We start from the raw sequence: 44,862 nt of genomic DNA, 5'->3' as shown, positions 1-44,862 counted from the left end.
TGGGCGCTCCGATCTGGAGTGGGACGAGTCGGTCCGGCTCGACCTGCGCTACGTGCAGAACTGGTCCCTCCCGCTCGACTTCTACATCCTCTGGCGGACCGTGTTCGCCGTGCTGCGCCGCGAGGGTGCGTACTGAGTCCAGGCGCGACCGAGCGGCGGGGAACCCGCCTGCTGGACGGCCCCGTCCCACCTCGGTGGGACGGGGCCGTCTCCGTTCTCGGCGCTGCCGGAACAGAAACAGGTGAAAGCTTGTAGCAGGCGGTCCAATATCTCGCCGTGGTTGCTGGGCATGGCGCGGTGATTCATAACACACCAGGAACGGGCCGCTGTGGTTCGGCGACGATGGGTGGCACCATCGGAGATGTTTCGCTGAAGGGTGGCGGGGCGATGCTCTCGCATACCGCCGGCGAAAAGGTCGGATGATTCGAGGTGGCTGCTGCGGCGGGCTCGGGCTAACAACTGAACTATTGTTATCAGGCTGATATGTCCGTGATACGCGGCGAGGAATGCTCCCGTCGACGGTCGGCTGGCCGGCATGCTAAGCTCGCCGCCGAGAACCGGCTGATATGGCGAAAAAGGGGGCGGGGGCCCGGCCCGGTTGTCTCGAGTGGGGATTCACGCGTGCGGCGGGGCCTTGGGGTGTCCCGTCTTCCATGCCGGCACGAGCCGGTCGCGGCCATTGTTGCCAGGAAGTCACTGCGATCTCTGCATGGACATTGATCGCTCACCAACGTTGCAACCGGGGGGAAGCGTTGAGCGGTTCTGGCGGTGCGCCGTCGATCAGTATTGTCATCCCGACGCTGAACGAGGCACGCAATCTGGCGCACGTCTTCGCCCGGCTTCCGGCGGAGGCCGAGGTCATCGTCGTCGACGGCCGCTCCACCGACGACACCGTCGCGGTGGCCCGGTCGCTGCGCCCGGACGCGGTGATCGTGCACCAGACGCGGCGCGGCAAGGGGAACGCGCTGGCCTGCGGTTTCGCGGCGGCTACCGGTGACGTCATCATCATGCTCGACGCGGACGGGTCGGCAGATCCCGGCGAGATCGACGCCTTCGTCGCCGCTCTGGTCGCCGGCGCGGACTACGCGAAGGGCACCCGGTTCCGCTCCGGTGGCGGCAGCAGCGACATCACCCGATTCCGCCGTGCCGGCAACGCCGGGCTGAACCAGCTGGTCAATGCACTGATCGGCAGTGACTACTCCGACCTGTGCTACGGCTACAACGCGTTCTGGCGGCATTGCCTGCCGTTCCTCGACCTCGATCCGGGCAGTCCCGGCACCGCCGTCCGCTGGGGCGACGGCTTCGAGGTCGAGACCCTGATCAACATGCGCGTGTCGCAGGCCGGCCTGCGGGTGGCCGAGGTGCCGAGCTTCGAGCACCGGCGCCTGTTCGGCGTCAGCAACCTCAACGCTTTCTCGGATGGCCTGCGCGTGCTGCGCACGATCCTCGTCGAGTCGCGGCGGCGAGCGAGCACCGATCCGTGGCGGCGCCGGTTCGGTGGCCGCTCGGCCCGGTCCGCCCGCTCGGCCCGGTCTGCCCGCTCCGCCCGGCCCGCCCGGTCGGTGGCGTCGGCCGCCGAACCATCCGGTCCGCGGATCTGCGTCGTCGGCTCTGGCTGGGAATTCGTTTCCGGAATCAGCTATTACACGCATCAGCTGGCCCGGGCATTCGACCGTGCCGGCGACCCGCGGGCCTCGGTCGTGCTGATGCGCCGCCTGCTGCCGGCCCGGTTCTATCCGGGGCGTTCCCGGGTCGGTGATCGGACGATCGTCAGCCAGCGGTATCCGGACTCCGTTCCGGTGTTCGACGGAGTCGACTGGTTCTGGGGCTCGTCGATGGCGCGGGCGCTCACATTCCTCGCCCGCGAGCGGCCCGAGGTCGTCGTCTTCCAGTGGTGGACCGGAACGGTGCTGCACAGCTATCTGGCGCTGGCCGCGTTCGCCCGTGCCCGCGGCGCCCGCGTCGTTCTCGAGTTCCACGAGACGCAGGACACGGGCGAGGCTGCCCGTCCCGGGGTGGCCGCCTATGTGAACCGGTTCCTGCCGGCACTGCTGCGCCGCGCCGACGCGCTGGTCGTCCATTCCGAACACGACGCCGACGTCGTTCGGAAACGGTTCGCCAATCCCGATCTTCCGGTCGCGGTCATCGCGCACGGCCCGTATGAGCAGCACGCGGGCAGCGGCGGTGTGCCCGCCCCGCGGCGGCATGACTCGGTCACGAACCTGCTGTTCTTCGGCACTATTCGTCCCTACAAGGGGCTCGAGGATCTGCTCGCCGCGTTCGACCGGCTGACCGAGGAGGAAGCGGGCCGCTTTCGGCTGACGGTTGTCGGCGAGACCTGGGAAGGCCACACCCTGCCGATCAGGATGATCGAGCGCTCCCCGCACCGGGACCGCATCGTCCTGGTCAATCGGTATGTCAGCGACGTCGAGGTGAACTCCTACTTCGCGGCCGCGGACGCCGTCGTGCTGCCGTACCGGCGCTCGTCGGCGTCCGGCCCGTTGCACGTGACCATGGCCGCGGGTCTGCCCGTCATCGTCACCGAGGTCGGCGGTCTCACCGAGATCGCCCTGCGCTACCCCGGTGCCGGGCTCGTCCCGCCGGCCGATGTGCCTGCCCTGCTCGCGGCGCTGCGCGAGCTGCCGGCGCGGTGCGGCCGGCGCTACCCCGACCCGACGTCGTGGGCCGAGACGGCGCGGCGCTATCAGGATCTGTTCGACCGGCTGCTCGGCCCGACCCGCCAGCCCGAGCTGGTCGACGCCCGGCCCGCGGACCTCGCCGACACCGCGGCATGACCGCCCCCGGCACCGGCACCTCCCAGACGCCGGACCCGGCCGGCGTGGACCGCGAGCTCGCGGTGACAGTGGTGATCCCGACGGTTGGCCGGGACACGCTGCTCGCGGCTGTGCGTAGTGCCGCCGGGCAGACCCGACGGCCCGCCAAGATCGTCGTCGTGGTCGACGGGTCCGACGGCAGCGGGCTGCCCGCCGCCGTCCGGGACGAGCCGCTGGTCGACGTCATGGTCACCGGCGGCGGGGCGGGCCCGGCGGGTACCCGTATGCGCGGCGCTCGCCAGGCCGCCGGCGACCTCGTCGCGTTCCTCGACGACGACGACGAATGGCTCCCCGACAAGCTGGAGCGCCAGGTCGCCGCCTACCGCGCGGCGCGGCGCGGCGCCCGGCTGCCGCTGGTCTCCTGCCCGGTCCTGGTCGTCGACGGCGCCGGCGCGGTCCTCGACGTGGCCCCGCGCCGCACCATGCGGGCGCCCGGCGAGGACGTCGCCGAGTTCCTGTTCCGCCGTTCGCCGCGCCGCGACAGCGGCTTCGGCATGGGTTCGTCCACCCTGCTGTGCGACCGGGAGCTGCTGCGCGTGGTGCCCTGGGACGAGGCGCGCACCCTGCACGAGGACTGGGAGTGGGTGATCCGCGCCGCCCGCCATCCCGAGGTCCGGGTGGTCATGCTGCCCGAGCCGCTGGTGCGCTACCTGTCCCATCCGCCGGGCACGTCGGCCTCGCAGCCGCGTGGCGGCTGGCGGCGCAGCCAGGAGTTCGCCGAGTCGACCGTGCGCAGCCCGCGTGCCCGCGGGGACTTCCTGCTGTGCGTCACCGCGCTGATGGCCCTGTCCGAGGGCAGCCGCGGCGCGGCGCTGGGGGTCGCTCGCCGCGCCGCCGTTCACGCCCGGCCCGGGCCCGCCGCCTGGGTGCTGTTCGTCGCCCACCTGGCCGCGCCGCGCCGGGGCGGGACTGCGCTCGGCCGCCTGCGCGGCACCCTTCGGCGCCCCGGTCCGCGCGGCGCGCGCGGCCACCTCGGCACGCCCGCGCGATGAGCGGCGTCGGCATCCCGGCTCGCGACCGACGGCTCGTGCTGGACGCCTATGCCCTCACCGCGAGCTCCGTCGGCAACGCGCTGACCGGCCTGCTGTGCTACGTGCTGTCCGCCCGGCTGTACTCGCGTGACGTCGTCGGCCAGGCCGCGGGCCTGACCGCGGGGCTGGTGCTGATCTCGGCGATCGCGTCGCTGGACCTGCACACCGCGCTGCAGCGGTTCCTGCCCGGCGCCGGGCGCTCCGGTGGTCGGCTGATGTGGGGGTGTTACCTGACCGCCGCGGTGGCGAGCGCCGTCGTGGCCGTGCCGTTCGTGCTGCTCTTCGGCGCGGACCTGTTCGGCGGGCGGCCGGTGTGGGGGCTCGCGTGGTACCCGGCGTCGGTCGCGTTCTGGTCCGTCTTCGCGTTGCAGGACGTGGTGCTGCTCGGTCTGGGCGCCGCGGTCCTCGTGCCGGTGGAGAACCTGGTGTTCGGGCTGCTGAGGCTCGCGCTGCTCGTGGTGTTCGTCGGCGGGGGCGGATTCGCGGTGTTCGCGTCGTGGCTGCTGCCAGTGGTCCTGCTCGTCGCCGTGGTCAACGTGGTGATCTGGCGCCGGGTACTGCCCCGGTTCGCCGCCGCGGCCGAGCCCGGGCCGCCGGGCTGGGACGTGGGCACCGTCGCCCGCTTCGTCGGCGGCAGCCACATCGGCAACCTGGTCGGCGTGGCCAGCGCGAACCTGCTGCCGCTGATCGTCGTCGCGCGGCTGGGCACCGAGGGCAACGCGGTGTTCTACATCGCCTGGATGGTGCCGTACAGCCTGCGGATGGTCGCGTTCAACTTCGGCTCGTCGCTGCTCGTGCACGGCTCGGTCGACCCGGCGCAGATCCCGTCGTTGCTGCGCACCGCGCTGCGCCGCCAGGCCACGCTGCTCGCGCCGGTCGTGGCCGTGATCCTGCTGTTCGCCCGCCCGCTCCTGCTGGTGTTCGGTCCCGCCTACGCGCAGGCCGCCGACCTGCTCCGGCTGCTGACCCTCAGCCTGCTGCCGATCGTCGTGGTGTCGGCGTACCTGCCGATCGCCCGGGTGACCGGCAGACTGTTCGAGGCGGTGGCGATCAGCATCGTCTGCGGGGTCGCCGAGCTCGGCGTCTCCTGGTTCGGCCTCACCCACGGCGGCCTCACCGGGCTCGGCGCCGGCTATCTGGCGGCCGACTGCGTCGTCGCCCTGCTCGTCCTGCCGCGGCTCGCGGCGTTCCTGGCCACTCCCTCCCGCGCGCGCCACGCCGCGCCGTCCGCCGCGTTCGCCGGCCTCACCGGCGCGGCCGCCGGTCGGGGATCGTCACCGCGGCGGCGCGGGCGCCGGCGGGCGGAGAAAGGCGTTCGCCGATGATGCGCGACATCCCCGATCCGGAGGATCGTGACCGGACGACTCCGCTGCGGCGGACCGTCGTCCCCGCGGAGCGGAACCGGGCCGTCGTCCCCGACGGGCGGGGCCCGGCTGTCGTCCCCGACGGGCGGGGTCCGTCCGCCGTGGACGCGGCGCTGCTGGCCGCCGCCGCGCTGCTGGCCGTCGTGATCCTGGTCGCCCCAGGCTCCGGCGCCCGGCCCGTGCTGGCGTTGGTCTGCCTGGCGCTGCTGCCCGGCTGGGCCGTGACGGCCCGGCTTCCACCACTCGATCCGCTGACCACGGTCGGACTCACCCTCGCCTTCAGCCTCACCGCCGACCTGCTCGTCGCCACCGCCCTCGTGCTGGCCGGGGTCTGGCATCCGGGCGTCGCCGCGGCGCTGCTCGGGGTGCCGAGCATCGGGCTCGTGGCGCACGACCTGTACCGCCGGCGCCGCTCGCCGCGTGCCATCGGCCCGGCGGCCCGTCCCGTTCGTTCCCGCCGTTCGACAGGTAAGGACACCGCGTCATGACTGCTAGCCGGCAACCGTGGGAGCGCTCCCGCCCCGTCCCGACTTTCTGCGGGCAGGCCGAGCTGTCCGACCCGGTGCTGCCCACCACCGCGCTCACCCGGGTGGACGGGCAGCCCTACGAGCAGGCCCGGTTGCTCGTTCGGCTGCACGGGGAGCCGCTGGGCTACCTCAACCTGCCGCTGCGCGACGGTCTGCTCGACCACGACGCGTTCTACGAGACGGCGACCTCCGCGTTTGCCGACCGGGTGGCGGTGCACCTGCGCGGCGACGGCCTGCCCGCCGTGCGCGCGATCGGACCGGAGGCGATCCCACCGCGGGAACGGGTCGCCCACTGCTCCCGGTCGGTGGTGGACCCGACATCCGTCACGGTCGTCGTGTGCACCCGCGACCGGGCCGCGATGCTCCCGGCGTGCCTCGCCGGGCTGCGCGCGCTGGACCATCCGGACCTGGAGATCCTGATCGTCGACAACGCGCCGAGCGACGAGTCGACCCGGGAGGCGTTCGACCGGGAGGTCGGTGACGAACCCCGGTTCCGGTACGTGCGCGAGGACCGGCCCGGCCTGTCCTGTGCCCGCAACCGCGGGGTCGCCGAGGCGTGCGGCGAGGTGATCGCCTTCACCGACGACGACGTCCGCGTCGACGGTGGCTGGGTCGCCGGCCTGCTGCGCGGCTTGCGCGCGGGCGCGAACGTCGGCTGCGTCACCGGCCTGGTCTCGACCGCCACCCTGGAGAATCTGGCCGAGTACTACTTCGACTCCCGGGTGACCTGGGCGTCGAGCTGCCAGCCACACCTGTACGACATGGACCGACACCGGCTCGCCCACCCGCTCTACCCGTACTCGGCCGGCGTGTTCGGGGCCGGCGCGAACTTCGCGGTACGCGCCGCGGCGATCCGCGCGCTCGGCGGCTTCGACGAGGCGCTCGGCGCCGGCACCGCCACCGAGGGCGGCGAGGATCTCGACGCCTTCGTCCGGGTCCTGCTCGGCGGCTACCAGCTGGCCTACGAGCCGTCCGCGCTGGTCTGGCACAGCCACCGCAGCGATCTGGACGCGCTGCGCCGGCAGATGTGGGGCTATGGCACGGGCCTGACGGCCTACCTGGTGAAGCACCTCGGTGACCGCCGCAGCCGCGGCGAGATCCTCGCGAAACTGCCCGTGGGCATGTGGAAGATCTGGAAGATCGGCGACGTCACCCGGGAGAGCTACGGGCGCGAGCACACCATGCCCCGGGGGCTACTCGCCCGCGAGCGCGTCGGCATGATCGCCGGTCCGGTGCTCTACGCGCAGTCGCGGGCCGCGGCACGGCGCGGGGCGGCAGCAAGCCCGCTCGGGGCGGTCGATGCCCGGTCCTGACAGCCCGCCGCTGGACGCGCCGCCGCGGCCCGGGGCCGTCCCGCCCGGCATCGGGCTCCCCGCGGCGCTGCCGACCCCGCGGGAAGCGCGCTGGTCGTGGGCCGGCGGGCGCGATGGCGCGCTGGCGCTCGCGGCCGTGCTCGGCGGGCTCGCGCTGTGGGCGGTGAGCCTGCGCGCGATCCACGTCGACCGGCTCGGCTCCTACGGACTGCTGGCGGCGCTGCCGGTGCTCTGGTTCGCCGCGCTGGGCCTGGTGACCCTCGGCGCCGTCGGCGCGCTGGCGGCCGCCCGGCCGAGCGGCGCCGTACTCGCCTGTGGCGGGACAGCCCTGGCGATCGTGCTCTACGCGACGATCCCGGCCGTCGCCGACATGCCGCAGTACGCCTACGTCTACAAGCACATCGGCGTCACCCGGTTCATCGAGGCGCAGCACGGGGTCGACCGGTCCGTCGACATCTACCACCGGTGGCCCGGCTTCTTCGCGCTTGCCGCGCTGTTCGGCGAGGTCGCCGGGCGGCCTGACCCGGTGGCGTTCGCGGCCTGGGCGGAACCGGCGTTCGCCGTGGTGGACCTGCTGCTCGTCGTCGCCCTTGCCCGCACGGTGATGGGCGGCACCCGGGTGCCGTGGTTCGCCGGCTACCTGTTCACCGCGGCGAACTGGATCGGCCAGAACTACTTCGCGCCGCAGGCGATCGGCTTCACCCTGGCACTCGCCATCCACGTCCTCGTCGCCGGTCAGCTCGCCGACAACGGGGCGACCCGCGGCGACGGGCGGCGCGCCCGGCTGCTGCGCCGGGTGCTGGGACGGTCGGCGCACGCGGCGGGCGGCCCGCCGCGGCCCGGCGCGGCCTGGCCGCGGGGCGCCGTGCTCACCGCGGTGCTGCTGCTGATGTCGGCGGTCGTCGTCAGCCATCAGCTCACGCCGTATCTGGTCGTGCTCACCGTCGGCGTGCTCACCGTGCTCGGTGTCGTGCGCCCGCGCTGGCTGGTGGTGGCGATGGCCGCGATCGCCCTCGCCTGGCTGGTGCCGAACCTCGACTACGTCCGGAGCCACTTCGGCCTGTTCAGCGGGGCGGACGCGGTCGCCAACGCGACGAACTCCGGGGTCTACGTCGAGCTGCACAAGTCCGCGGCGAAGGTGCTCTACGCCCGGGCCGGGCTGGTGTTGTTCGCCGGCACCTGGCTCGCCGCCGCCGCGGGGGCGCTGGTGCTGCGCCGTCGCCATCGTGGCGGCCGCGTCGTGCTGCTGTGCGGCGGCGCGGTCGTCGGCACCGCGCTGGTGCTGTTCGCGCAGACCTACGGCGGGGAGGGGCGGCTCCGGGTCTACCTGTTCACGCTGCCATGGTGCGCCATCCTCGTCGCCGCCGCGCTGCTCGGTGAGAATCGGCCGGGCCGGGGGCGGATCGCGGTGGCGCTGGCCACCCTGACGACGACGCTCGGCCTGTGGCTGTGCGCGTTCTACATCCCCTTCGACGCGAACGCCATGTCCCGCGGCGACGTCGCCTCCGCCGGCTGGCTGTACGACCACGGCGACCCGCACATTCCGATCATGTTCGGCGACAACGACTGGCCCGGCGACTACGGCCCCCGCTACGCCGAGTTCCGCCGGACGCCGCAGCCGTCGTACGCGCTGCTGGAGGATCCCGTCTTCCGCGGCACCGCGCTCGGCAGACCGGCCGCGCAGGAGATCGCCGGGGTGGTCGAGACGCTGAGCCGCTACGGCCCCCGCGGCTATCTCGTGTTCTCCCACAGCCAGGTCGCGTTCGCCCACTCCTACGGCCTGGCGCCGGATGGCACCCTCGCCCGCCTCGAACGGGAGGTACGGGCGGACCCGCACTTCGTCGCCGTCCACACCAACCCGGACGCGTCGATCTACCTGTTCACCCGCGATGTGAGGACACCAGCGTGACGACCATCCCCGCCAGGCCCGGCCGGCTCGTCGTGCCCCGCGACCGGGTGTGGCGGCGCACGCAGATCGTCGGCGTGCTCGGGCCGCTGGACGTGCCGTCGCCGCCGCGGCTGCGCGACGCCCTGTACCGGCTCGCCGCCATCGCCCCGGGCCGCCCGCCACTGTGCACCCTGGACCGCGCGGGCACCCGGTGGCGCCCCGTCCCCGGGCCTCGCCTGGCCGAGCACCTCGACCGGGTGGTGCGCCCGCTCGATCCCGACGTGGGTGGCGCCGACGACGTCCTCGCCCTGGTCGAGCGCGGCCTGCGCACCCCGCCCGCGGACCTGCCGCTGCGGATCTCGGTCGGCGGTGAGCACGTCCTGGTCGAGATGAGCCACCTCGTCGGCGATGGTCGCCACCTCGACCTGTACTGGTCGGAGCTGCTCGGCCGCGCCCTGGACGGGGGCGTCCCCACGCTCGCCGCGCACGCGGGCCCGCGACTGGCGCTGCCCCGTGCGTTCGCGGCGACCTTCGCCCGTCATCCCGGCCGGTTGGCCGCCATCGCCCGCGGCGCCGGCGCGGCCGCGGGGGACACTCCGCTCACGGAACGGGGGGGTGGAGCCGGCCCGGACGGGGGCGCCGACCCGGCGTTCGTGGCGCGCCACACCGGGCCCGAGCTGCTGCGCGCCGTGCGGGACGCGCGCGGCGGGCGGGACACCGGGCGGTCGGTGGCGGGCATCCTGTTCGCCGCGGCGTGGAGCGCCGTCGCACGCGCGGGCCTGCCGGCGCCGGCGCCGGGCCTGTGGGTGCTGTTCGACGGCCGCCGGTTCCTGCCGGTGCCGGCCGGGGGCGTGGGCAACTTCGTCGCGGGCGTGTACCTGGAGCCCGCCGACCCGCGCGACCCGGTGGCCATCTCGACGGCGATGCGCGCGGTGATCGACTCGGGCCGTCCGGTCGCGACCATGGCCGCCGCCGCGGCCAAGCAGCTCGCGCCACCCATCCCGCTCCCGCGCCGGGGTCGCGGCCCGGCGGCGCCGCCCTCGCGGCCGGCACCGACGCTGGCGGTCAACTTCCTCCCGCGCCTGCCCGGGTTCACCGGGCTGCCGTGGCGGGCCTCGCCGGGGGAGCGGACGCTCGCCCTCGCGTCGACTCCGGGCGGTCCCGGGGGAATCACCGTCACGATGGCGGAGCTGGACGGGTGCCTGCATGTCAGCATCACGTTCGACGGGGCACTGTTCGAACGGAAGGCGGTACGGGCGATGGCCGAGCTGCTGTGCGCGGATCCGCTGGGGCTCGTGCGGTGAGCCGGCGGGTGCGCGGCGGGGCGCGCCTGCGCGGGGTGACGGGCCGGACGGCCGCGGCCCGGGTGTCACTCGCCGCGGCCGCCGCCGGAGTGTTGCTACTGGCCGCCTGTTCGTCGGACGTGTCAGGCCAGGGTGCAGGCCGCGCGGCACGCACGCCGCTCGCGGCCGCGGGGTCCGCGTCGGGCGGGTCGGACGCGGCGCCTGCGGGGCCCGCGGCCGGCGGCGGCGGGATCTGGGGCGCGCCGGTGCAGTCGGACGACTTCGGCGGGTCGGGGGTCGATCCGGCGAAGTGGTTCGTCTACGACAGCCCGAACGGTGCGTTCCCGCGGGTGCCGGCGGCGGTGAGCGTCGGCGCCGGCCTGCTGCGGATCACCGGCGGCACCGACGCGAGCGGCCGGGACGTCTCCGGCGGCCTGTCGAGCCTGCTGCACCAGACGTACGGCCGTTGGGAGGCCCGGTTCCGGGTCGAGGAGGGGGCCGGCTTCTCGGCGGTGGTGCTGCTGTGGCCGCAGACGCAGAAGTGGCCGGACGACGGGGAGATCGACCTGGTCGAGGTTCAGGACGGCACCCGCCGCTCGGCGACGATGGCCGTCCACAACGGGCCCCGCAACGACACCCTCAGCATCCCGACCGCGCTGGTCGGGGACTTCACCGCGTGGCACACGGTCGCGGTCGAGTGGCTGCCGACCCGGCTGTCCTACTACCTCGACGGCCGCAACGTCTTCACCGTCCTGCCGGCCCGCCACCTCGGCGGCGCGCTGACGATCCCGAGCACCGCCCCGATGCACATGGCCCTCCAGCTCGACACCGGCTGCCATGACGCCATCCCCTGCCGGGACGCCAGCACCCCCGCACAGGTCTCGATGTACGTCGACTGGATCCGCGCCTACCCCTACCGGAGCTGACGCCGGCCCGGGGACGTGGGCGGTCGGTCGTCACCGCACGGCGTAGACGTGCCAGGCGGGCAGATCGCCGGGATCGCGCTCGACCCGGACAAGGCGGAACGCCGGGTCGGTGGCGAGGTGCGGGTAGGCGTGGGCGACCGCGTCGGCCGGGCTGGACGCGCTGACGACGCGGGTCACCAGATACCGCGCGCCGTGGCCCCCGGGGTCGCCGAGACGCTCGCCGAAGTCCCGGTCGGGGGTGATGGCGAACTGGTCCGGGCGCTGGGAGGCGAGCACCACCTCGTAGCCGTCGGCCGCGTCGAGCAGCACCGCGCCCGCCGGCAGGCGCTGGGCGTCCAGCCAGCGGGCCAGCTCACGGTCCTGGACGTACCGGTGGACGACCCTGCGCTGCTCGGGGCTCGCCCGCCCCGGGGCGAAGATCTGGGTCAGGAAGTAGGACTCCTCCCGGGCGAGCAGCGGGTTGAGCAGACCGCGCGCGGTGGCCGGTTGCGCGGTGAGCAGCATCAGCAGGACGACGGTGGGGGCGGCGTACCGGCGGTACCGGGTCGCGAGGCGGCGCGCGGTGGCGCGGTGGCGACCGGTGGCGACCGGCGGCGGGTCGGCCGCGGCCGACCACGCCTCCCGACCGTCGGCCGGCGCCGGGGGACGCAGGACCGTCGCCGCGGCGAGCAGCACCACCGGGACGATGGTGATCGAGAACCGCAGCCAGCCGAAGGTCTGCCCGGCGAGCAGCGCGGCGACGGAGAACGCGTAGGCCCCGCCGAGCACCGCCACCGGGGCGAGCGGGGCGACGTCGCGGCGCCGCCAGCACAGCCAGCCGGCGACCGCGAGGATCGGCAGGCCGAACGGTTCCAGCAGTCGGGACTGGTCGAACAGGTAGCCGAGCGGCCCGCCGGGCTGGTCGACGACCGAGCTGATGCCGCCGGCCGACAGCCTGGTCTGCGCGGAGTTCCCGTTCGCGGAGGTGAACTGGGCGAACGGCGAGTCGATGATGAGGCTGCTGGTGATCGCCCAGACCGTGAACGAGAACACGAGCGGCAGCGCCAGGATGATCATGTCCGCGACGGCGGTCGAGCGCCGGCCGCCCGCGCTCGCGCCGCCGTCCGCACCGGCGCGCCAGTAGGAGACGCCGCCGACGAAGGCGGTGGTGACCAGCCCGGCGGCGACCGCCTCGTACCGGGTCAGGTAGCAGGCGCCGAGCGCGAGCCCGGCGGCGGCCAGCGGGCCCGCGACACCGGTGCGGACCCAGCGCGTCAGCGCCGCCGCGGCGGCGAACAGGAAGAACAGGAACGATCCCTCGCTCATCCCGTTCATCCCGTAGTAGGCGATCTCGGGGTGGACGGCGAACAGCGCGGTCAGCGCCCACGCGACCCGCTCGCCGGCGCCGAGCTCGTGGCAGACCCGGCGGAAGTACACGACCGCACCCGCCATGAACAGCGCCGACTGGACGGTCGCGGCGACGCCCCGACAGGCGAACGCCGGCCACAGCCTGGCCAGTGGCAGCAGCGGGATCTGTGCCAGCGAGGGCAGAGGGTTCCACACGAAGCCGACCGCGGCCAGGTGCGGGTCGCGGCTGAACACCGTGTAGTAGCCGTTGGCGGTGCGGCTGAGCGCGTCCGACATGACGCTGTCGTGGGCGAAGCTCAGCCACAGCCCGCCGGCGAGGTAGCCGACGGCGCTCGCCAGGAACAGGCCGTGCTCCGCCCACCGCGCCCGCGCCCGTGCCCGCGGTCGGGGGCCGGCGGCGCTGTCGGTGGCCTCCGGTCCCGGCGGCGCCGAGGTCGCGGGCGCCGCGGGCAGGTCCGTGTCAGGCGCCGGCATGGCTCACCTCCGCGTCGGCGGCGCCAAGCCCGTGGGTGGTCTTCTCCCAGAACGACGGCGCGATCACCAGCTGGAGCAGCGCCTTGCAGGCGGCCAGCGACATCAGCAGCCAGTAGGCGGGGGAGAGCACCGCCTGCGGCACGAGCCGGGCGATGCCGGTGGCCCGTGCCGCGACGACGTTGCAGTAGACGAACGTGAAGTTGCCCAGCAGCAGGCAGACCAGGCCGACGAAGTAGAGCCAGCTCGGGAACAGTCGCTCGATGATCGGCAGGTTCCCCGCGAACCAGGTGGCCGTCAGTGCCCAGAGCAGTGGGTTGAGGATGGCCAGCAGCGGTGTTCCGCCGACGAACAGGTTGAAGCGGAGGAATCCCAGCAGGCCGATCTCGCGACTGATGGCGACCGGCTGCCGGGAATGGACCAGCCAGGTCTGCAGATAGCCCTTGTACCAGCGGGACCGCTGCTTCAGCCAGTTGATCGCGTCGCTGTTCGCCTCCTCCAGGGTGACCGAGTCGAGGACGAGGGTGCGATATCCGTGCCGGTGCAGCCGCACCCCGAGGTCCGCGTCCTCGGTCACGTTGAACGGATCCCAGCCGCCGAGTTCCCGCAGGACGTCGGCGCGGAAGTGGTTCGACGTGCCGCCGAGTGGGATCGGCGCGTCCTGGCGGACCAGGCCGGGCAGCATCTGGTCGAACCACATCGCGTATTCGGTGGTGAACCAGCTGGTGAGGAGGTTCTGGTCGTGGTTGAAGTAGGCGAGTTTCGCCTGCAGGCACACCACGTTGCCCGCCACCTCACGAAAGGCGATGGCGGCCTGCCGGAGCTGGAGCGGGTCGGGCCGGTCCTCGGCGTCGAAGATGGTGACGAGCTCGCCGCGGGCGAGGGTCAGCCCCACGTTGCACGCCTTGGGTTTCGTCCGGGGCTCGGAATAGGGAACGCGGACGATGCGCAGGTATTCCGGCGGATTCGCGGCCAGGGCGGCGGCGTGGGTTTCGTCGTCGTCCTCCTCGAGCAGCAGGATGACGTCGAGGCGGTCCGGTGGATAGTCGATGGCGGCGATCGCGCCGAGCAGGTGGGGCAGCACCTCGGGTTCCCGGTAGGCCGGGATGAGGACCGTGTAGACGGGGAGGTTCTCCGCCGGTTCGGCCCGGGCCCGCGCCGGCGGGATCCGCAGCAGGCCCGGGTCCCGCAGCGCTGTGTGGAGCAGGGCGAGGCGTTCGGCGAAGACGGCCAGATACAGCAGGCTGATGACGGCGATGAACCCGATCATCGTGGGCATCGGGGCGAGCGCCGCGGCGGCGAGCAGGGCGAGGGTGCCGCCGGTGAACCCGATCCGCTGACCGAGCGAGAGCCGGTCGCGGGCGGAGAGCCGCGCGGGCACGGGCGGGGCGCTCATCGGGCGCCAACCGTTCCCGCCGGCCCGGGATGGCGGCCTGCCTCCTGCTCGGGCGGCCTCGTGACCTGTCGGTTGCCGGCGACGTCGAGGGCCGCGAGGCCGGCGCAGACCACCGCGACCAGCGCCAGCGCCACCCGGGCCCGGGGCACGGCGGGTCGCGCGGCGGCGACCCGGCCCGTGGCCGGGCGGCGGGCGACGCCGCGGGTCCGCCCCGGTCCGGCGGCGAGTCCGGGGCCGGCGACGGCGGCGAGGAGCAGGGTGAGGGTGACGAGGTCGCCGGTGTGGCCGAGCACCACCCGCGCGCCGCTCGGCCCGGCCACGGCGCCTGCGAGCACGGCGACGAGGAGTCGGCCGACGATCGCCAGCGCGCAGACGGCGCCGCTCGCCAGAGCCCGCCGCGGCGCCTCGCGCCAGCCGGTGGCGGTGGCGGCGGTGAGGACGACCAGTACGGCGACGGTGAGCCCGCCGGCGAGTCCCCGCGTCGCGCCGCCGAGGGCGACGTCGCCCGCGGGCGAACCGGTCACGCGGATGATCGTGTCGCCGGGCGGCGAGGCGACGACCTGCCAGCCGCCGGGCAGCGTGGCGGCGGCGCGGGCCACGGCGAGCGCGGGCCAGGCCAACCCGTCGGACAGCGGGTGGAGCACGCTCTGCGGCCAGGGGACGAGGACGGCGGCCCACGCCGCCAGTGGCACCCGTGCCCGCCACAGTGCCCGGGTGCCGAACACGACCGTGATCGCCCCCGCGGCGAGCAGGGGAAGCGCGATCAGGTCTGCGTGCGCGGCCCAGAACCGGTCGCCGTAGCGCGCCGGCGGCACCGTCAGCTCCCCGGCGGCCAGCAGCAGCAGGGGCAGCCCGACGAGGTAGTCGATCTGCCGGTCGTGGATGCTCGGCTCGCCCGGCCGGCGCCGCGCCCTGGCAAGCAGCGCGAGAGCGCCGGCGAGCACGGCGGCCAGGCGGTAAGCGGCCGGCCCCTGGGCCAGGGCGGCGTCCCACAGCCGCGGCAGGCCGCCGGCCAGGGCCGCGGCCGCCGCGGCGGCGACCCACAGCCCCCGGGTGAGTACCCGCCAGCGGATCGCCGCCCGCGGGCCGCTGCCAGGGGCGGCGATCCGCGCGTCGCCGGGCTCTCGGGGGGCCTGGGCCTCGACGCGGACGCCGGCGGGGGCGCCGGCCGGGTTCGTGGCGCGGCCGGCGGCGGGAATCGGCGTTGCGGCGGTGTCCGTGTCCGGGCCGCAGGCCGGAGGCACACCGCTTCGTGCAGAGGGCACGCGTGTCTCCAATCGCACACGTCATGGGCATCGTGGGCGCGAGAAATGAGGTTGACGAAATTAGCTCATGGTGTGCCCGGTGATATCGCCGGCCGGGCGGCGCGCCGGGTGGTGCTGACGGGCGCGGCGGTCACGCCGAGGGACGGCGTCAACGCCTCCGGCAGGCAGGTACCGGGGCGGGAATGATGTGGAGGACTGATGCCCGTCCTCCGGACGGGCCAGATCGTCGAGTCCGGCGGCTGCTGCGCGTTCCCTCATGGATGCCGCCCCGCGGAGCCGGTTTCCGGGCCGTTGTGTACGCTGCCGCTCAGGAACGGGCAGTGGGTTTCAGCCGCGGATCCGCATGCCCCGACCTCGCCGAGAAATCTGCTGCACGATCGACAAAAGGTTTCCCCCCGGGGTATGTCTTGCGATGTACGGCATCGTGGTGGCGACGCCGGTACTCACCAAAATGCTACCGACCGATCTCCGAGTGTCAAGGCCGGTTGTGGTGGCCGAAAAAAGCGGGTTCGCCGCCACCTGAAAGTGGTAGGATAATTGCGTTGGAAATTCCGGGCGAGACTGGGCATACCCGCCTTGCGGGTGTCGACGGAATTCCGTCGCGCGGAGATCGGCTCAGGGAGCTGAGAAATGCATCAGTCTTCTGAGGTCGACGTGTCCCACTGTTCTCCGGCTTCCGGTGGGCCCGATAAACCGGCCGGCCCACCGTTTCCGGCGGGCCGTCGGTCGCCGCTGGCCGGCGTCGCGCGGGTGGGCCGGCTGTTGCTGACCACTGTGCTGATGGCGGTCGGGCTCGCCGGCAGCGCGTCCGGGGCGGACACCCCCTTCGTGCGGTCCTCGAGCGGCCGGCTGGTCCTGCAGGGCGTGCCGTTCCTGTTCACCGGGATGAACCTGTGGAACGCGAACGCGAACCTCGGGCCGCCGCAGTACTGCGGGTCACCCGCCGGGCTGTCCGCCGCGGGCGACGAGTTCGGGCCGGGTGTGCGCGCGGTGCGGCTCTGGTTCTTCCAGCGGCTGGCGACCACGCCCGAGGGCATGCGTGACTGGTCGGCCTTCGACGCGACCGTGCACGCCGCCGCGGCACACAATCTCAGGATCATCGCCGTCCTCGGCAACCAGTGGGCCGACTGCGAGGGCTACGCGTCGGCCGCGGACGGCTACAGGACGCGGGACTGGTACCGCGACGGCTACCGGCGTAACCGTCCACCCGGCCAGCCGGACACCTACCGGGACTGGGTGCGCGCGGTCGTCGAGCGGTACCGGGACGATCCGACGATCATGATGTGGCAGCTGGTCAACGAACCGGAGGACGCCGACTCGCTCGGCGGTTCGTGCTCGCCGGACGCCGCCGAGGTGCTGCGCGCCTTCACCCGCGACGTCGGGCGGCAGGTCAAGGACCTCGACGCGCGGCACCTGCTCGGGATGGGGACCACCGGCAGCGGACAGTGCGGCACGTCCGGCGGCGACTACGTCCAGCTCAACGCCGATCCCAGCATCGACGTGGCCGATTACCACGACTACGCGCTCGACGTCCTCCCGGGCGACCAGTGGAACGGCCTGGCCACGCGCGCCCACGAGATGGTCCAGTTGGGCAAGCCGCTCATCATCGGCGAGATGGGGGTGGTGCCCGACCAGGTCGGCGGGTTCCAGCAGCGCGCGTCGCTGATCACCAGCAAGCTCCACGCCGACTACGAGCTCGGCGTCCAGGGCGCGCTGCTGTGGGCGTGGCGCCCGGCCTCCGCCGGCGGGTCGAGCTCCGCGGGCTACGACATCGGCCCGGGCGATCCGGTCCTCGACCGACTGGCCGCCCTCGCCCCGTGACCGGGGCGGTGGGAGCCGCGGGCCGGTGGCCTATGGTGCCGGGGTGACACGGTCCATGAACCCGGATCCGCAGGCGCCACGGCCGGACGACAGGCAGGCGGAGAGCATCCCGGCCGGACGGGAGCGGCGGATACCCCCGCCGGAGCAGGTGCGGGGCGCCGTCGTGGCCCGGCGCGGCCAGGTCGAGCACTCGACCACCGACCAGCGGCTGCTCGACACCCGCAGCCCGTCCGGCTTCGTCCACGGCGACCCGTGGCGGGTCATGCGGATCCAGAGCGAGTTCGTCGAGGGCTTCGGGCTGCTCGCCGAGCTGCCGCGGGCCGTGACGGTGTTCGGTTCGGCGCGCATCCCGCCGGACGACCCGGTCTACGCGCTGGGCCGGCGCCTCGGCGCCGCGCTCGCCGCGGCCGGCTTCGCCGTCATCACCGGCGGCGGCCCGGGCGCGATGGAGGCGGTCAACCGCGGGGCCCAGGAGGCCGGCGGCCTGTCCGTGGGCCTCGGCATCGAGCTGCCCTACGAGCAGCGGCTCAACGACTGGGTCGACCTCGGCGTGAGCTTCCGCTACTTCTTCGTCCGCAAGACGATGTTCGTCAAGTACGCGGAGGCGTTCGTCATTCTGCCCGGCGGGTTCGGCACGCTCGACGAGCTCTTCGAGGCGCTGACCCTCGTGCAGACCGGCAAGGTGACCCGCTTCCCGGTCGTGCTCGTCGGCACCGAGTACTGGTCGGGGCTCGTCGACTGGCTGCGTGCCTCCGCCCTGCCGGCGAAGCTGATCAAGGAGTCGGACCTGCAGATCCTGTCGGTCACCGACGACGTGGACGAAGCCGTGCGTATCGTCGTCGCGGGGACCGCCGGGCATGGTGAGCCCGCGCGGCCGGAGGTCCGCGAACCGTGAACGTCTGCGTCTACTGCGCGTCCTCCGCGCTGATCGACCCTGCCCACCTCGTGCTCGCGGCGCGGGTCGGCGAGGAGATCGCCCGGCGCGGGCACGCGCTCGTCTCCGGCGGCGGCTCGGTCTCGTGCATGGGCGCGGTCGCCACGGCGGCGCGGGCCGGCGGCGCACACACCCTCGGGGTGATCCCGCGGGCGCTGCTGGCCCTCGAAGTGTCGGACCCCGACGCGGACGAGCTGATCGTCACCGAGACGATGCGCGAGCGCAAGGCGCTGATGGACGACCGCGCGGACGGTTTCCTCACGCTGCCCGGCGGCCTGGGCACGCTCGAGGAACTGCTGGAGATCTGGGTCGCCCGGGTGCTGGGGATGCACGCGAAGCCGGTGGTCGTCCTCGACCCGGGCGGTGTGTTCGACCATCTGCGCAGGCTCGTCGACGGGCTGGTCGACAGCGGCTTCGTCCGGCCCGCCGCGCGCGACAGCCTGATCTGGACCGTCACCGTCGAGGAGGCGCTCGACGCGCTGGAGGCCGGCGCCGCCGCCACCCCGCCCGCGCCGCCCGCCGGCATGCCCACCGCCGTGGAGATCGCCGAGGGCGAGTAGCGCTAGACGACGCCGCGGCGGGCGACGGCGAGGTCGGCGTCGCCCCGGATCGCGGCGACCATGCGCAGGGTGCCGATGGTGGCGGTGACCTGGTGGGCGCGAAAGACCCGGGCGCCGAGCCAGGCACTGAGCGCGGTGGCGGCCAGGGTGCCCTCCAGCCGCTCGTCGACGCCGGCGTCGAGCGCCTCGCCGACGAAGTCCTTGTTGGACATGGCGACGAGGACCGGCCAGCCGGTCGCGGCGAGCTCCGGCAGCCGGCGGGTCGCCTCGAGCGAGTGGCGGCTGTTCTTGCCGAAGTCGTGGCCGGGGTCGACGAGGACCGCGTCGGGGCGAACCCCCAGGGCGACGGCGCGCTCGGCGAGCCCCACCGTGGTGGTGACGATGTCGGCGACCACGTCGTCATAGGTCATCCGGTGCGGCCGCGTGCGCGGCGGCAGGTGCCCCGCGTGGGTGCAGACCAGGCCGGTGCCGAACTGCGCCGCCACCTCGGCGAGCTCCGGATCCACCCCGCCCCAGGCGTCGTTGAGCAGGTCGGCGCCCTCGCTGGCGACGACCCGTCCCACCTCGGCCCGCCAGGTGTCGACGCTGATCACCACGTCGGCGTGGCGGGCCCGCACCGCGGCGACGAAGCCGCCCACCCGGCGCAGCTCCTCGGCGGCGCTGACCTCCCCGCCCGGCGCGGCCTTCACCCCGCCGATGTCGATGATGCCCGCCCCCTGCTCGACAGCACTGTCCACCGCGGCCAGCGCCTCCGCCTCGCCGTAGGTCGCGCCGCGGTCGAAGAAGGAGTCCGGCGTGCGGTTGACGATGGCCATGACGACCAGCTCACCCGGCCCGAACACCCGCCGCCCGAGCCGCAGCGGCCCCTGCGCGCGGCCGGTCCGCTCCGTCCCGGGCCGCCCGTCAGAGGCGCCGGCGGCACCGGGAGTGCCGGGGGTGCCGGGAACGCCGGGAATGCCGGGATCGTCGGGGGCGCCACCGGGCGTGCCGGCGGGAAGGTTCGACGGGGTCTCGGTGGGGTGCGCGGCCACCGATACAGCCTGCCAGATCGGACGGGCTGACCCTCGCGGCCGGGCCATGGCACGATCGACGTGTGGTGCTCGCCGTCGAGATCGTGATCGTTGCCGCCGTCGTGTTCGCCGTGGCCGCCCTGGCCGTGGGCCGGTTCGACCGGCTTGCTCCCGCGCCGCCCGACAGCGCCTCCGTCGGCCTGCCCGACGGCGCCGTCGCGGCGGGGGACGTCACCCGGACCAGGTTCGCGATGGCGCTGCGCGGTTATCGGATGTCCGAGGTCGACGCCGTCCTGCTGCGGCTGGCCGAGGAGCTGGCCTGGCGGGACGATGAGCTGGCCCGGCGCGACGACGAGCTCGTCCGACTGGCCAGCTTCGCTCGGATCGGCACCGAGGAGCGGCCGGCGGAGCCGCCCGCCGTCCGACTGGACAAACCGGATAGGTGATCGACCCTGGCCCGCCGTTCACCCCGCCGGCGTTGATCGGCGGTCGGGTTGGGCCACGTGGCATCGACTGTGGTCGCGCCCAGCGACACCGGATGCCCACGGCATTGCGGGGTCGCCGCCGACCGTTGTGATGCCGCGGGGACACGTGTTTCGGTTTGCGGCCCGGTCTACGGGATAATCGTCGCCAGACGCAGGTCCGACGGCAGGAAGAGGTGCACCGATGGCGGCCATGAAGCCGCGGACGGGTGACGGTCCGCTCGAGGTGACCAAGGAGGGGCGCGGCATCGTGATGCGTGTCCCGCTGGAGGGGGGCGGTCGGCTCGTTGTGGAACTCACCGCTGACGAAGCGAGTGCGCTGGGGGACGCTCTCAAGACCGTGGTCAGCTAGGTCCCGCTGTCAGGTCCCGCTGTCGACGCACACCAACGGTGCGGGGATCCGCGTCCATGGCGGCGCGGCCCAGCCGTCGAACCTGCCGTGGTACACCGGCCTGTCGAGACACGTCAGGACCTGGGTCGATGGGGTAGCCGGTCGTCCGGGCGCGCTCGCGCACGGGACGACCGCGACGAGGAGAGCCGCATGTCCGTGGACGGATCCGCGCCGAGCGCGCCCCTCGATGAGCTGATCGCGCCGCCGCCCGACATCATCCTGCGGTCCGGGGACCTGGCGGACGCGGGCGCCTCCGTCGTCGCCGTGCCCCTGTCGGCGGGCGCGGACGGCCCGGTGTTCGACGAGGCCGCCGGTCGGATCGCCGGCGGGCTCGGGGTGCGGCTGGAGCGCCTGCTCGAGACCGAGTCGCCGCGCGGCGACGCCGGATCGGTCCTGACGGTGCCGTTGGCCGGCGGGGACGGTCCGGTCAGCCGGCTGCTCGTGCTCGGTGTCGGCGCGGGGACGCCGGCGGACTGGCGGGCCGCGGGTGCGGCGCTGGCGCGCCGGGCGGCCTCGGGTGCGCGCCTCGCGCTGATCGCCGGTCCGTCGTCTCCCGAGACGCTGCGCGCGTTCGGGGAGGGTGTCGCCCTCGGGTCCTACCGGGTCGCCAGCCTGCTCGACCGCACCGGCCATCCCGGTCGGCCCGCTCCGCCCGGCGACGGCGACCCGGCCGCCGTCGACCCTGCCGCGGAGAGGGCGGGCCCGGCGTCCACCGGCTCGGTCGAGGCCGCCGCCTCGGCTGGCGGGGCCTCATCCGCCGCGGCGGATGAGGCCGCGACCGCCGCGGCGGATGAGGGCGTGGCCGGCGCCGTGCAGCTGCGCGAGGTCGTCGTCCTCACCGAACTCGCCCGGGATCCGCGGGCCCGGGATGCGGTGCGGGCGGCGCGCGCGGTGGGCGTCGCGGTCTGCCTCGCCCGGGATCTGGTGAACACGCCGAGTCTGGTGAAGTCGCCGCAATGGCTCGCCGACCAGGCGGTGCGCATCGCGACCGCCGCCGGCCTCGCTGCGACCGTGCTGACGCCGGCCGAGCTGGCCGAGCAGGGATTCGGTGGGCTCGGGGCGGTCGGCCGCGGCTCGCCGCGACCGCCGCGGCTGGTCCGCCTCGAGTACGCCGGGCCGACTCCGGCCCCGCCGTCCGGGTCGTCCGGTTCTGCCGCGACGCCGCCGGGCGATGGGCGCTTCGCGGACGGGCACCGGGTCCTCGTCGGGAAGGGCATCACGTTCGACTCCGGCGGGCTGTCGCTCAAGCCGGCCGGGTCCATGGTCGGGATGAAGACCGACATGGCGGGCGCGGCCGCGGTGCTCGGCGCGATGACCGCGCTGCCCGCGCTGCGGGTGCCGGGCCGGGTGACCGGCCTGCTGTGCCTCGCGGAGAACATGATCGGCGGCTCGGCGATGCGTCCGGGTGACGTGATCACCTGCTGGGGCGGGACGACCGTCGAGGTGCTCAACACCGACGCCGAGGGTCGCCTGGTCCTGGCCGACGGGCTCGCCTATGCCGCCGGCGAGCTGGGCGCGGACGTCATCGTCGACCTCGCGACGCTCACCGGCGCGATCTCCGTCGCGCTCGGCCGGCGCACCGCCGGCCTGTTCAGCTCGGACGACGCCCTGGCCGGGGCGCTGTCCACCGCGGCGGGCAGCGCCGGCGAGCAGGTGTGGCGCCTGCCGCTGACGGAGGACTACCGGGCCGCGCTCGAGTCCCCGGTGGCGGACCTGGCGAACATCGGCCGGGCGATGGAGGTCGGCGGGGGCTCGATCACGGCGGCGCTGTTCCTGCGCGAGTTCGCCGGCGGGCTGCCGTGGGCCCATCTCGACATCGCCGGCACCGCGCGCGCCGACTCCGACGACGGTGAGATCAGCCGCGGCGGCACCGGCTGGGGGGTGCGGACCCTGCTGAGCTGGCTCTGCGCGCCCGTGGACGTTCCCACCGCGGCATCCGGCGTCACCTCGGCCGGCTGACGTCCGCCGTCCGCCCCGGCAGCACCCCCGTCACCCGCCCGCCCGGTCAGGGCGCGCGGTGACGCGCCGAGCTGGCGGCGAGCCGCGTGCGGGCCCAGCGCAGGCTGTTGTGCTCGGGCATGACCGCGGGCCAGCCGGCCAGCGCGTCCTCGACCGCGGCCCGGTCCGCGACCGCGAGGACCTCGACCCGCAGCTGCGCGACGTCCGCCTGGTCGACGCGCAGCTGGTCGAGGTAGCGGGCGAGGATGCCGCCGGGGTGCGGTTCGCGCACCGTGTAGATCTCCTCGGTGTCCGCGACCCAGCTGAGCCGATAGGTGCTGTGCTTGTCCTGCTGGTCCGTCCAGCCGTCACCGAACGGGATCTCGGCCGACGACTGCCGCCGAGGGTCCGCGGCGTAGAACTCCCGGATGTTCATGCCCCTTCCCTCCCCGCCGGAAGGCCGGCGGTAACCGGACCGGGTCAGGCGGACAGCCGCCGCAGTACCGTCTCGTAGCCCTGCGCCTGCGCGTCGGTCAGGACAAGGGACACCCGCAGCACCACGGCTCCCTGGACGTAGACGTGCTCGGTGACGAGCGTGTTCTCGGCGGTGACGGTGAGCAGTCTGGCGGCTCGGTGCCGGGCGGCCGTGGCGCTGGCGAACACCTCCACGGCACCGCCGCGCTCGATCGCGCCCCGGGGTGCGCCCGCCACCTCGTTGCTGCCCACCCGGGGATCGCTGAACGCGACCCGGCTGGTGTACCCGCCGGCCCGGCCCAGCAGGTGGTCGGGGTCGGTGCCGGCCGTGTAGACGACGGTGGTGCGCAGCGGCAGCCCGGCCGCGGAGAGCCTGATCGCGACCTCCTCGGCGGTGAGCCCGGACAGCCCGCCGCCCGCCGCCGAGGACGGCGCCGCCGTCGCGGGCCCGCCCTGCTGGGACGTCGGTGCGGTCGGCGTGACCGGGGCGGGCGACGCCGAGGTCTCGGTGGACGGCGCGGGGCGTGCTCCGCCCGCCGGTCCGACCAGGTGGTTCAGCGCGTAGCCGGCGGCCCCGGCCAGCACCGCCACGATGACGATCGCGGCGACGTAGGGCAGCAGGCTGTCCCGGGAGGTGGGCGGCGGCGTCGCCCGCGGCGGGGGGCCACCGGTGGACGGCGGAACGTACGCCCCACCGCTCCCGTACGCCGCCCGGCCGCCGTACTGCCCGCCGCCGAAGCCGGCGGCACCCGTGGCCGCCCGGCCGCCGATCGCGGGGATCATCCCGGTCGGGGCGTTGCTGTCGTCCTGTACTCCGCCACGGTCGATGCCGCGCGTCGGGGCGCCCTGGAACGAGCCGCCGCGGGCCATGGCGCCGCGCGGGGATCCGCCGCGGGCGGGCGCGCGCTCGCCGGCCCCGACGCCACGCCCGGGCGGCGTGTCGACCCGGTCGTCGACGGACAGGCCGGTCCTGCCCGTGCCGTACGGGTCAGGGCCGCGTCGGCTCGTGCCATACCAGGTCGGGTCGTAGGAGCCCGTCCCGTACGGGTCGGCCCCGTAGGGGACGTCGTCGTGCTCGCTGATGCCGTCCGCGCCGGACCCGGATGGGCCGCGGGCGGGCGCGGCCTGCCAGCCGCGCTCGCCGGGCCGGTCAGACCGGCCATACCGGTCGCCGCCGCCCCGGCCGGCGTGATCGTACCGGTCGCTCCCGCCGCGCGGGTCGGTGCGATCCTGGCCCGCGTCGTACCGCCCGCGCGGGTCGAATCCCGTGCCCTCGCCCGACCCGTGCCGCGCGCCATGGTCGTCGAGCGCGCCATGGTCGTCCCGTGCGTCGTGGTCGTCCCGTGCGTCGTGGTCGTCTGGTGGGGCGTAGTCGTCTCGTGGGGCGTAGTCGTCCCGGGCGCCGTGGGCATGGCGCGGGCCGTAGCCGCCGCGGGATCCGGGCCCGCGGTCGGCGCGGTATCCGTCGTACGGGTCAGGCGCGCCGTCGTGCTCGTGGCCGTCCCACCGGTCGGACTCCTCGTAGGGGTCGCGCTCGCGGTAGGAGCCGCGGCCGTCGTAGTCGCGCCCGCCGCCGGCGCCCCCTGAGCCCGTGCCGCCGCGTGGGGCGCGAGCGGGGGGTCCGCCGCGGGGAACGTCCGGATACGGCTCGTGGGGACCGTGCGGGCCGGCGTCGCGGCCCTGTCCACGGCGGGAGGGAGTCCGGTCGTCGACGTCGACGGGGCCGCCGAAGTCGTCGTAGCGCCGGTGTTCCCGGGCCGCCGGTGCCATCCACTCCCCAAGGCATCGATTTGTCACGCTTGAGGGCACCTTACGCGCCCGGTCGAACGCACCCCCGGCCAATCACGGGCTGGCGAGGATCGGATGCGTCACGGAACACGCCGTGCCCAACCCGCGCCGGACGCCAGCCCCACCGGGATGGGCCCGCACCGCCGGCTGGCCCGTTCGCCCGCCCCCGCGGCCCCCGGGCGGGGTCCCGCGTCCCCTAGCCGACGGGGGACGAACTCGCGACCACCGCGACCAGCAGCCCACCGCCGGTGGTGAGCAGCATCTGGGTCAGGCGGATGTCATCGCGCACCGCGGTCGCCAGCTCGCGCACCGCGGTCGCGTCGGGGCTGCGAATGGCCGGATCGGTGGCCTGGCCGCTGGCGAGGACGCCCGCGAAGACCACGACACCTCCCGGCCGAAGCAGCCGTAGCGCCTGCGTGAGGTACTCGCTGCCCTCCCGGCGGTCGGCGTCGCAGAAGACGAGATCGTAGGCGCCGTCGGTGAGCCGGGGCAGCACGTCCAGGGCGCGGCCGGTGATCAGCCGGGAGCGGCCCGGCGCCATTCCGGCGTCCGCGTAGGTGCGCCGGGCCAGGCGAAGATGCTCGGCCTCGACGTCGATGGTGGTCAGGGTTCCGTCGGGCCGCATCCCGCGCAGCAGCCAGGTACCGGAGACGCCGGTACCGGTGCCGATCTCGACGACCGCGCGGGCGCCCACCGCGGCGGCGAGGAAACGCAGGACCGCGCCGGCGCCCGGACTGACCGGGACGATCCCGACCTCCTCGGCGCGGGCGCGGGCAGCACGAAGGATCGGGTCTTCCAACAGGAAGCCCTCGGCATAGGCGGCGGCCGAGTCGAGCGCGCCGATGTCTGTCTCCGGCATGACATCCGCAGCCTACGGGAACGGGAGAGGACAGAGGCGCGTTCACCTTGTCGACGTACATCGTGTCGAGGATCGAGTCGACCATCGAGGGGAGAAACATCGGTGTCCGCAGCGGGATTCGCCGCTCCCTGGCCGGGGCGTCGGGTACGTTCGACGCGAACCGACCGAGAGGCGGCCGTGGCTGCGCAGGACTCCGGGGCGGGTTCCGACGCCACCGGCGCCGCCGCCACCACCTCAGACGCTTCCGGTTGGGTGCCCCCGTCCTGGGAGGATGTGGTCCGGGAGCACGGGAACCGGGTGTACCGCCTGGCCTACCGCCTCACCGGCAACGCCCATGACGCGGAGGACCTGACCCAGGACGTCTTCGTCCGCGTGTTCCGTTCCCTGGCCGACTACACCCCCGGCACCTTCGAGGGATGGCTGCACCGGATCACGACGAACCTCTTCCTCGATCGGATGCGTCGCCAGCAGAAGATCCGTTTCGACGCTCTGCCGGAGGACACCGAGCGGCTCGCCGGCCGGGAGGCCAGTCCCGAGGCCGTCTACGCCGAGGCGCATCTCGACGCGGACGTGGAGGCGGCGCTCGCCGCGCTGCCGCCCGACTTCCGGGCCGCGGTGGTCCTGTGCGACATCGAGCAGCTGTCCTACGAGGAGATCGCCCAGACCCTGGGCGTCAAGCTCGGCACGGTCCGCAGCCGTATCTCGCGAGGTCGGGCGATGCTGCGTGCGGCGCTCGCCGATCGGGCGCCGCGTACCGCCGACGGCATGCTGATGGCCGCGGAGGGTGATGGCGTCGACGGCGCCCTCGCGCCCCCGGCCGCCGCGGCCGCGCAGCGGGCCGGGGTGGACTCCGACCAGACCGCCGCCGCGCCCGGCTATCGGCGCGATCGTGATGATGGGCGAGGCAGGATCGGGCGACGGCGTGGTGCCGTGCCCGCTGGCGGCAAGGGCGGTGCTCCGGCGGAGCGACCCGCGTGACCGAGCATCTCGGCAAGCGGATCTCGCCCCTCATCGACCACCAGCTCGATCATGACGCACGGGACCGGGCGCTCGCCCACCTGGCGGTCTGCATGCCGTGTCAGCGGGAAGTCGCCAACCTCCGCGCGGTCAAGGCGCGGCTGACGGGCCTGCGGGACCCGGTGCTGCCGGACGCCGTGACGGCCCGACTGCTGGGCATCGCCGTCCCGCCCACGCCGTCCATCCCCGCCACGCCGGCCAACCGCCGCCAGGCGGACCACGGCCGTTCCCTGCCCGCCCCGACGGGCCCCGCCGGCCAGCCGGTGCTGCGGGAAGGCGCGGGCGGGCAGCGCGTGGCGCGGCGCGAACGGGTGGCGCGCGGCGAGCGGACCGCGTGGGGCGAACCAGGGGCGTCCGGCGAGGCGGGCGCGCCCGCTGAGCCGACCGTCTCGCGTGGGCATGCCAGACGTGCGCCCTTCGGGCCCGGTGGCCCGCCGCGGCGGCCCGCGGCGGGGTCACCGGCCCGGCGGCCCGCGTCCGGCCGGCCCGGCGGCGGCCCGCCGGCGGGCGGTTCCCGGGGGCGTGCGCGCCGGCCGGCGCCGCGGCGAGCCGGCCGCCCTCGGACGACCCTGCGCCGCACCCTGCTCGGCTCCGCCGCTCTCATCGTGCTCGCGATGACCGGCGCCGCCGTCGCGGACGGCAGCGGCGGCGCGCGGCCCGGTGGATCCGTCGCGGTGCCGACCGTGACCTCGGTGGTCGCGCCCGGCACGTCGACGGGCGGGTCCCTCCGGCTGCTTCCGGTGTTGATGCCGATGAAGGTTTCCCTGCGCCGTTGAGGCCGCGGTGGATGCCCATTTACCGGTTCACCTCGCTGGAACGCCGGAGAAACACCGGTTGACCGATCATGATGACCAGGGTGCCTCCGTTCGGGGACGTCCGCGCTGATCCGGGCACGCACACCGGCGCGATCCGCCGGATCGGCGCTGGCGAGCAGGATTCTCCGGCCCGCCGCGGCCCGCCGGGCACAGTTCACCGATACCCGAGAAGTCTTTTTCCGGCCGTTCCGCAGGAGAGGTCTCCTCTGGCGTGAACTAAGGCTTTACCGTGTTACCCGCTTGGAGTTCGTCGCGCGGGCCCTCCCAGGATGGAACCGGTTGCCGGTGTTCCGCCGTGTCGCGTGACGTGCCGGGCCGGGAGGGTCGTGTGGACGGCAACGACAGCGAGGCGGCGATCATGAACCGGTTCGTGGCGCCGGTGAGGCCCCGGCGCCTCGAACGGTCCTCCCCGGTCCTCGCCGCGCCCGAACAATCCGACGACGCCGGTGACCCGCCCGTCAGAAGGGAGCCCATCGCCCGGGAACCCGCCGCCCCGGCCGAACCCGCCGGCCACGGCTCGTCGGATCGGCCGTCGGATCGGCGGATACCGGACGATCAGGACGACGCCGGGGACGACCCAGGCCGGAGCAGGGCCGCGAAATCCGGCGGGTCGGGCCCGGCCGGCAGCGCGGACGCCGCGGAGCGCGCGGTCACGCCGCCCCAGGGAAGATCCCGCCGCGAGGACACCGGGCGCGCGGCCGGCGCCGTGCGATCGGCGGACGAGGAGACCATTCCGTCCGTCTCCGCAGCGGTCCCCGCCCACCCGCCGCGCGAGTTCCCCGCGTCCACGCCGGCGTCGTCGCGCCAGCCAGCGTCCTCGTCCCAGTCGGCGTCCTCGCCGCTGTCGGCTCCGTCCACCAAGCCGGCCCCGTCCACCAAGCCGGCCCCGTCGGTCCAGCCGGGCCCGTCGTCGGTCCAGCCGGCGTCATCCGCCGCCTCGCCTGGCCCGTCGGGACCGCAGGCCGCGCCCAGACCCGTGGCCGCGCCCCGACGCGTGGCCGGGTCCGGACCGGCAGCCGAGCCCAAGCCGGCGGCCGAGCCCGGACCGGCGGCCGAGCCCGGCGCCACCTCCAGCTCGCCGACGGACGCCCGGTCCGACTCCCCGCCCCCGACCTCCGCGCCGCCCGAGCCCACCCGGACGTCGGCGGCCCGGGCCTCGTCGGGAGCGTCCACGACCGCTTCGGCGGAGCCGCGCTCGCCGGTTCCCGGGTCCTCGCCGGGCGGCAGCTCCTCGCGGGCGCCGCAGCCGGTGGACCGCGACGTGGACCTGCCGGGAGCACGCCGGCCGGTCCGCCGGCCACCCGTACCGCCGCCGGGAGAGGGCGGGCACCGCCCGGCGCAGGGCGCCCGGCACGCACGGCACTCCGGCCGGGCGGCAGGGGCCGGCGCCGGTGGCCAACCCGTCGGTGCCGACGGGCGGGACAGGGCCGGCCGGAACGGTCGGGCCTGGAGCCTGCGGGCCAGTGCCGAGCGGGTGGGACCCACCGCGTTCGGGCCGGGCGCCGCTGGAGCGTCCGCGACGGCGAGCCGGGTGGAGCGGCCCGCCGCCGCATCCCTGCTCGAACCGGTGGCGGAGGCCGGCAGCGGTGGCGTGACGCTCACCATGCTGCGTGGCCAGCCGTCGCAGCGACCCGGCGCCGGCGGCGCCGACCGGCACGCGGCGCCGTCGCTGGTCCGGCCGGCTGACGGCGCGGGGGAGCGTGGCCCGGACGGGCGGCCGCCGTCGCGCGGGATCGGGGAGCTGGCCGGTCGACCGATCATGCTCGGGCGCCGGGCACTGGTCGCCTGCGTGCTCGCGGCGGGACTGTTCGGCGGTGGCATCGGCGGCCTCGCCGTGGCGGTCACGACCGGGGACACGTCGACTCATCCGGCGAAGACGCTGGACATCGGCAACCCGGCCCCGGTGACCCAGCGCGAGACCGTGGCCGCGGTCGCGGCGGCGGCGCTGCCGACCGTGGTGACGATCGACGTCGGCGGGGGCGGCGACGACGGCAGCGGCGGAACCGGGTCCGGCATCATCCTCAGCTCGGACGGCTACATCCTCACGAACAACCACGTCATCGCGCCCGCGGTCGCGGCCGGCAGCCCGATCTCGGTACGGCGCTATCAGGAGTTCGGTCAGATCCAGGCCCAGGTGGTCGGCCGGGACCCGCAGACCGACATCGCCGTGCTGCGCATCCCCACCACGTCCCCCCTCCCGGCCGCGAAGCTGGGCCGCTCCGGCTCGCTGGTGGTGGGAACGCCGGTGGTCGCGATCGGGGCGCCGCTCGGCCTGTCCGGCACGGTGACGACCGGAGTGGTCAGCGCACTGGACCGCAACCCGACCGTGCCGGGGGAGAACGGTGCCGCGCCCGCGGTGCTCATCGGCGCGATCCAGGTCGACGCGGCGATCAACCCGGGCAACTCCGGCGGGCCGCTGCTCGACTCGCTCGGGCAGGTCGTCGGGATCAACGCGGCGATCGCCGCGGTGCCCGGTCACGAGGAGCAGACGCAGAGCGGCAACATCGGCGTGGGTTTCGCCATCCCGATCGACTTCGCCCGCTCGGTGGCCCAGGAGATCATCTCGACGGGGCGCGCGACGCACCCGACGGTCGGCGCCTCCGCTGCCACGGTCACCGACGGCGAGGCAGCCGCGGAGCGGACCGTGCCCGGCGCGCGCATCGTCGCCCTCATGCCGGACGGCGCGGCGGCGCGCGCGGGACTGCGCGTCGGTGATGTGATCACCGGGCTCGGCACGAGCACGATCCGCGGGACGAACGATCTCAACGTCGCGGCCCGCCTGCACCGGGTGGGTGATCGGGTGAAGGTCACCTACGTGCGCGGCGGCGTCACGCAAACCACCCAGATGACGCTTCAGGAACAACAGGGCTGAGCGTTCGACACCTGTTCGTTGCCAGAGCGTCCTTCGTGGCAACAGCGGGAGAGGTACGCTCAGCCGGTGTTCAACGGTGTTGGATGGGGTGAAGTCGCTGTCCTGCTGCTGATCGGGCTGTTCGTCTTCGGCCCCGACCGGCTGCCCAAGGCCGCCCGGGATGCTGGCCGTATGCTCCGCCAGCTCCGCCAGACGGCGAACGGGATGCGCAACGACCTGCGTTCGGAGCTCGGGCCGGAGTTCGCCGATCTCGACATCCGGGACCTGCACCCCAAGACCTTCGTCCGCAAGCACCTGTTCGAGGACGAGCCGCTGCCGCCGTACCTGACCAAGCGCAGCTCGCTGGACGCGCTGCTGCTCGGTGAGGACACGCCGGCCCCGCCGTCGCTGACGAAGTCCTCGCTGCCGCGGGACACGGCCGCCGGACGTCCCGCCGCGGAAGCGCCCGCGCCGGCCACGCCGCCGGCCCTGCTGTCGAAATCCAGCCCGCCGAAGGCTGTCGCCGCTCCCCGGGCCCTGCCCGCCCAGCCCGCCGGCCCGCAGTCGGACGCGGGCGCCGCCCCGTTCGACGCCGACGCCACCTGAGCCTTCCCAGCGGCGTCCTCGCGGTCAGGCGTCCGCCAGGCCACGGCCGTTGTGATCTGTCGCGTAGATCGTCACGCCTGCCTGTGTGCTGACGACGAACGGCTCTGCGCCGCGGCTGCCGGTGTCACCCTTCCAGCGGCGGTCCGTCCTGAACCGTCCTCTGGAAGGGTGCGGGGCGATACGGCGTCAGGGCGGGGTCAGCGGCCTGCGGGGGTGAGGTTGAGACTGCGGCCGGCGAGGCCACGGGAGCGGTAGGTCAGCCGGTCGGCGACGGCGCGCAGCGCCTTGCTGGCCTCGCTGTCGGGCTCGCTCACGACGAGCGGAACACCGTTGTCGCCGCCCTCGCGCAGCCGGACGTCCACCGGAACCTGGGCGAGCAGCGGCACGTCGTGCCCGAGGACCCGGGTGAGGCGCTCGGCCACCGCCGCGCCGCCGCCGGAACCGAACACGTCCACCCGCTCGCCGCAGTGCGGACAGGGCAGCCAGGCCATGTTCTCGACGACGCCGACGACGTTCTGCCGGGTCTGCACCGCGATCGTCCCGGCCCGCTCGGCGACCTCCGTCGCGGCGAGCTGCGGCGTCGTGACGACCAGCAGCTCCGAGGACGGGACGAGCTGCGCCAGCGAGATGGCGATGTCCCCGGTCCCGGGCGGCAGGTCCAGCAGCAGGACGTCGAGGTCGCCCCAGAAGACGTCGGAGAGGAACTGCTCCAGGGCGCGGTGCAGCATCGGGCCCCGCCAGGTGACGGGCTGGTTGCCACGGGTGAACATGCCGGTGGAGATGACCCGGACCCCGTGGGCCTGGGGCGGCATGATCATCTTTTCGACCTGCGTCGGTGGCCGGTCGATGCCGAGCATCCGGGGAACGGAGTGGCCGTAGATGTCCGCGTCGAGCACACCCACGGACAGCCCCGAGCGGGCCATCGCGGCCGCCAGGTTGACCGTGATCGAGGACTTGCCGACGCCGCCCTTGCCGCTGGCGACGCCATACACCCTGGTCATCGACCCCGGTTGGGCGAACGGGATCATCTTGGGCGCGACGCCGCCGCGCAGCTTCGTGTGCAGGGCCGTGCGCTGCTCGTCCGTCATGACCTGCAGGTCGACCCGGACGGCGCGCACCCCCGCCACGGCGCTGACGGCGTTGCTGACGCGGTTGATGATCTCCTCGCGCATCGGGCAGCCGGACACGGTGAGCAGCACCGTGACGTCGACGGAACCGTCGTCGAGGACGTGGACCGACGAGACCATGTCCAGCTCCGTGATGGGGCGGCCGATCTCGGGATCGTGCACCGTCGCCAGAGCCGACTGGATCGCGTCGGAGGAAGGCCGGGATGGGGACAAGGGAAACCTCAGTCACTGATTGGCATCAGATGCGGCCCCGGGGCCGCCTGTAGGTCCACGATAGCCCGCGGCGCGCCCATCAGCGTTTGGTCGTCGCCCGGGTGTGCGCGGCCCGACTCCGCATCCCCGTCGCAGACGCCCGGACCATGAGGTATCGGCTGATCCCACCGCAAAATGACAGCGGTCCGTCGTGCCTGTCGCATAGCTGACGAAATCGGCCGGCTGACTGACCTGACCTGGATTGTTGGGGGACGTGGGGGCGGCGTCCGGCGGCCGAGTCAGGGCGCCGAACCGGACCGGGGGGCGGCATAGGCTGACTGAGGCGGCACCGGGAGGGCGCGATCATGGTCGAGCGGGTGGTCGAACAGATGGTCGGCGCCAGTTCGGAGACCGACGCGGACTGGGTGGACGAACGCGGGATGCGCGCCTGGCGGTCCCTGCTACAGGCCCACGCCCGGGTCACCCGGGTGCTCGAAGCCGAGCTCGACGCGGCGCACCGCCTGCCGCTGGCCTCCTACGACGTCCTCGTCCAGTTGTCCGAGGCGCCCGACCGGGAACTGCGGATGAGTGAACTCGCCGAGGCAGTGCTGCTCTCGCGCAGCGGGCTGACCCGCCTCGTCGACCGGATGGAGCGCGAGGGGCTGGTCGCCCGCCGGCCGAGCCCGGCCGACGCTCGCGGCACGCTCGCCACGCTCACCCAGGCCGGCTTCGAGCGGCTGCGTGCCGCGTCCGGCACGCATCTGAAGGGGGTCGGCAGGCACGTGCTGTCCCACTTCAGCCGGACCGAGCAGGAACAGCTCGCCGAGCTGCTCGGGCGCCTCAGCGGACCGCTTCCCGGCGACTCCGTCGACCAGGGCTGCGGTCAGCGCGCCCGGGCCTCCGGGCGGGAGTGCCTGAGCAGCCGGGAGTCTGAGCAGCCGGGAGTCTGAGCATCAGGGCGTCTGATCTCAGAGGCGTCTGCGGACCAACGCGTCCGCGGACAGCCGGTCCCAGTGGGGATGCGTCCGCGAGGTGGGGGACGGCCGCCCTCGGCGCCGATGTCAGACGGTGATGGGGACGGCGCCGGTGGCGGCGGTGACGAGGCGTTCGTAGGCGTCCGGGCTGGTCGTCTCCGCGGCGAGCGGCTGCGGCTTGCTGCTGCCGTGGTAGTCGCTGGACCCGGTGGGGATCAGATCGAGGTCGGCGGCGAGCCGGCGCAGCCGGCGCCGCTCGTCCGCGTCATGGTCGGGATGATCGATCTCCAGGCCGGCAAGTCCCGCCCGGGCCATCCGCTCGATCACGTCCGGACCGACGGTGACGCCGCGGCGGCTCGCGAACGGGTGCGCGAAGACGCTGACCCCGCCCGCGCCGCGGATCAGCCGCAACGTCTCCCAGACGTCCGGCTGCGTCTTGCCGACCCAGTACGGGCCGCCGGCGCCGATCCACTCCCGGCTGAACGCGGCCGACACCGACGGCACCAGCCCGGCCTCGACCAGCGCCGCGGCGACGTGCGGGCGCCCCACCGTGCCGGCGGCGAGCGCACTGACCCGCTCCCAGGTCACCGGGTGCCCGTCGGCGGCGAGCAGGTCGACCATCTGGCGGGCGCGCACCGCCCGGTGGTCGCGCACCGCGGCCCGCACAGCCGCGAACGCCGGCTCCGCCTGGTCGAAGAGGTAGGCGAGCACGTGCAGCGACACCGAGCGGCCGCCCGTGTCCACGAAACAGGAGATCTCCGCGCCCGGTACCAGGGTCAGTCCCGCCGGCAGCGCGGCGGCGGCGCGGCCGAGGCCCGCCGTCGTGTCGTGGTCGGTCAGCGCGATGACGTCGAGTCCCGAGTCCGCGGCGAGCCGGACCAGGTCCGCCGGCTCGACCAGGCCGTCCGACGCGGTGGAATGGGTGTGCAGGTCGATCCTCACCCACCCATGCTGGCAGCACGGCCCGCCGCGGCGCATCGATCCGTGTGCGATACCGCCCCGACCGTCCCCCAGCCGGGTCGGCTACAGGTCGAGGCCGGTGAGGACGAGGACGCGCTCCTCGGACAGGTCGGTCATCGCCGAGCGCACGCCCTCCCGCCCGATGCCGGAGCCCTTCGTGCCGCCGTAGGGCATCTGGTCCGCCCGGTAGGACGGGACGTCCCCGACGACCACACCGCCGACGACGAGCTCCCGGTGCGCCCGGAAGGCCGTGCCCAGGTCATGAGTGAACACGCCGGCCTGCAGGCCGAACGCGGAGTCGTTGATCCGGGCGAGCCCCTCGTCGAGCCCGTCGACGGACTCGACGACGATGACCGGGCCGAACACCTCCTCGCGCACCACCCGCGCGGCGTCGGGCACGCCCGTGAGCACGGTCGGCGCGAGGCTCGCGCCCGTGCGAGTGCCGCCGCAGACCAGCGTCGCCCCGGCCGCGACCGCCTCGCCGATCCACTGCTCGACCCGCTCGGCCGCGGCGACGTCGACGAGCGGGCCGACGTCGGTGGCGGGGTCGGTCGGGTCGCCGTCGCGCAGCGCCCGCACCGCCGTGACGATCTCGCCGAGCAGCTCGCCGTACAGGCCGTGGTCGGCGTAGACGCGCTGCACGGCGATGCAGGACTGACCGGCCTGGTAGTTGGCGAACAGCGCGATCCGCCCGGCGGCGCGCGCGAGGTCGCCCGGAGCGTGGAAGTCGGGCGCGACGAGCACCGCGCCGTTGCCGCCGAGTTCGAGCACGACGTGCTTGCGCGGCACCGCGTCGCGGATCGACCAGCCGACCGGACCCGATCCGGTGAACGACACCACCGGCAGCCGCGGGTCGGCGACCAGCCCGCCGACCCGGTCGTTCGGGACGGTCAGCACCGACCAGGAACCCTCGGGCAGGTCGGTGCCGGCGAGCAGGTCACCGAGGAACAGCGCGGACAGCGGCGTGCGCGGCGCCGGCTTGACGATGATCGGCGCGCCGATCGCGAGCGCGGGCGCGACCTTGTGGGCGACCAGGTTCAGCGGGAAGTTGAACGGGGTGATGCCGAGCACCGGCCCGCGGGGGAAGCGGCGGGTCAGCGCCAGCCGGCCATCCCCGGTGGGGTCGGTGTCCAGCCGGGTCAGCTCGCCGGCGAAGCGCCGGGCCTCCTCGGCACCCCAGCGAAACGTCGAACTGGCTCGGGCGACCTCGGCCCGGGCCCAGGTCAGCGGCTTGCCGCTCTCGGCGGTGATGAGCCGCGCGAGCTCGTCCCCGCGCCGGGCGATCTCCTTCGACACGTGGGCGAGCGCCGAGGCCCGCACATGCGCCGGCAGCCCGGACAGCCGGGGCGCCACCTCGACCGCCGCCGCCACCGCCCGCTCGACCTGGTCCGCCTCGGGCTCGGCGACGGTCGCGACCACGGCCCCGTCATACGGATGGCGGACCTCGAAGGTCGAGGAGCCCCGCGCCCGCTCGCCGGCCAGCCAGAACGGGGTGACGTCAGCCATCGAGGCCACCGCGGACGGCTGGTGCCGGCCTCACCGCTGGTGTCGGCCTCACCGCTGGTGTCGGCCTCACCGCTGGTGTCGGCATCGTCGCCGTCATCCCACTCGTCGCCATCAACGGTCATCCTAGGCGCTTCCCGGCGGCCATCACCGTGACGCGCCGTTGCCGTGCCTGTCGTCGCGGTGTGGTCGCCACCCTCGTGCGCGCGGCGGCGGTGGGTCCGGCGGTGGCGCTCGCTGGACGCGGCACCGGGACTGACGGATCGTGACGGGGTGGCCGCGCGGCGGCGGGCGTCGGCCGCCCGCGCACGCCTGCGCGGACCGGCCCCGGAGCCCAGGAAGAGGTGGCGAATGAGCTCCCCGAGCATGCCGGAGCGGGGCGGCCCGGGGCTGCCGCAGGCGCTCCGGCTCGTCACCGAGATCCCCGGGCCGCGCTCGCGGGCACTGGCCGCCCGGCGATCGGCCGCGGTCGCCCGCGGGGTGGGCGCGACGATGCCGGTCTACGCGTACGCCGCCGGCGGCGGGATCCTCGTCGACGTCGACGGCAACGCGCTGATCGACTTCGGTTCCGGCATCGCCGTCACCGGCGTCGGCAACGCCGCGGACGAGGTGGTCGCGGCCGTGCGCGAGCAGGTCGGCCGGTTCACCCACACCTGCTTCATGGTCACGCCGTACGAGGGGTATGTGGCGGTCTGCGAGGCGCTGAACCGGCTCACGCCCGGCGACCACGAGAAGCGTTCGGCGCTGTTCAACTCCGGTGCCGAGGCCGTCGAGAACGCCGTCAAGATCGCCCGGTCGGCGACCGGGCGCGACGCCGTCGTCGTCTTCGAGCACGCCTACCACGGGCGGACCAACCTGACCCTGGCGATGACGGCGAAGGCGATGCCGTACAAGGCCGGCTTCGGCCCGTTCGCGCCGGAGATCCACCGGATGCCGCTCGCCTACCCGTACCGCTGGCCGACCGGGCCGGAGCACGCCGGCGAGCAGGCGGCGACCCGGGTGATCGAGATCATCCGGGACGAGATCGGCGCGGGGGCGGTGGCCGCGCTGGTCATCGAGCCGATCCAGGGCGAGGGTGGGTTCATCGTGCCGGGCCACGGGTTCCTGCCCCGGCTCGCGGAGTTCTGCGCGGCCGAGGGCATCCTGTTCGTCGCCGACGAGGTGCAGACGGGGTTCGCCCGCACCGGCGCGATGTTCGCCTGCGAGCACGAGGGGATCGTCCCGGACCTGATCGCCACCGCGAAGGGCATCGCCGGCGGGATGCCGCTGTCGGCCGTCACTGGACGGGCGGAGATCATGGATGCTCCGCAGGTCGGCGGGCTGGGCGGTACCTATGGCGGAAACCCGGTGGCCTGCGCGGCGGCGCTGGCGGCGATCGAGCTGGTCGAGTCGGCGGACCTCGCGGGACGGGCCCGGCGTATCGGCGAGCTCGCGCTGCCGCGGCTGCGCGCGCTCGCCGCGCGCCATGACGCCGTCGGGGATGTGCGCGGCCGCGGCGCGATGCTCGCCGTGGAGCTGGTTCGCGGCGGCGGTGACGACACCCCGGACCCGGCGCTGACCTCGGCGGTCGCGGCGGCCTGCCATCGTCGCGGCCTGATCGTGCTGACCGCGGGGACCTGGAACAACGTCCTTCGTCTGCTGCCCCCGCTGGTCATGCCGGACGAGCTGCTGCTGGCCGGGCTCGACATCCTCAGTGGCGCCTTCGCCGAATGCGCACGGTGACGACGGCCGCGTCGTACCCGGCTGTTCGGCACATCTGTGCTGGTGGGACGGTTGCTCGTGATAGGCGGTGGGAACAGTCGTCACGGAACCGTCGAAGTCCGGCGGTCGCGTCGACCTGACTCACACGGAGGCGCTCGGTGACCACTGCCGCGGCCTGTCCTCGCTGTCTCGGCCCGCTCCGCCCACCGGATCTGTGGAGCAACCAGTACCGCTGCGACGACCACGGGGAGGTGAATCCCTACCGCGCGGCGGCGTCCTCCCGCGAGCAGGCACTGCACGCACTGGCCACGAGCGCGACGGTACCCGTGTGGCTGCCGGAGCCGATGCCGGTGCACTGGTACGTCAGCGGGGTCGGCTGGGCCGGCGACGACCGCACCGGGCCGCGGGCGACCGCGCTGGCGATCGCGGGTCCCTCGCCGCTCGGCGGGCCGGCGGAGGTGGTGCTGGTCGCCGAGTCGCCGGGGATCGGCCTGGCCGCGCGGCTCGCCGGCATCGCGGGTCCCGATCCGGCGGCGCTGCCGGGCGCCGCGGAGGCGAAGGTCGAGGCCGCCGGGCATCCGACCGCGATGTGGCCGCTGGCCGTGCCGCCCGACCGGGCGGCGTTCGTCGGGGAGGCACGCGGGGTCTGGCTGTGGCTGGTCCTGTGGCCGGCCGACGCGGCGCTGCTGCTGATGGAGCACCTCGAGCTGCGCGACCTGCGGGACACCCCGGAGCTCGGCGACCGGGTGTTCTTCGGCGCGGCCAGCGCGCATCTGACTGGCGGGCCCGCCGCACTGCGGTGACGCGGCCCCCCGTGGCCGTACCCTGATCCGATCCAGCGGGGTCGGGGAGAGGTACGAGGCCAGCATGACACAGCGTCCGTCCGTCGCCGCCGGGTCGGTGCCGAGCGGCTCGGCGGCCAGCACGACCGCCGGGCCGTCGCCGGGGCCTGTCCAGGGTGTCCAGGAGCTCCCGCGGGGCGGGGCTGTACCCGCCCGGGCGGTCGACCGGGGGCGGCTCACGGTGGTCGTCAACCCGAGTGCGGGCCGCGGGCGGGCGCTGCGGCTGCTCGGCGGTGTGTGCGCGCAGCTGTCCCACTGGGCGGCGGACGTGCGGGTGGCGCCGACCCGGAGCCTCGACCACGCCGGCGAGCTCGCCGCCGCGGCCAGCGCGCAGGGACGGGTGGTGGTCGCGCTCGGCGGGGACGGCCTGGCCGGCGCGGTCGCCGGGGCGGTGGCCGCGGCGGGCGGGGTGCTCGCCGTCCTGCCCGGCGGACGGGGCAACGACTTCGTGCGTGGGCTCGGCCTGCCCGACGACCCGCGCCGCGTCGCCGCCGAGCTCGCGCGCGCCCGGGAGGTGCGGATCGACCTGCCCGAGGTCGACGGGCGGCCCTTCCTGGGCATCGCGAGCGTCGGGTACGACTCCGACGTGCAGGTGATCGCCGACCGGGCGCGGCTGCTGCGGGGTCGGCATGTCTACACCTACGCGGCGCTGCGGGCGCTGGCGGCGTGGCGACCGGCGCGGTTCACCGTCACGGTGGACGACGAGGCGCCGCGTGAGCTGCGCGGTTGGACGGTCGGCGCGGCGAACGCGCCGTGCTACGGCGGCGGGATGCGCTTCGCGCCGGACGCCGACCTCACGGACGGGCTCGTCGAGGTGGTGCTGATCTCACACACCTCCCGGCTGACCTTCCTGGCGCTGTTCCCGCGGGTGTTCTCCGGGCGGCATGTGCACACCCGGCATGTGCGGGTGCTGCGCGGCCGCCGCGTGCGCGTGGAGGCCGACCGGCCGTTCGCCGTCTACGCCGACGGCGATCCGCTGGCGACGCTGCCCGCGACCGTCGAGGTTCGTCCCTCGGCGCTGCGGCTGCTCGTGCCGACCACGGCGACGGTGCCGGTCGCGGACAGTCTGCCCGGCTGAGCGGGTTGTCCACAGCTGGCGAACGTGCGTTCGACAGGCCGGCCTGACCGACCTACTGTCGGGCCATGGTCATCGTCGGCTCGTGGCACGGCGCCGTCCTTGTCGTCCTCGCCGCCCTCGCCGCGTCAGGGCGTCTCGGCTTCGCGCTCACCCGCGCGCGCCGGGGTGAACTCGGGGCTCGTGTGGAGATCGCCCGCCCCGGCGAGTTGTGGATAGTGAACGTCGAACGCGGGGCGCTCGGAGCGGATCCGCGGCAGGGAGTGGAAGTTGTGCCGGGGCGGTGGGCACGAGGTCGCCCATTCCAGCGAGTTGCCGAAGCCCCAGGGGTCGTCGACGGTGGCGAGTGGCCCGCGCCGGTACGAGTGCCACAGGTTGTACAGGAACGGCAGCGTGGACAGCGCCAGCAGGAACGAGCCGGCGGTCGAGAACGTGTTCAGGGTGGTGAAGCCGTCCCGCGGGCCGTAGTCGGCGTAGCGCCGGGGCATGCCGCGCAGGCCCAGCCAGTGCTGCACCAGGAACGTGGCGTGGAAGCCGAGGAAGACCGTCCAGAAGTGGACCTTGCCGAGGCGGTCGTTCATCATCCGGCCGGTCACCTTCGGGAACCAGAAGTAGGTGCCGCCGAACGCCGCGAACACCACCGTCCCGAACACCACGTAGTGGAAGTGTGCGACGACGAAGTAGCTGTCGCTGACGTGGAAGTCGATGGGCGGGCTGGCCAGCAGCACGCCGGTGAGCCCGCCGAACAGGAAGGTCACCAGGAAGCCGAGGCAGAACAGCATCGGCGCCTCGAAGGTGAGCTGCCCGCGCCACAACGTGCCGATCCAGTTGAAGAACTTGATGCCGGTGGGCACCGCGATGAGGAACGACAGCAGGGCGAAGAAGGGCAGCAGCACGGCACCGGTGACGAACATGTGGTGCGCCCACACCGCGATCGACAGCGCGCCGATCCCGATGGTCGCGAAGACCAGCCCCTTGTAGCCGAACAGAGGCTTGCGGGAGAACACCGGCAGCATCTCGCTGATGAGCCCGAAGAACGGCAGCGCGATGATGTAGACCTCGGGGTGGCCGAAGAACCAGAACAGGTGCTGCCACAGCAACGCCCCGCCGTTCACCGCGTCGAACACGTGCGCCCCGAAGCGCCGGTCCGCCTCCAGCGACAGCAGCTGCGCCGCGAGCACCGGGAACGCGACGATCACCAGGATCGACGTGACCAGGAACGTCCAGCAGAAGATCGGGATGCGGAACATCGTCATGCCGGGCGCGCGCAGGCACAGCAGCGTCGTGATCATGTTGACGGCGCCGAGGATGGTGCCGAGTCCGGAGACCACCAGACCGAGGATCCACAGGTCGCCGCCCGGCATCGGCGCGTACGCCTTGCTGTTGAGCGGCGCGTAGGCGAACCAGCCGAAGTCCGCCGCCCCGTCCGGGGTGAGGAAGCCGGAGATGACGGTCAGCCCGCCGAACAGGAACAGCCAGTACGACAGCGAGTTCAGCCGGGGGAAGGCGACGTCCGGGGAGCCGATCTGCAGCGGCACGAGCAGGTTCGCGAAGGCGAAGGCCAGCGGCGTCGCGAACAGAAGCAGCATGAGCGTGCCGTGAATCGTGAACAGCTGGTTGTACTGCTCGTTGGAGAAGAACTGCAGCCCCGGCCGGGCGAGCTCGGCCCGCATCATGACGGCCAGCACCCCGGCGAACAGGAAGAACCCCATCGACGTCACGAAGTACATGACCGCGATGTCCTTGTGCGACGTCGTGCGCAGATAGCCGAGCAGGCTTGTGCGCGGCCGGCTGTGCGCCGTGACGATGTCCTCCGGGGTCCGGCCCGCCGCGCCCGCGGGCCTCTCGACGATCGTCACGCGCGGCTCCCGGGTGTGGACGGCGGTCGGGCGGCACCTGGTCATAGTGTGACCGAAGCTATGCGGAGCGTAGCATCGCCATGCGTGTTCGCGGCCCGATCCGCTGGCGGTCGGGAGCGGCCCGGCAGGTCAGGCGGGCTGGGCGGTCGGGATGCCGTCCTCGACCACGTAGATGGCGTCGGTGGTGACGGGGGAGTCGCGGCTGGAGAGATCGGTGACGGTCCGCATCTCGGCGCGGCACTCCTGCGGCGTGATCCGGATGCGGGTGTAGCCGCGCCGGTCACCGCGGAAGTAGCGGACGTGCGGGTTGAGCCGGTCGTTGTTCGCGCGGACGAAGTCGTCGGAGACCAGGAAGAACGCCGAACTGATCGACGTGCAGACGAACTCGGCGGCGACCGCTGGCGTCTCCGGCCGGTCGAAGTCGACCCGCAGGTCGTTCACCCAGGCGCAGTGCAGGTCCCCGGACAGCACGATCGGATTGCTCGCGTGGCTGTCGCGGACTCCGGACAGCAGGCGGCGGCGGTAGGGGCGGTAGCCGTCGTTCTGGTCCAGGTTGGTCAGCAGCTGCCCCGATCCGGCCGGCAGCTGGCCGTCGAGCTGCGCCATCATCGTCTGCTGCGCGATGATGTTCCACCGCGTGCGCGACGCGTCGAGGCCCGCGCGCAGCCACCGCTCCTGCTCGGCGCCGGCCATGGTGCCGGCGGTGTTGTCGGCGCCGAGCGCCGCTGCGCCGATGCCCTGCGGTGCCGGCTCCGGCACCGGGGTGCGGTACTGCCGGGTGTCCATCACGTTGAACGTGACCAGGCTGCCGAACGTCAGCCGCCGGTAGATCCGCAGATCGGGGGAGCCCGGATTGAGCTGCGCGCGGATCGGCATGTGCTCGTAGTACGCCTGGTAGGCCGCGGCGCGTTGGCGGGCGAACGCCGCCGGGTCCTGGTGACGCGCGCCGGTGTCGCCGGCCTCGTCGACGAGCCCAGCGTAGTTGTTCTCCACCTCGTGGTCGTCCCAGGTCACGATCCACGGCGCGGCCCGGTGCGCGGCCTGCAGGGCCGGGTCGGCCTTGTACTGGCCGTAGCGGTCGCGGTAGTCGGCGAGCGTCTGCAGCTGGTCGAGGCCCGGGGTCCGCGGCGTGGTGTGCCGGCGGTCCGGGAAGCGGCTGTCCGGGTCGTACTCGTAGATGTAGTCGCCGACGTGCACGACGAGGTCGGGATGATCGGCCGCGATCGCGTCGAACGCCGCCCAGTAGCCGTTCTGGAAGTCCTGGCAGGACGCGAGGGCGAAGCTGAGCTGCCCGCTGGCCGCCTGCGGGCCGGAGCCGGGCGCGGCCGCCGTGCGGGTGCGCCCGACCGGGCTGAGTACCGTGCCGGCGCGGAACCGGTAGAAGTAGTCGTGCCCGGGATCAAGCCCGCGGACGTCGACATGCACCGAGTGCGCGTACGCGGCCTGCGCGTTCTGGGTGCCGGCGCGCACCACCGAGCGGAACGACTCGTCCGTCGCGATCTGCCAGTCGACGGGGACGTCGCGGGCCGGCATCCCCCCGCCCTCGGTGGGCTTCGGCGCCAGTCTCGTCCACAGGATCACGCCGTCGGGCAGCGGATCCCCGCTGGCCACCCCGACACCGAAGACGCCGTCGGCCACCCCCGGGATCGGGGTCGGTGCTCGCAGCGTCGGCGCCGGGGTCGGTGCCGTGCCGCCCGAGCCGCCCCAGGCCGGGGGGCCCGCCCGCCGCCGCCACCGCGCCGCCGAGCCCCACCCCTCCGAGCAGCAGCGTCCGCCGGTCCGGCTGGCCCCGCCCCGCGACACCCCGCCGCGGGCCGGTCGGCCCCGGATCTGGCGGCGTCGTCGCGGGTCACGCGCCTATAAGACCAGTACGCCCGGATCGCCGGAAGGGAGTTCGCTCACATCCGCAGGTCGACCTCGCGGCGGGTCGGGTCGCGCAGGTCGGTGCCGGCGGCGAGCCAGCGCTGATGCAGCGTCTCGGGGCCGTGGACGCGCTTGAAGGCGGCCTCGTTCGCGGTCATCGGCAGCAGCGGCAGGAACCGGACCGGCGCGGCCGGCGCGGGCAGCTCCAGGTCGGGGATCAGCCCACCCGGCTCGCCGACGAGGACGGCGGTGAAGGGAGCGCCGTCCCACAGTGGCTCGCCGAGGTCGAGCGCCGCGCCGGGGCTGATCGGGCGGCCGTCCACCACGGGGATCGCCGCGAGCACGGCGAGGCGGCGCAGCACGCTGTCGCGCCGGCCGCGCAGCGAGAGGACCAGCTCGGCGCGGGGCCCGGCCGGATCCCGCACCGCCGAGGCGGCCGCCGTCATCGGTTCCGTGGACATCCCGAGGCTCAGATAGCGGACGAAGCCGTCCCGGTCGGGCCCGAAGCGCAGGACCTCGATCTGTTCCGTGCCGAGGAAGGTCACTGCGGCGCGGCCGGTGTCCGGGCCGAACACGGCCGCCGCGTGCCGCTCGACCGGACCGCGCACCTCGATGTCGCTCACCGGACCCCCGCCGCACGTCTCATGGCATCGATCGTAGGGTCGGCGCAGGTGCGGGCGCGGCGCCCGGGGTGGGAACCGACGCGCCCGGTGCGGGCGTTCGAGATGGTGCGTGACCTTGGAGGGGCTATGGGACAGGCGGGGCTATGGGACAGGTGCTGACGAAGGGCGGCAACGCGCCGCTGCCCACCACCGACGTCCGGGTCGAGATCGCCTCGTCGGTGTCGCTCGACATCGCCGCGATCCTCGTGACCGCCGCCGGCAAGGTGCGCACCGATGACGACTTCGTCTTCTTCAACCAGCCGACCGGACCCGGGGTGCGGCTGGTGCCACCGTCCGCGCTGGAGTTCAGCCTCACGGCCGTCCCCGCCGACATCGACAAGGTGGTCGTCACCGGCAGCCTCGACGGCAGCGGGCCGCAGACCTTCGCCGGCGTTCCCGGGCTCGGCATCGCGGTGCGCGACCCTCGCGGCGGTGCGGAGCTCGCCCGGTTCGACCCGTCCGGCCTCGGCACCGAGACGGCTCTGATCCTCGTCGAGCTCTACCGCCGCGCCGGCACGTGGAAGGTGCGCGCCGTCGGCCAGGGATACGCGACGGGCCTCGCCGGCATCGCCACCGACTTCGGGATCGCCGTCGACGATCCGGGCACCTCCGCGGCGCCGCCCGCCGCCGTTCCCAGCCCGCCGGCCGCCCCGCCCATGTCACCCCAGGGGCCAACGCCGCCTCACGGGCAGCAGTGGGCGCCCCCGCCCGCGCCGCCGATGCCGCCCGCGGCGCCGCCGATGCCCCCGGCCGCGCCGCCGCACCCGGCAGCCGGCCAGCAGTGGGGCCCGCCGCCGCCCGCAGGCGCGCCGCAGTGGGGGGCGCCGCCTGGCCAGCAGTGGGGCGGCCCCCCGCCCGGCAAGAGGCCAGGGCGGTGGGGCCCGCCGCAGCCCCCGCCTGGCCAGCAGTGGGG

Annotated in this window: 37 protein-coding genes and 2 pseudogenes; 25 read left to right on the top strand and 14 right to left on the bottom strand. The window is 74.4% G+C overall.

Going from position 1 to position 44,862, the window contains the following annotated elements:
• From C1A33_RS18840 to C1A33_RS33735, 10 genes and pseudogenes are all read left to right on the top strand, one after another.
• Positions 1 to 136: sugar transferase (locus C1A33_RS18840; protein ID WP_165818459.1), on the top strand; the 136-nt coding region annotated here is incomplete at its 5' end.
• A gap of 616 nt (positions 137 to 752) precedes the next feature.
• Positions 753 to 1,463, top strand: a pseudogene (locus C1A33_RS38015) (glycosyltransferase family 2 protein); the annotation flags it as partial.
• Between the two features lie 99 nt (positions 1,464 to 1,562).
• Entirely contained in the window at positions 1,563 to 2,795 is a 1,233-nt protein-coding gene (locus tag C1A33_RS38010) for a glycosyltransferase (RefSeq protein WP_101832781.1), read from the top strand.
• Positions 2,792 to 3,826, top strand: coding sequence for a glycosyltransferase family 2 protein (locus tag C1A33_RS33750; RefSeq protein ID WP_115537977.1), 1,035 nt, complete (start codon positions 2,792 to 2,794; stop codon positions 3,824 to 3,826). The genes C1A33_RS38010 and C1A33_RS33750 overlap by 4 nt, the downstream gene beginning before the upstream one ends.
• Positions 3,823 to 5,190: a lipopolysaccharide biosynthesis protein gene (locus C1A33_RS18820; RefSeq protein WP_133150720.1), complete on the top strand. Its 1,368-nt coding sequence runs from the start codon at positions 3,823 to 3,825 to the stop codon at positions 5,188 to 5,190. The genes C1A33_RS33750 and C1A33_RS18820 overlap by 4 nt, the downstream gene beginning before the upstream one ends.
• Positions 5,187 to 5,717, top strand: coding sequence for a hypothetical protein (locus C1A33_RS18815; RefSeq protein ID WP_133150719.1), 531 nt, complete (start codon positions 5,187 to 5,189; stop codon positions 5,715 to 5,717). Before C1A33_RS18820 ends, C1A33_RS18815 begins: the two co-directional genes overlap by 4 nt.
• Positions 5,714 to 7,069, top strand: a complete 1,356-nt coding sequence (locus tag C1A33_RS18810) for a glycosyltransferase family 2 protein (RefSeq protein WP_133150718.1) — start codon at positions 5,714 to 5,716, stop codon at positions 7,067 to 7,069. Before C1A33_RS18815 ends, C1A33_RS18810 begins: the two co-directional genes overlap by 4 nt.
• Complete coding sequence (locus tag C1A33_RS35030) at positions 7,056 to 8,978, top strand: hypothetical protein (RefSeq protein WP_165818458.1); 1,923 nt, start codon at positions 7,056 to 7,058, stop codon at positions 8,976 to 8,978. The genes C1A33_RS18810 and C1A33_RS35030 overlap by 14 nt, the downstream gene beginning before the upstream one ends.
• Positions 8,975 to 10,261 (top strand): hypothetical protein, encoded by a 1,287-nt coding sequence (locus tag C1A33_RS33740; RefSeq protein WP_115537976.1) that lies wholly within the window; start codon positions 8,975 to 8,977, stop codon positions 10,259 to 10,261. The genes C1A33_RS35030 and C1A33_RS33740 overlap by 4 nt, the downstream gene beginning before the upstream one ends.
• The gene (locus tag C1A33_RS33735) at positions 10,258 to 11,166 is read left to right on the top strand and encodes a glycoside hydrolase family 16 protein (RefSeq protein ID WP_115537975.1); all 909 of its coding nucleotides are present in this window, start codon (positions 10,258 to 10,260) and stop codon (positions 11,164 to 11,166) included. Before C1A33_RS33740 ends, C1A33_RS33735 begins: the two co-directional genes overlap by 4 nt.
• A 30-nt stretch (positions 11,167 to 11,196) precedes the next feature.
• Here C1A33_RS33735 and C1A33_RS18790 read toward each other — a convergent pair whose 3' ends face one another.
• The 3 genes from C1A33_RS18790 to C1A33_RS18780 are packed head-to-tail and all read right to left on the bottom strand — an operon-like array spanning position 11,197 to position 15,645.
• Entirely contained in the window at positions 11,197 to 12,987 is a 1,791-nt protein-coding gene (locus C1A33_RS18790; RefSeq protein ID WP_101832769.1) for a hypothetical protein, read from the bottom strand.
• Positions 12,974 to 14,380: a glycosyltransferase gene (locus C1A33_RS18785; RefSeq protein ID WP_101832768.1), complete on the bottom strand. Its 1,407-nt coding sequence runs from the start codon at positions 14,378 to 14,380 to the stop codon at positions 12,974 to 12,976. The genes C1A33_RS18790 and C1A33_RS18785 overlap by 14 nt, the downstream gene beginning before the upstream one ends.
• The gene (locus C1A33_RS18780; RefSeq protein ID WP_133150717.1) at positions 14,377 to 15,645 is read right to left on the bottom strand and encodes a hypothetical protein; all 1,269 of its coding nucleotides are present in this window, start codon (positions 15,643 to 15,645) and stop codon (positions 14,377 to 14,379) included. Before C1A33_RS18780 ends, C1A33_RS18785 begins: the two co-directional genes overlap by 4 nt.
• 762 nt (positions 15,646 to 16,407) lie before the next feature.
• Between C1A33_RS18780 and C1A33_RS18775 the strand changes: the two genes are divergently transcribed.
• The 3 genes from C1A33_RS18775 to C1A33_RS18765 are packed head-to-tail and all read left to right on the top strand — an operon-like array spanning position 16,408 to position 18,960.
• Entirely contained in the window at positions 16,408 to 17,466 is a 1,059-nt protein-coding gene (locus tag C1A33_RS18775; RefSeq protein WP_165818457.1) for a cellulase family glycosylhydrolase, read from the top strand.
• A gap of 55 nt (positions 17,467 to 17,521) precedes the next feature.
• On the top strand, positions 17,522 to 18,361 hold the full coding sequence (locus C1A33_RS18770; RefSeq protein WP_243407706.1) for an LOG family protein: 840 nt from the start codon (positions 17,522 to 17,524) through the stop codon (positions 18,359 to 18,361).
• Entirely contained in the window at positions 18,358 to 18,960 is a 603-nt protein-coding gene (locus tag C1A33_RS18765) for an LOG family protein (RefSeq protein WP_101832765.1), read from the top strand. The genes C1A33_RS18770 and C1A33_RS18765 overlap by 4 nt, the downstream gene beginning before the upstream one ends.
• Positions 18,961 to 18,962: 2 nt before the next feature.
• On the opposite strand, the gene folP is transcribed toward C1A33_RS18765, so the two are convergent.
• The gene (gene folP / locus C1A33_RS18760) at positions 18,963 to 19,991 is read right to left on the bottom strand and encodes a dihydropteroate synthase (RefSeq protein WP_480014553.1); all 1,029 of its coding nucleotides are present in this window, start codon (positions 19,989 to 19,991) and stop codon (positions 18,963 to 18,965) included.
• A gap of 62 nt (positions 19,992 to 20,053) precedes the next feature.
• Between folP and C1A33_RS18755 the strand changes: the two genes are divergently transcribed.
• The 3 genes from C1A33_RS18755 to C1A33_RS18745 all read left to right on the top strand — a co-directional run bounded on the left by C1A33_RS18755 (position 20,054) and on the right by C1A33_RS18745 (position 22,802).
• A complete protein-coding gene (locus tag C1A33_RS18755) occupies positions 20,054 to 20,416 on the top strand; it encodes a DivIVA domain-containing protein (protein ID WP_101832764.1) in 363 nt (120 codons plus the stop codon).
• Positions 20,417 to 20,636: 220 nt separating this feature from the next.
• Positions 20,637 to 20,804: a DUF3117 domain-containing protein gene (locus C1A33_RS18750; RefSeq protein ID WP_101832763.1), complete on the top strand. Its 168-nt coding sequence runs from the start codon at positions 20,637 to 20,639 to the stop codon at positions 20,802 to 20,804.
• A gap of 189 nt (positions 20,805 to 20,993) precedes the next feature.
• Entirely contained in the window at positions 20,994 to 22,802 is a 1,809-nt protein-coding gene (locus C1A33_RS18745) for a leucyl aminopeptidase family protein (protein WP_101832762.1), read from the top strand.
• Between the two features lie 46 nt (positions 22,803 to 22,848).
• Here the strand turns inward: C1A33_RS18745 and C1A33_RS18740 are convergent, their stop codons facing one another.
• The 3 genes from C1A33_RS18740 to C1A33_RS18730 all read right to left on the bottom strand — a co-directional run bounded on the left by C1A33_RS18740 (position 22,849) and on the right by C1A33_RS18730 (position 25,902).
• Positions 22,849 to 23,217, bottom strand: a complete 369-nt coding sequence (locus tag C1A33_RS18740) for a hypothetical protein (protein WP_101832761.1) — start codon at positions 23,215 to 23,217, stop codon at positions 22,849 to 22,851.
• Positions 23,218 to 23,261: 44 nt separating this feature from the next.
• Positions 23,262 to 25,025, bottom strand: coding sequence for a hypothetical protein (locus C1A33_RS35805; RefSeq protein ID WP_207770374.1), 1,764 nt, complete (start codon positions 25,023 to 25,025; stop codon positions 23,262 to 23,264).
• 214 nt (positions 25,026 to 25,239) lie between these two features.
• Positions 25,240 to 25,902 (bottom strand): O-methyltransferase, encoded by a 663-nt coding sequence (locus tag C1A33_RS18730; RefSeq protein ID WP_101832760.1) that lies wholly within the window; start codon positions 25,900 to 25,902, stop codon positions 25,240 to 25,242.
• Positions 25,903 to 26,079: 177 nt separating this feature from the next.
• Between C1A33_RS18730 and sigE the strand changes: the two genes are divergently transcribed.
• Both sigE and C1A33_RS18720 read left to right on the top strand, forming a co-directional pair.
• On the top strand, positions 26,080 to 26,880 hold the full coding sequence (gene sigE, locus C1A33_RS18725) for an RNA polymerase sigma factor SigE (RefSeq protein WP_243407705.1): 801 nt from the start codon (positions 26,080 to 26,082) through the stop codon (positions 26,878 to 26,880).
• Complete coding sequence (locus C1A33_RS18720; RefSeq protein ID WP_101832758.1) at positions 26,877 to 27,695, top strand: anti-sigma factor family protein; 819 nt, start codon at positions 26,877 to 26,879, stop codon at positions 27,693 to 27,695. Before sigE ends, C1A33_RS18720 begins: the two co-directional genes overlap by 4 nt.
• Positions 27,696 to 28,289: 594 nt before the next feature.
• On the opposite strand, the gene C1A33_RS18715 is transcribed toward C1A33_RS18720, so the two are convergent.
• Positions 28,290 to 28,907 (bottom strand): hypothetical protein, encoded by a 618-nt coding sequence (locus tag C1A33_RS18715; protein WP_101832757.1) that lies wholly within the window; start codon positions 28,905 to 28,907, stop codon positions 28,290 to 28,292.
• Positions 28,908 to 28,983: 76 nt separating this feature from the next.
• Between C1A33_RS18715 and C1A33_RS18710 the strand changes: the two genes are divergently transcribed.
• Both C1A33_RS18710 and tatB read left to right on the top strand, forming a co-directional pair.
• Positions 28,984 to 30,606 carry a S1C family serine protease gene (locus tag C1A33_RS18710; RefSeq protein WP_243407704.1) on the top strand — a complete coding sequence of 541 codons (1,623 nt, stop codon included), beginning with the start codon at positions 28,984 to 28,986 and terminating at the stop codon, positions 30,604 to 30,606.
• Positions 30,607 to 30,672: 66 nt separating this feature from the next.
• A complete protein-coding gene (gene tatB, locus C1A33_RS18705; protein ID WP_101832756.1) occupies positions 30,673 to 31,191 on the top strand; it encodes a Sec-independent protein translocase protein TatB in 519 nt (172 codons plus the stop codon).
• A gap of 197 nt (positions 31,192 to 31,388) precedes the next feature.
• On the opposite strand, the gene C1A33_RS18700 is transcribed toward tatB, so the two are convergent.
• Positions 31,389 to 32,531 carry an Mrp/NBP35 family ATP-binding protein gene (locus C1A33_RS18700; RefSeq protein WP_101832755.1) on the bottom strand — a complete coding sequence of 381 codons (1,143 nt, stop codon included), beginning with the start codon at positions 32,529 to 32,531 and terminating at the stop codon, positions 31,389 to 31,391.
• A 344-nt stretch (positions 32,532 to 32,875) separates the two neighbouring features.
• On the opposite strand from C1A33_RS18700, the gene C1A33_RS18695 reads away from it, so the two are divergent.
• Positions 32,876 to 33,460 (top strand): MarR family winged helix-turn-helix transcriptional regulator, encoded by a 585-nt coding sequence (locus tag C1A33_RS18695; RefSeq protein ID WP_101832754.1) that lies wholly within the window; start codon positions 32,876 to 32,878, stop codon positions 33,458 to 33,460.
• Positions 33,461 to 33,571: 111 nt separating this feature from the next.
• Here C1A33_RS18695 and C1A33_RS18690 read toward each other — a convergent pair whose 3' ends face one another.
• Both C1A33_RS18690 and C1A33_RS18685 read right to left on the bottom strand, forming a co-directional pair.
• Positions 33,572 to 34,462: a PHP domain-containing protein gene (locus C1A33_RS18690; RefSeq protein ID WP_207770373.1), complete on the bottom strand. Its 891-nt coding sequence runs from the start codon at positions 34,460 to 34,462 to the stop codon at positions 33,572 to 33,574.
• 45 nt (positions 34,463 to 34,507) lie between these two features.
• Positions 34,508 to 35,950, bottom strand: coding sequence for an aldehyde dehydrogenase family protein (locus tag C1A33_RS18685; RefSeq protein ID WP_101832777.1), 1,443 nt, complete (start codon positions 35,948 to 35,950; stop codon positions 34,508 to 34,510).
• 348 nt (positions 35,951 to 36,298) lie between these two features.
• On the opposite strand from C1A33_RS18685, the gene gabT reads away from it, so the two are divergent.
• From gabT to C1A33_RS18670, 3 genes are all read left to right on the top strand, one after another.
• Entirely contained in the window at positions 36,299 to 37,669 is a 1,371-nt protein-coding gene (gabT, locus tag C1A33_RS18680; protein ID WP_101832752.1) for a 4-aminobutyrate--2-oxoglutarate transaminase, read from the top strand.
• Between the two features lie 137 nt (positions 37,670 to 37,806).
• On the top strand, positions 37,807 to 38,451 hold the full coding sequence (locus tag C1A33_RS18675) for a DUF6758 family protein (protein WP_101832751.1): 645 nt from the start codon (positions 37,807 to 37,809) through the stop codon (positions 38,449 to 38,451).
• Between the two features lie 64 nt (positions 38,452 to 38,515).
• A complete protein-coding gene (locus C1A33_RS18670; protein ID WP_101832750.1) occupies positions 38,516 to 39,568 on the top strand; it encodes a diacylglycerol/lipid kinase family protein in 1,053 nt (350 codons plus the stop codon).
• Positions 39,569 to 39,693: 125 nt separating this feature from the next.
• On the opposite strand, the gene ctaD is transcribed toward C1A33_RS18670, so the two are convergent.
• The 3 genes and pseudogenes from ctaD to C1A33_RS18655 all read right to left on the bottom strand — a co-directional run bounded on the left by ctaD (position 39,694) and on the right by C1A33_RS18655 (position 43,901).
• A complete protein-coding gene (ctaD, locus tag C1A33_RS18665) occupies positions 39,694 to 41,424 on the bottom strand; it encodes an aa3-type cytochrome oxidase subunit I (RefSeq protein WP_423748103.1) in 1,731 nt (576 codons plus the stop codon).
• Between the two features lie 129 nt (positions 41,425 to 41,553).
• A pseudogene (locus C1A33_RS18660) lies at positions 41,554 to 43,192 on the bottom strand (alkaline phosphatase D family protein).
• A gap of 130 nt (positions 43,193 to 43,322) precedes the next feature.
• Entirely contained in the window at positions 43,323 to 43,901 is a 579-nt protein-coding gene (locus C1A33_RS18655) for a suppressor of fused domain protein (RefSeq protein WP_101832775.1), read from the bottom strand.
• 152 nt (positions 43,902 to 44,053) lie between these two features.
• On the opposite strand from C1A33_RS18655, the gene C1A33_RS18650 reads away from it, so the two are divergent.
• Positions 44,054 to 44,862 (top strand): TerD family protein (locus C1A33_RS18650; RefSeq protein WP_133150716.1); only part of this gene is annotated, 809 nt, incomplete at its 3' end.

Origin of the sequence: Frankia canadensis, from assembly GCF_900197875.1 — a bacterium.
Classification (GTDB): Bacteria; Actinomycetota; Actinomycetes; order Frankiales; family Frankiaceae; genus Frankia; species Frankia canadensis.
The sequence above is the reverse complement of the archived record's forward strand: the minus strand, read 5'-3'. Positions and strand labels throughout refer to the sequence as shown.

Coding starts and splice junctions, on each gene's coding strand:
- C1A33_RS33750 (WP_115537977.1), top strand. CDS start 2,792: ATGACCGCCCCCGGCACCGGCACCTCCCAGACGCCGGACCCGGCCGGC.
- C1A33_RS18820 (WP_133150720.1), top strand. CDS start 3,823: ATGAGCGGCGTCGGCATCCCGGCTCGCGACCGACGGCTCGTGCTGGAC.
- C1A33_RS18815 (WP_133150719.1), top strand. CDS start 5,187: ATGATGCGCGACATCCCCGATCCGGAGGATCGTGACCGGACGACTCCG.
- C1A33_RS18810 (WP_133150718.1), top strand. CDS start 5,714: ATGACTGCTAGCCGGCAACCGTGGGAGCGCTCCCGCCCCGTCCCGACT.
- C1A33_RS35030 (WP_165818458.1), top strand. CDS start 7,056: ATGCCCGGTCCTGACAGCCCGCCGCTGGACGCGCCGCCGCGGCCCGGG.
- C1A33_RS18790 (WP_101832769.1), bottom strand. CDS start 12,987: ATGCCGGCGCCTGACACGGACCTGCCCGCGGCGCCCGCGACCTCGGCG.
- C1A33_RS18785 (WP_101832768.1), bottom strand. CDS start 14,380: ATGAGCGCCCCGCCCGTGCCCGCGCGGCTCTCCGCCCGCGACCGGCTC.
- C1A33_RS18770 (WP_243407706.1), top strand. CDS start 17,522: ATGAACCCGGATCCGCAGGCGCCACGGCCGGACGACAGGCAGGCGGAG.
- C1A33_RS18750 (WP_101832763.1), top strand. CDS start 20,637: ATGGCGGCCATGAAGCCGCGGACGGGTGACGGTCCGCTCGAGGTGACC.
- C1A33_RS18745 (WP_101832762.1), top strand. CDS start 20,994: ATGTCCGTGGACGGATCCGCGCCGAGCGCGCCCCTCGATGAGCTGATC.
- C1A33_RS18740 (WP_101832761.1), bottom strand. CDS start 23,217: ATGAACATCCGGGAGTTCTACGCCGCGGACCCTCGGCGGCAGTCGTCG.
- C1A33_RS35805 (WP_207770374.1), bottom strand. CDS start 25,025: ATGGCACCGGCGGCCCGGGAACACCGGCGCTACGACGACTTCGGCGGC.
- C1A33_RS18730 (WP_101832760.1), bottom strand. CDS start 25,902: ATGCCGGAGACAGACATCGGCGCGCTCGACTCGGCCGCCGCCTATGCC.
- C1A33_RS18695 (WP_101832754.1), top strand. CDS start 32,876: ATGGTCGAGCGGGTGGTCGAACAGATGGTCGGCGCCAGTTCGGAGACC.
- C1A33_RS18690 (WP_207770373.1), bottom strand. CDS start 34,462: ATGCGCCGCGGCGGGCCGTGCTGCCAGCATGGGTGGGTGAGGATCGAC.
- C1A33_RS18685 (WP_101832777.1), bottom strand. CDS start 35,950: ATGGCTGACGTCACCCCGTTCTGGCTGGCCGGCGAGCGGGCGCGGGGC.
- gabT (WP_101832752.1), top strand. CDS start 36,299: ATGAGCTCCCCGAGCATGCCGGAGCGGGGCGGCCCGGGGCTGCCGCAG.
- C1A33_RS18670 (WP_101832750.1), top strand. CDS start 38,516: ATGACACAGCGTCCGTCCGTCGCCGCCGGGTCGGTGCCGAGCGGCTCG.